The sequence below is a fragment of the Staphylococcus sp. HMSC072B07 genome (genome assembly GCF_001815505.1).
GTDB classification, from domain to species: domain Bacteria; phylum Bacillota; class Bacilli; order Staphylococcales; family Staphylococcaceae; genus Staphylococcus; species Staphylococcus simulans.
In genome coordinates, this window is sequence record NZ_KV820965.1 from 90843 (window position 1) to 148513 (window position 57671).

A 57671-nucleotide genomic window follows, 5' to 3' on the forward strand; every position below is an offset into this window, starting at 1 on the left:
AGAGGGTCAGAGGTTCGAATCCTCTATGGCTCACTCTTGCACCCTTGTGATAAGGGTGCTTTTTTTATTGCATTTTTTCCTTTGCTATTTGAATTCAAGTATATAATTCAATTGTGTATGTATTTTTATTCTAAGCTAAAGGGGGATGTATGCTATAATTTATATGTATGAGCGCTGTAATAATCAATCATACAGCATTCATTGTAATTAGGTTACCGGAGGAGATGCTATGAATTTTGGCGGCATTTTTGAAAATTTCAATACGGTAAAGTTAATAACAAGTATTCTAGACTTGCTTATAGTCTGGTATGTGATTTATCTGTTAATCACAGTATTCAAAGGTACTAAAGCAATCCAACTACTCAAAGGTATCATTGTTATTGTAATTGGTCGTTGGGTCAGTGCTGCTTTAGACTTGACTACTACTGCAAGATTGTTTGATATGGTTATCCAATGGGGGTTCTTAGCTATCATTGTGATCTTCCAACCAGAAATCAGACGTGCACTTGAGCAGTTAGGTAGAGGTAACCTGTTTAAACGCTATGTTGCTAATTCATCAGCAGATCAAGAGAAATTGATTAAAGCAGTTGGCGGAGCAGTACAATACATGGCCAAACGAAGAATTGGTGCTTTAATTGTGTTTGAGAAAAAGACAGGTCTTCAAGATTACATTGAGACAGGTATACCAATGGATTCTGATATTTCACAAGAGCTTTTGACGAATGTCTTTATTCCTAATACACCGTTGCATGATGGTGCAATGATTATTCAAGGAACAAAGATTGCAAGTGCTGCTTGTTATTTACCACTTTCTGATAGTTCTAAGATTTCAAAGAGTTTAGGAACAAGACACCGTGCTGCAGTAGGTATCTCAGAAGTTTCTGATGCATTTACCGCAGTGGTATCTGAAGAAACTGGTTCTATTTCTGTGACGTTTGATGGAAAATTACGTAAAGACATCTCACTAGAAGTCTTTGAAGAATTATTAGCTGAACATTGGTTTGATACAAGACTTCCAAAGAAAGGCGTGAAGTAGAATGTTTGAGAGCAAATGGGGTTTAAGATTTGTAGCATTTGTCTTAGCATTAGCTTTCTTTTTAACAGTGAACAATGTCTTTGGAGATATCTTTGGAACATCTAAACTATCACAAACTTCAACACGCACAATTTCGAATGTACCTGTAGAAGCTACATATAACAGTAAAAATTTATACGCTTCAGGCATACCTGACAGCGTAGACGTTCAAATTAAAGGTACGCAATCCAAAGTGTTGAAAGCAGAACAATCAGATGACATTAAAGTCGAATTAGATCTAACTAAAACATCATTAGGTCGTCACAAAGTTGATTACGTTATTAAAGGTTTGGATAATGAAGTAGAGGGTACTGTTAATCCTAAACAAGCGACTGTTAATCTTGAGAAGAAAGTAACAAAGATGATGACAGTAACGCCTGATGTGAGTGAATCGTACATCAATTCTAACTATCAAATCAAAAATCAAACTGTGACACCAAAGAAAGTTAAAGTGATAGGTGGACAACATCAAGTAGATAGTATTGCTTACTTAAAAGCAACATTCAAAAATGATACAGATATCAACGACGATACAACAGATGTCGGTGAAATTGTAGCTTTTGATAAAAACTTGAAGAAACTTGATGTGATTACAAAACCAAGCACTGTTAATATTACTGTAGAGTTAGAACCTTACAGCAAGAAAGTAGATATTAAAAAGAAAGTTATCGGTAAATCAAATTCTAAGTTAAATGCTGATAATGTTAATTTGTCTAAACAACAAATTGAAATTTTTGGAAATAGAGATGAGTTAAGTGATATCCATAGTGTAACAGCAGTAGTTGATTTAGCAGACTTCGAAAATTCAGATGAAGCTGCTGTGAAGATGGAATTACCTAACAAAGTTAAAGATGCTGATGCGGGCGATATCAAAGCTACTATATCAGCGAAATAAATTAAGCATTAAAGGAGAATTTTGAAATGGGCAAATATTTTGGGACAGACGGAGTCAGAGGTGTAGCAAACGAAGAATTAACTCCAGAGCTGGCTTTTAAACTAGGTAGATACGGCGGTTATGTTTTAGCGCACAATGAAGACAAGAAGCATCCACAAGTCCTTGTAGGACGTGATACACGTGTTTCTGGGGAAATGTTGGAATTTGCGTTAATCGCAGGTTTAATTTCTATCGGTGCTGAAGTAATGCGATTAGGCGTTATTTCTACACCAGGTGTAGCATACTTAACAAAAGAAATGGATGCTGAATTAGGTGTTATGATTTCAGCTTCTCATAATCCAGTGGCAGATAACGGAATTAAATTCTTCGGCTCAGACGGCTTTAAATTATCTGATGATCAAGAACAAGAAATTGAAGCATTATTAGACGAAGAAAATCCTGACTTACCACGTCCAATCGGAAATGATATTGTTCAGTATTCGGACTACTTCGAAGGTACTCAAAAATACTTAAGCTATATAAAATCAACTGTCGATGTTAATTTTGAAGGTTTAAAAATTGCGTTAGATGGCGCAAATGGTTCAACATCACAACTTGCACCATTCTTATTCGGTGATTTAGAAGCTGATACAGAAGTTATTGGTTGCAGCCCAGACGGCTACAATATCAATGACGGTGTCGGATCAACGCATCCAGAAGCTTTAGCGCAAACAGTTGTGGAAACTGAAAGCGACTTTGGTTTAGCTTTTGATGGAGATGGAGACCGTTTAATTGCTGTTGATGAAAAAGGTAACATTGTTGATGGTGACCAAATCATGTTCATTATTGGTCAAGAAATGTCTAAAAACCAAGAATTGAACGACAACATGATTGTTTCTACTGTTATGAGTAACTTAGGTTTCTACAAAGCATTAGAAGCAGAAGGCATCAAATCTAATAAAACTAAAGTTGGCGACCGTTATGTAGTAGAAGAAATGCGTAGAGGTAATTACAACCTTGGTGGTGAACAATCAGGCCACATCGTAATGATGGACTACAATACTACAGGTGATGGTTTATTAACAGGTGTACAATTAGCAGCTGTTGTGAAATTAACAGGTAAACCATTAAGCGAACTTGCTGAACAAATGAAAAAATACCCACAATCATTAATTAACGTACGTGTAACAGATAAATATGCAGTGACTGATAATGCTGATGTTAAAGCAGAAATGGACCGCGTAGAAGCTGACATGAACGGTGAAGGACGCATTTTAGTACGTCCTTCAGGTACAGAGCCATTAGTACGTGTCATGGTAGAAGCTGCAACAGATGAAAAAGCTGAAAGCTATGCACAACAAATCGCAGATGTAGTTAAAGAAAAAATGGGTTTAAATGAATAATTAACTTTGAAGAACTGAGACTGGTAAGAAAGTCTCAGTTTTTTTGATTTGTGGTATAAAAATAGACTGAAGCTGTTTAAAATAGCTTCAGTCTAAATCTATATTTATTAAAGTTCTAGATAAACATCATTGATTTCTTCCGCAAGTGGTTCATTAATTTGTGCATATTCTTCTAAGAAATCCATTGCTCCATGCTTCTCAATGTATTCATCTTTCTTAACTGTCTCTTCATCATTTTTATCATGATATTTAAGCAAGTAAGCAGCTGCTTGAACTAAACCTTGATGTTCTAAGTCTTTATCATAAAGATAAGCAAGCGGCTTAATTATACGATCTTTAGGACCAATTTTACGTAAAGTACCTCTACCAACTCTTGTTACATCATCTGAAAGATATGGATTTTTGAAACGATTGATTATTTTTTCTACATAAGCTCGTTGTTCATCTTGAGAGAATCCAAATACTTCAGTAATATATTGGCTTGTTTCACTCAATACTTGACGTAGGCCTTCTTCAATATTACGGTCTTCTACAGCTTCTAGTACTGTTTGATAGCCATGATATTGACCGGCATAAGCTAAATAAGCGTGACCAGTATTAACTGTCATTAATTTACGTTCAATATATGGTGTTAAATCGTCAACATATTTAATGTGTTCTAACTCTTTACCATACCAAGCATCTTTTTCAACAACCCATTCAAAGAAAGGTTCAACTAACACATCTAAAATATTATCTTGTGTTTGTTTTGGAACAATACGATCCACTGCTGAATTAGCGAAATGAATTTCATCTGAAAGAGGACCTGTAATTGAAAGTACTGCAGATTTTAATGTATCTGTTGCCATAATTGCATTTTCACAGGCAACTACATTTACAGGTTTTGTTCTTTCTTGAAGTGCAGGTGCAATGGATTTTGCGATAATCGGTAACAGATTAACACCTACAGCTGTAGTAATAATATCCGCTTCTAATAAGGCATCATGTAATTTTTGTGGATTATCTTTTGAGTTAATTGCATCAACGCCATTAATTGTCGAAGTTGTTTTATCTTCGTCTGCAAGAATAACTTGGTATGCTTGGTCTTGATTTAATGCATCTACAATCTCAGCGTTAACATCTGAGAAAGTGACATCTACATTGTTTTCAGATAAGATTTGGCCGATAAATCCTCGACCAATATTACCTGCACCAAAATGTACTGCTTTCATTATGCATCAGCCTCCTCAAAGACAGCTTTAATTTCTTCAGCACTTTGTGCATTTAAAATACGTTCAACATTTTCTTCTTCGCTGAAAGTAATTGCGATTTTAGATAATAAATCTAAATGCTCGCCATCTTTACCGGCAATACCAACGATGACTTTAGCAGTTTCGTCTCCCCATTGAACACCGTCAGGTACTTGTAGTAATGTAAGTCCTGATTGCAATACTGCATTTTTTGCTTCTTCTGTACCATGAGGAATCGCTAAACCATTACCCATGTAAGTAGAAACAACTTCTTCTCTATCTTTCATCGCTTGAATATAAGAATCAGTTACAGCACCAGCGTCTATTAAAGCTTGTCCAGCTTTTTCAATAGCTTCTTCTTGGTTCTTGAAAGATTGATTTAAAAAGATATTTTCATTACTGAATAGTTCTGACATAAATAATCACTCCGTTAATAAAATTTGTTTTGTTTCTCTAATAAAAGACTTCTTCATCTCATCTATAATTTCGTTAGGATTTTGCATTAATTCATCAATTCGATGTAAATTACATGTAATTACTTCTGAAATGGCACTAACGATAGGTGAGGATGGGCTATCTTCTGGTAAAAACATGCTGATTAAATAATTGATGGTATGTTCTTGATTTTGTTCAACGATAGTTAATGGTTGTTTTAACCTTGTAATCATTACCATTGGCTTTACAATCAGCGCATGTTTAAGATGTGGTAGTCCTATAGGATAGGGAGCTAATGTAATGCTTCTATCCTCTGCATATGTTTTTAATACTTGTTTAAATTGTGATTTGCTTAGAATACTTTTATGTTTAGCTAATCGTTTCGCTAAATAATCTTGCCAATTTGTGATTGTTGCATCTTCAACATAAATATTTTCAATCACATCCAAATACCTTTGAATGGTCTCAATAATCTGATCCTGATTTAAAGATGAAATTTCGCTTGATGAACTAGAAGTCACTCTGTTTTCGTTTGCTTGTGTGTTCAAGTAGTTAGAAACATATTTGATATCTGCATCCGGTAATAATGGATTGACTTGAATATAATGTTCATTAATATCTAATGCTAAAGTAGAAATAATACCATCATAAGCATTGAGATTTAATTGTTTTAAATCACTTAATGATGCTTGCTTAGTTTGTGTAATTTCTGGAAAAGTTTGTTGTAAGCGTGTGGCTAGCACACGACTGGTACCTATACCAGAACTACATACAACTAACACATGATAATCTGGTAGACTATTAGCTTTTAGTGAACCCCCAAAATGCAAAACAACAAAAGCAATTTCACTATCTGGAAAGTAAAGCTCAGGCCAAATCTTCGATAAACTATTTGAGACACTGTTATAAAGTTTTGGATATTTATTTTTAATCATCTCTGTCAGAGGATTATGTGTTTCAATATTAGCGTTTAAACGGTTCATCGCAGGTATTAAATGTAATTTTAACCCCGCAACTAAATTCGATTTATTTACAAATGAATATTGAGAACTTTCTTCTACCAGGTGAATCAATTGTTGGATTTTGTAATTGTTATCTAACAGTTCTTCAGATTGATAGTCTTCGTGTTTTCTTTTAGCACCGCGTAAATGTATCGTAATAAAAGTGATTTCTGCTTTGTTGAAAGTTACGTCATAAATGTGTGATAGTTGTTTAGTTAATGAGGAAGCAATGTTATATTCCTCTGTATCTTTGACTGATTGATAAATCGTTTCGTCAATAGAAACATTTTCACCGTGTTTAATGCGGTCAATGCTCAATACAATATGAACAGTCAGCGTTAAATAACTCGCTTCTGTCAATGTATAGGGTAGAGCACTAAGGTAATCCATTAATACACGCTCAACTTGGAAAATATGATCAAGTTCTACCATTGAAAGTTGAGAAGTGTTTAATGATTGATATACAAAGTGATTTTCTATGACCGAGTAAACACTGGTGCTATTTAAATTTTCAACCATAAGATGACTCAACATCTCGCGTTTCTTTGCTTCTGAACCATTTAAGCTGACACCAGCACCTCGTCGTCGTTCTAATTCGAGTTGGTATTCTGATGCATCTTGTTCTAATTCATCGAGCAACTTTGTCAACGTAGTCTGAGCAACACCAATTTCATGTGCTAAACTATATTGCTTTATAGGTTCTCTACTTTGTATCAATGCATATAAAATAATGGTTTTTTGTTCAGCAGTTGTCAGGTCTAAAGCAGCAATGTTGCTAAGCTCTGTTTGGAGTTTAACAATTGCTGCTTGTGAACCTTCTAACTGGATACCTTTATTGGGAATTCTATCGATTTGTAAATTTAGTTCAGACAAATCTTGTTCTAAAATTTTAAGTTCACGGTGTATCGTACGTGATGAAACGGCGAGTTGTTGTGCAATATCATAAATAGTCATATATTGGCCGTGCGATTTAATGAGTAACTCTAAGATTGCTTTTTCTCTGTTGCTTAACAACATAGGCCTCACCTGCATTCCTTTTTAAAGAAGTTCTAATCTATTGTTGGTCTTCTTTAAGGTTATTAATCAATTCTTCATATTTAGGCGAGTTCAAGAAATTATCCACCGAAATATGAACAGCATTGGGTGCTTGTTTGATAGCACGGTCTGTCAATTTATTTTGCGTAATTACAAGTTGTGCATCACTTGGTAATTGGTTGATCGCTGTGTTAGTGACCTTGATATGATCAAGACCAGCTTTCTTGAACTTGTTACGTAACATGCTGGCACCCATAGCACTAGAACCCATACCTGCATCACATGCGAAAATAACATGATTAATATTGTCATAGTTATGAGCATCAACATCTTCAGTGTTGTATTGTTCAGTCAAGTCTTCTTGGCTGTTTGTTGCTGAAGCAGTTGTAGTTGAACCATTTTGGTCTTCTTTCAAGTTATTAATCAATTCTTCATATTTAGGCGAGTTCAAGAAGTTCTCTACTGAAATATGAATCGCATCAGGTACTTGCTTGATAGCGCGATCTGTTAATTTTTTCTGAGTAATAACAAGTTCTGCATCGCTTGGTAATTGATTAATCGCTGTGTTAGTCACTTCAATGTTTTCAAGACCAGCTTTCTTGAACTTGTTTCTTAACATGCTGGCACCCATAGCACTAGAACCCATGCCTGCGTCACAAGCAAAAATGACATGTTGAACATTATTGTAATTGTGTGCGTCGACATCTTCAGTGTTGTATTTGTCTAAAAGGGCATCACCATCAACTTGTGAAGTTGAAGCGGCTTGTGTCTGCTCATCAGATTTGCTTTCTGCATTACCACTTAATTTAGATGCAACACTTGATTTTTTACCTTTAGTAGCTTCCATTTTAGCTGTAGCGTCTGCAAGATCTTGTTTAGGGTCTTTCGTAAATTTCAAGATTAAAGCAGAAACCACGAATGAAACAAGTGCTGCTAAAAGTACACCAATAATCATGCTTAAGAATTCACCTTTAGGTGCGTTGATAATATAAACAATGATTGATCCTGGTGAAGCAGGTGTTTTAAATCCAAAGTCTAATAATGAATAAGTTGCTACACCTGTCATACCGCCTAAAATAACTGCTACGAATAAGAAAGGTCTCATCAATACGTATGGGAAGTAAATTTCATGAATCCCACCAAAGAATTGAATGATACCAGCACCATAAGATGTTGCTTTGGCAGTACCTTTACCAAAAATCATGTATGCGAGAAGGACACCAATACCTGGTCCAGGGTTAGATTCAATTGTATATAAAATAGATTGACCTACATGTGAAGCTTGGTCTGCACCAAGTGGTGTGAAGACACCATGGTTGATTGCGTTATTTAAGAACACAATTTTTGCTGGTTCAACAATAATGCTGACTAACGGCAATAAATGTGCATGTACTAATGCTTCTACACCAACAGATAAAAGATGCATAATTAACTTCATAATAGGTGCTAAAATCTTAAAACCGAAAATAGTCATGATGAAACCTAAAATACCAGCAGAGAAATTATTGAATAACATCTCGAATCCTTGTGGTGTTCTAGGTTGGATGAATTCATCTGTTTTCTTCATAAGCCAACCAACAAGCGGCCCCATAATCATTGCGCCGAGTAACATTGGTGTATCAGGCAGTGCAACAATAACCCCCATCGTTGCAGTAGCTGCGATAATACCACCGCGTAAATCATGAATCAGACGTCCACCGCTGAAAGCAATTAGTAATGGAATCAGATAAGTAATCATTGGTCCTGCTAATTCAGCTAAATCTTTGTTAGGTAACCAACCATTATCAATGAAGATCGCTGCAATAAAGCCCCACGCGATAAATGCACCGATATTTGGCATAATCATACTGCTCAGAAATGAGCCGAATGCTTGGACCTTACGTCCAATCCCTTTATTTTCCTGTGAATTTGACATTGTCATCCACCTCTCTTAATAACTTTGATATAGCTCAATTTTAAGACTGACATGGATGCGGTTACAATCTAATCTAAATGGTACTTTGTCACAGAGATAATGACATTTATAAAATAGCCTATATATAATAGTAGAAACATAATTTGAAATAGAAAAAATTGCGGTTAGCAAAAAACTTTAGAGTGTAAGCGGATACAGGTTGTGAAAATAGTTGCATTTATAAAATCACTCATTGTAAAATACTTATATTACGTGTAAAAGGGGGATAGACAGGTTAAACCATAATTATAGCGCCCGTACAATGACAAGCTGGAATTTGCGTAGATTTATATCTTAGAGCAGAAGATGTAATAGCAAGCATAGCTTTAAATTGTCGACGAGGAAGACAGTGATCGGATTATCGGCGGATGCTGTCTCGGATAAGGTCAGTCGTAAGTTTACAAGGTAAAACATTGAGGTGACTCGATGCACAAAGTTTGTAAACAGACCCAAGTTTATATTTTTAAACGGTACTCACACAAGGGGATTAGTACGTCTATTTTGTAGAGTTCAAGTGAGAAGAGACTCTATAAAGTGAATTTAGGCGGCATCAATTTATATTCGATACAAAAAAATTTAATATGAAACTGAAAGATTCCCCCGTGAAAAGGGTAACCGTTAGGAATGAAGAATACGGAGGAATTGAATTATGTGTGGAATTGTAGGATATATCGGATATGATAATGCGAAAGAAGTATTGTTAAAAGGCTTAGAGAAATTAGAGTACAGAGGTTATGACTCTGCAGGAATTGCACTTGTGAATGATGAAGGTACGACAGTATTTAAAGAAAAAGGTCGTATTGCAGATTTAAGAAATGTAGCTGACAACAGTGATGTAGATGGAACAGTAGGAATTGGTCATACACGTTGGGCGACACATGGTGTGCCGAACTATGAAAACTCTCATCCGCATCAATCAGCATCTAAACGCTTTACTTTAGTTCACAATGGTGTGATTGAAAACTATGAAGAGTTACGTGATCAGTACGTATCAGATGTGAATTTCTTATCTGAAACAGATACTGAAGTTATCGTACAATTAGTAGAACATTTCTCAAATGAAGGCTTATCTACTGAAGAAGCTTTCACTAAAGTCGTTAAATTACTACATGGTTCTTATGCCTTAGCATTATTAGACGAAGAAGACCACGATACAATCTACGTGGCGAAAAATAAATCACCATTATTAATCGGTGTTGGTGAAAAATTCAACGTTGTTGCATCAGATGCTTTAGCAATGTTGCAAGTAACAAATGAATATAAAGAAATTCACGATCATGAAATTGTTATTGTTAAACGCGATTCAGTTGAAATCAAAGATTTAGATGGCAATGTACAAGATCGTGAAACGTACACTGCTGAAATCGATGCGGCTGATGCTGAAAAAGGTGTTTATGATCATTACATGTTAAAAGAAATTCATGAACAACCTGCAGTTATGCGTCGTATTATTCAAGAATATCAAGATGACAACGGCGACTTGAAAATGGACAATGCGATTATCGATGAAGTCGCACAAGCTGACCGTATTTATATTATCGCAGCAGGTACAAGTTATCATGCAGGTTTAGTAGGTAAAGAATTTATCGAAAAATGGGCAGGTGTCCCAACAGAAGTACATGTCGCTTCTGAATTCGTATATAACACACCATTATTATCTAAAAAACCATTATTCATCTATATTTCACAATCAGGTGAAACAGCAGACAGCCGTGCTGTATTAGTTGAAATGAAAAAACGTGGTCATAAAGCATTAACAGTAACAAACGTACCTGGTTCAACACTTTCACGTGAAGCGGACCATACATTATTACTACATGCTGGACCAGAAATCGCTGTAGCTTCTACAAAAGCTTATACAGCACAAATTGCAGTACTTGCTATCTTGTCTCAAATTGTGGCTAAACGTCATGGCCAAGAAGAAACTGTAGACTTATTACAAGAACTTGCGAAAGTCGCAAATGCGATGGAAGCAATTGTAGACGATGCTGAATACATGGAACAAATTGCGAAAGATTTCTTAGCAACAACTCGTAATGCCTTCTTTATCGGTCGTACAATTGACTATAATGTCAGCTTAGAAGGCGCATTAAAATTAAAAGAAATTTCATATATTCAAGCAGAAGGATTTGCTGGCGGAGAATTAAAACACGGTACAATTGCTTTAATTGAAGATCAAACACCAGTGATTGCTTTAGCAACACAAGAGAATGTTAATCTATCAATTCGCGGTAACGTAAAAGAAGTTGCTGCACGTGGTGCGCATACTTGCATTATCTCAATGGATGGATTAAACAAAGCAGGAGACACTTATGTCATTCCTCAAGTAAATGAATTGTTAACACCACTTGTATCTGTGGTTCCATTACAATTGATTGCATACTATGCAGCATTACACCGTGATTTAGATGTGGATAAACCACGTAACTTAGCAAAATCAGTCACAGTAGAATAATTGATTATTAACGAAACTGTCATTCTCTTTGCAGAGTGGCAGTTTTTTTATTTGAAGAAAGTTGCGAAAACAGTCTGAAAATGCCATAATCAAGGCGATAACAACAACTTGGAGGAAAAGTAATGGATAATGTAAAAGCGATATTCTTAGATATGGATGGAACGATTTTACAAGAAAATAATAGAGTATCAGATAAAACAACAGAAACAATCAAACAATTACGTCAAAATGGATACAAAGTCTTTATTGCGACAGGACGTTCATTTGATGAAATTGAACATTTAACACCTGAAAACTTTGAAATTGATGGTGTTATCTCATCTAACGGTACAAGAGGAGACGCAGAGGGTGTCACTATTTTTGAACATAGTCTGACATATGAAGCAGTAACTGAAATTGTAGAAAGTGCTAAAGCACAACATATTTATTATGAAGTCTTTCCATTTAGCGGTAAGCGTATGATTTTAAAAGAAGACCGTGAATGGATTGAAGCAACTTGTGCAGGCGATACACCACCGAATAATGTAGGTATCAGTGAATGGAATTCTCGTAAGCATGCTTTAAATGGCAACGTGAACTGGGTAGATACATTACCGCAAATGCAATTTTCTAAAATTTATATGTTCACACCAGATTTAGAGAAAATCACGAAATTCAGAGAACATTTAATTGATGAACAGAAACAACTAGAAATCACAGTTTCCAACTCATCACGTTTTAATGCAGAAACAATGGCAGAAGGTATCGATAAAGGAACAGGTATTAAAGAAATGATTGAACACTTTAATATTCCTCAATCAGATACACTTGTAATTGGTGACAGTGATAACGACCGTTCTATGTTTGCTTTCGGTCATTATACAGTCGCAATGAAAAACGCACGCCCTGAAATTCAAGCACTGACAAAAGACGTCACTTCTTATACAAATGATGAAGATGGCGCAGCACGTTATTTAGAATCTAATCTTTTGAATCAATAAATAGAAAAAGCGTATGAAGGACTTGTTATAATTCCTTCATACGCTTTCTTATTGCTTATTTTTTAAATTCATCAGAACGTTCATCAATCTCTTTATTCTTTGATTGTAAGTGATCAAAAGTTGTATCTTGATAAACTTCTTTATCATTTTCTTTTGCAGTTTCTTTCGTTTCTGTTTCTTTAACAGGAGCTGTTGTTTCTTCTTGTTCTTTTTGTTCTGCTTTTGCTTGTTGTTTACGTTGTTGACGAGAAGGTGCACGGTGAGGTACAACCCCATCAGTCACTGTGCTGAAGAATGCGATAATCGCATTAACGTTTAAGTAATAAACGACAATTCGTACGATGATAATAATGACTAGTAAAACAACTGTTAAAACGCCTGCCACATTTTGTGAAATACTTTTTGTAGAGAATGCGACAAGTTGAGAAACAGGTGTTTCTAGAATAATAACAATTAAATCTAATACTACAAGTCCAAGTAATAGTTTGAACCATGAATGGTGACCATTTTTCATAGATTTAAATGCGTGTTTAACATCTTGGAATGCACCGGCCTGACGGTCTTTAAAGTATGCGACTGTATATGCAATCATGATGTATGTGAATGTCCAAATAAAGAATGATAATACAATCGCTAAAATAGTTAGCGCGATCAATTGAACAGCGATGTATACACCGACATGTTCCATAAAGTAACTTTGTCCGCTTCTCAACAACGCTCCGATACCTAAACTGAACAATTGAGTCAGTAAGTAACGAATCAGACTCAGTATCGCGATAAAGAGTAAAGTAAACAATGCTAATTTAACAGCTCTTAAATAGCTGCCTTTTTTAAATGCTTCTAAAGCATCAAGCAAGCTGACTTTTTCTTTATGGATACCTTTATAAATAATATTGATGGCACCTGCAGCCAGGTGATATCCAGCAAAAATAAAGAAAGCTAATGGTATGATAAGACTGATAATCACCGGTAATAAAATTTGCGGTGACATAGATTGATACATCATCGCCATAATAAACATCGAGATGCTCTGTGTTAACGGCTGTAATGTCAATCCAGTCAGTAATAGAAAGACAATAAATGTTAGAATACTAAAAAGAGCTATTTTAACATTTTGCGGTTTTGCGTTTTGTATTGCATGTTTATGAAATTTAAACAATGGCTTAGCACTCCTTTGATATGATATAAACACAATATCAAAAAAATGCTTGGTTTCAAATTAAAAAATCAAGATTATAAGCAAAATGTAATGTTTTGTTTCATTATAAACTTTAATGAGGGTGATAGTATGAAATTTGCAGTATTTACAGATGTCCACGGAAACATGGATGCATTGGCTACAGTCTTAAGAGACATTGATAGAAGAGGGGATATTGATCATATTTACAATTTAGGAGATATTATTGGAATCGGTCATAATACGAATGAAGTTTTAGGTATGGTCACTTCACGCGATGATATTACATCAATTGCAGGCAATCATGACGAAGCAATTATGTCAGTCATCAATCAAACACCATATCCAGAAGATTTAAAAGATAAGTTTTACGAACATCATCATTGGATTGCTGAACATTTAAACCCACAGTATTACGAGTATTTAAATCAATTACCGAGAACGTTTAACTTAGAAGTGGCCGGCCAAAAAGTATTAGGTATTCATTATGAAATTGAAAATATGATGTTAGAACAACCTATAGATAAAGTGCCGTTCAGTCCAATTGTTGAACCGACAGCATCGCATATGGCACATCTATTTAAAGATAAAGAAGCGGATTTGATTCTATTCGGCCATAATCATACGTTGCATCATTTTATTTATGAAGATGTTGCTTACTTTAATCCAGGTTCAGTAGGATTGAATCATGCACCTTATACAGTATATGGTATTGTGACTATTACACCTGAACAATTCAATATCGAACATGTCAGAGTAGCTTATGATAATACACGTTTCATTGATGGCTTCGAACAAAAAGATGTGCCAGGCCAACAATTGATATTTGATAAATTTATTCAATAGAGAACGCTTATTAACAAAAGACTAAAAAAACGACGTTTCAGTGATTGCTGAGACGTCGTTTTTAATATCATATAAATATTCATTTGAATGTTTTAAGGTGTCACGACATGTGAACATAATGTTTCGCGACTATGTTCATTTTGGTCAGACTCTAATTGAATCGTCATATGATGCACATTAAGTTCGTTTAATTGATGTTCAATACGTTTAAGCAATGCCTCGCACTCTTTGATAGATAATGTATCACTTACGACTGCATGACAACTGAATGCATTTAAATCATTAGAAATCGTCCAAATATGACAGTCATGCACATTTTGGATTTCTGTTTCAGCACGTACCGTTTCAACCACTTGATCAATATCGATATCTTTGGGTGTACCTTCCATCAAGATATTAAGTGAATCTTTGATTAAACCGTAACTGCTTTTAAGGAGTAATAAAGACACCAACATACTTGCAATAGGATCAGCGATAGTAAAATGGAAAGCCCAAATTAAGAATGCGGCAACAATCGCACCTAATGAACCAAGTAAATCACCTAAGACATGTAAGAATGCGCCGCGCATATTAATATTATGTTCCGTATCTCCGCCACGCAACAAAATCCAAGCCACTACAATGTTGACCACTAAACCAATGACACTGATGATAAACATTTCAGTAGAAAGGACTTCAGGAGGTGCTGCAAATCTTCGAATGGCTTCAATCATAATGCCGATACTGATAACGAGTAATAAAACACCATTAAATAAAGCAGCTAAGATTTCAAAACGTTTATAACCAAAGGTCATGTTCATGGTCGCATGACGTTCAGCATATTTAAATGCGAATAATGCTAAGCCAAGAGAAAAAGCATCACTAAGCATATGTACACCATCTGACAGCAAGGCTAAACTGTTCGCAAAAAATCCTCCGATTAATTCAACGACCATAAAGGATGCGATAATAATAAAAGAAAAAGCTAAAACACGTTTGTTGTCGGTATGCACATGATGATGGTGATGATGTGCATGTTCATGAGAATGATTCATAATAAAACTTCCTTTCTAATCAACCGGGTGCTCTGCATGATGGATGGCTTGTGAAAGCAGTGTAACTACGTGTTGATCATCAAGCATATAAATTTTAGATTGACCTTGTCGTTGATCTTTAACTAATTCAGCATGACGCAGTACCTTTAATTGATGCGATACATTTGATTGCGAAAGTTTGAGCGTATGGCTGATGTGACCTACACTGCAAGGTCCTTGTTCAAGTAAATGCATAATTCGGATACGGTTGGGTTCACTTAAGGCTTTGAAAATGTCCGTCACTTGTGCGAGTGTACGGCCGCTTAATTCTTGATGTGACATTACTTTCACTCCTCTTATTAATATATGAACATGTATTCATATATAATGTACATCGATTGTATGTATAAGTCAATATCAGAAAACAATGTCTGTTTTGGGTTAACAAATGAAGGGAACAGTCATACCATATAACTAATGAAAAGAGTTAAAACAGATAAGGAGTGAAGTCATTGAGTATTTTATTCTTAGGTGCCAATGGTGGTGTTGGCCATTATGCAGTAAAACAATTAAAAGAAGCAAACCAAGATGTAACAGCAGCTTATCGTAAAGAAGAACAAGTGAGTAAAGCAAAAGAAGAAGGTTATCAAGCAGAACTTGTAGATGTTGAAAATGATACGATTGATGATCTTACGGAGAAGTTTAAAGGCTTTGAACAAGTGGTCTTCTCTGTTGGTTCAGGTGGCAGTACTGGTGCAGATAAAACAATCATTGTTGATTTGGATGGTGCAGTTAAAGCTATTGAAGCAAGTAAACAAGCAGGCGTGAAACACTTTGTGATGGTTTCTACATTTGATTCTCGTCGTGAAGCGTTTGATAGTGTACCAGAACTAAAACCTTATACTATTGCGAAACATTATGCAGATAATCATTTACGTGATTCAGGTTTACATTATACGATTGTGCATCCTGGTGCTTTATTAGATGATCCAGGTACTGGCAAAGTAACGATTGTTGCTCAGTTAGAAGAAGCAGGCAGTGTGCCACGTGAAGACGTTGCATCTGTCATAGTAAATGTCTTGAGCGACAAAGCATATCAAGGTGGAGAATTCCAAGTCGTTAGTGGCGATGAAGCAATTGATACAGCGTTGACTCAATATTATCAAAACAAATAATCATGATTATAAAATTTGTTTAGGAAGGTCTTTGATGGCCTTCTTTTTTATATGTAATATAGTAAGTTTATGAAGGAATTTGTTATAATTAAGAAGATAAAACTATGGAGGTCAAAAGTCGATGAAAATTTCGAAAACAAAGATATATGAAAAAATTGCCGACATCTTGTTAGAACAAATTAAATCTGGTGAATATGCTGTCGGGGACAAATTGCCTTCCATTCAAGCGTTAGCAAAAGACTACGGTGTCAGTGTGGCATCTGTACGAGAAGCTTTTAATGCGTTACGTACAATCGGAGTCATTGAAATCAAACAAGGCTATGGGACGTTCGTGACTAAAAAAGAACCGGTGTTCTTTGATTTGAATGAATCAAGTTTGACGCGCAAACAAATTGAAGACTTATTAGAGTTACGAGAAGTTGTGGAACTTGCGACAGTACAAAAAGCTGCGACACACCGAACAGATGAAGATTTAGAAGCGTTATCTTCTGCATTGCAATTGATGCAGAAAGCAGTAGGTGATGGAACATCAGGTGAAGCGGCTGATTTAATGTTTCATTTAGCAATTGCCAGATCGGCACAAAATGAGATGTTATTTGATTTATTGAATAATATTTCTGATGTGATTCAAGAAACAATGAAAGAAACACGCAGAGTGTATTTATTTGATAAAGAGAAAGCATTACGCCGTTTATATGAAGAACATCAAAAGATATATCAAGCGATTGAACAACAAGATTCAGATAAAGCTGTTCAACAAATGAAATCACATTTAGCAGAAGTACGTGATACAATTCTAGAAAATATTCGCCAAAAATAAACATTAGGAACAAGTCTCATGAAATAGAGGCTTGTTTTTATTTTGCTTAAAAACTGTTCGCGAAATCAAAAAAGTTTGAACAAATTGTTAAACATCTGATGACTAGATGTTTAAATAGCGCTATAATGTACGAGTAATCGTTTCTATTCTTAATCTAAACAGTAATTGTTGTGGGGATGATTACTGCTGCTTTCATGATTAAGAATCTAGAAATCATTAAAAATTTAATAGGGCATATACGTTCACGTAACATGCGCGAGCGGGGAAAGGGTGTAAAATATGAAAGTCAGTTTATTCTCAACTTGTTTAGTTGAAGCTTTCCATACACGCATTGGTGTTGCGACAGTGGAATTGCTTGAAAGACTAGGCTGTGAAGTAGATTATCCGACAGCACAAGTATGCTGCGGACAACCAGCTTACAACTCAGGTTATTTTGATGATGCAAGACAATCAGCTAAACAAATGATTAAAGCATTTAAAGATTCAGATTATGTTGTCGCACCATCTGGTTCTTGTATTACTATGTTTAAACATTATCCAAGTTTATTTGAAAAGGATCCTGTAATGCATAAAGAAGCTATCGCATTGGCAGATAAATCTTATGAGCTTACTCAATTTATCGTTAATGTATTAGGTGTAACAGATGTTGGTGCATCATTAGAAGGTAAAGCAACAATTCATCCATCTTGTCATATCACACGTGTATTAGGCGTAGTGAATGAACCGAAAGAACTATTAAGTCATGTGAAAGGGTTAGAATTAGTAGAATTACCTCAGTATTATAACTGCTGCGGTTTCGGTGGTACATTCGCTGTAAAAATGGCTGATGTCTCTAGTGAAATGGTTGATGAAAAAGCACATTGCGTTGATGAAACAGGGGCTGATTACTTAATCGGTGCTGATGCCAGCTGTTTAATGAATATCGAAGGACGTTTAAAACGTATCAATAGTAAAGTAAAAGTACTTCATATTGCGGAAGTGTTGAATCATCAACTTGAAGGGGCGGTGCATTAAGATGGGTATGCGTATCGGAGAAAAAACATTCAAAGAAGCCTTCAAAGTTGAGAAACAAAATAAATTCATGCGTGGTGCGGTAAGTTCTGCACAAGATGGCTTAAGAGTTAAAAAATTAAAAGCACAAGAAGAACTTGGCAACTGGGAAGAATGGCGTCAACTTTCTGCAGAAATTCGTCAACATACATTAGAAAACTTAGATTATTATTTGAATCAGTTATCTGAAAATGTTGCGAAACTTGGTGGTCATGTATACTTCGCAGAAACAAAAGAAGAAGCTTCTAACTATATTGCTGAAGTAGTTAAAAAGAAAAATGCTAAAAAAATCGTGAAGTCAAAATCCATGGTTACTGAAGAAATCAATATGAATCATGTCCTACAAGATACAGGGGCTGAAGTTGTTGAAACTGACTTAGGTGAATATTTACTACAAATTGATGAAGAAGATCCACCATCACACATCGTTGCACCTGCATTGCATAAAAACCGCGGTCAAATTCGTCGTGTGTTACATGCGAAAGAAGGCTATGAAGGTACTGATGATCCGACAGAAATGGCACGCTTTGTACGTAAAATTATGCGTGAAAAATTCTTAGCTGCAGAAGTCGGTATTACAGGATGTAACTTTGCGGTTGCTGATAGTGGCAGCTTCTGCTTAGTTACCAATGAAGGTAATGCACGTATGTCTACAACTGTACCTAAAACACAAATCACAGTTATGGGTATGGAACGTATCGTACCATCATTTAAAGAAATGGAAGTATTAGTCGGTATGTTATCTCGTAGTGCAGTAGGTCAAAAATTACCAAGTTACGTCACTACATTAACAGGTCCTCGTGGTGAAGGTGAAATCGACGGACCAGAAGAATTCCATTTAGTTATCGTAGATAATGGACGTTCAACAATTTTAGGTACACAATTCCAAGAAATCTTACAATGTATCCGTTGTGGTGCATGTATGAACGTATGTCCAGTGTACCGTCATTCAGGCGGCCACAGTTATGGTTCTATTTATCCAGGACCAGTCGGTGCAGTTTTATCACCATTACTCGGCGGTTATGAAGAATATGGTCAATTACCATATGCATCATCACTATGTGCCGCATGTTCTGAAGCATGTCCAGTTAAAATTCCGCTTCACGACTTACTCTTAAAACACCGTCAAGTCGAAGCAGAAGAACTTAAAAAATCAGCATTAGGTGAACGTCTGGTTATGAAAGGTTTCGGTATCGGTACAACTAAACCGCATCTTTTCCAATATAGTATCAAAATGGCAGGACCAGCCCTCAAACCGTTTGCGAATAAAGACGGTTGGGTTGAAAAAGGTCCAAAACCATTACACGCTTGGACACAATCCAGAGATTTCCCAACACCTGAAAAAGAACGTTTCAATCACTGGATGAAAGAACATTTGAAACAGAAAGAGGGTAATCACTAATGACTGGTTCAGTTTCTAATAAAGACAAATTCCTAGCAAATATTCAAAACGCCTTAGAACGTAAAACACCAGAGAAAGTCATCAAACCTGAATGGTCAGTTCAACCACAATACAAAACTTTATCTGACTTATCACAAGATGAATTAGTCGACCACTTAGAACAAGAATGTAAAAACATTCATACTGCATTTGTGAAAACAACTACAGCACAATTGAATGAAACATTGAAAGAAACAATTGAACAGTTTGGCGGCAACCCAGTTGTACGTTTTGATGATCCACGCTTTGATCAATACCACATTGATTTAAGCGCATTTGAAACAACAGTGTGGGATGAAGCGCGTCCTGATGAAAGTAAAGCAGCAGCGCAAACTGCACAAGTGGGTATTACTTTCAGTGATTATTGTTTAAGTGAAAGCGGCACAATCGTGCTATTCTCAGGCAAAGGACGCGGTCGTGCAGTAAGTTTAATGCCTGAAACTTATATTGCGATTATTCCTAAATCGAATATTGTTCCAAGATTTACTCAAGCAGCAGACGGCTTATTCGATAAAAACCAAGAAGATGCACGTTTCCCATCATGTGTAAACTTCATTACTGGTCCATCTAACTCAGCTGATATCGAAATGAATTTAGTTGTGGGTGTACATGGTCCAGTGAAAGCGGCTTATATTGTTGTAGAAGATATCTAGAAACCATAAATTAATTATATAAAAATGCATAAATCCCCGAACCATACAATTAACAGTATGACTCGGGGATTTCTCTGTATTTAAAAAGACCTAAGCTTTTCCAGGGCTTAGGTCCTTATGCAAATTTTTTATCAGTGTGAGCTGCATCAGCAACCCGTTCGATATTAATCATTTTTATTACCTTATGTAGCATATGTTAAGGTATTATTAACATACTTCTATTATAAAGGGTAACAGACAGCTAGCACAAGCAATAATTAACAGAAAATGTAGATTTAATAGAGAAAATGATAAAAAATATCAAAAGTATAAAAAAGAATGTGAAAAAAACATACATTGATTGAAATTTTGATGATTAAGTTTTGTAAAAAAATTATGGATACTACCACCCTGAACAAAATATTGTTATAATATGCTAGATAACGCTAACATGAATGAATCCATCAAGAAATCAGAGATAAAGATATCGATACATAGTAAGGTACGGTTTGAAAAAGTAGCGGAGGTGGACAGTTTCAATGCCATTGTTTTTAGACCCGATTTTTAAAGAAAGAATTTGGGGGAGTCACCATTTATCAAAATATGGTTATTCATTACCTGAATCAGATATTGGAGAAATATGGACGATTTCTGCGCACCCACATGGTGACAGTGTCATTTCAAATGGTCCATTTAAAGGCCAAACACTTAGCTATGTTTGGCAAACACATAAAGAATTATTTGGAGATTTTCCAAGTGCGCAATTTCCATTAATGGTTAAAATGATAGATGCACAAGAAGCATTGTCGGTACAAGTACATCCAGATACTGCTTATGCCTATGAGCATGAAGACGGTGATTTCGGTAAAAAGGAATGCTGGTACATTATTGAAGCGGATGAAGATGCTGAAATTATCTATGGTTTGAATACAGAGTCTAAAGATGACTTTGTAAAAGCTTTAGATCAAGGTGAACACCAGGATTTATTTAAACATATCCCAGTTCAAGCAGGTGACTTTTTCTTTGTACCTAATGGTATTGTCCATGCGATTGGTAAAGGATTAGTCGTGTATGAAGTAACACAAGCTTCTGATGTCACATATCGTATTTATGATTATGAACGTGTAGATGCACAAGGGCAGCCGCGTGATATGCATATCGATAAAGCCAAAGATGTCGTTGAAGTACGTGAAGATAGTCCGAATGTGATACCAGAATCAGAAATTATTGAAAATCATAAACGAACAACATACATTACACATGATGCCTTTACAGTCGTTAAATGGGAAATCACAGGAACATTAAATTATATGAAGCCAAGAGAGTTTTGTTTAGTCACAGTGTTACATGGCGAAGGCCAATTGATTACAGATGGTGATGTTTATGAAATTGCGTCAGGCAGCAGTTTTATACTGACATCTGAGGATTTAGATAACATCTTTGAAGGTGACTTAACAGTTATGATTACGTATGTTTAAAGAAACAGAGGTGTAACAGCATGCGCAAGTTTTTATATATCACTTTAATTTGCGGTATTTTATCAGGTGCAGGGGTCTTTATGAATTTCCCTAAGTATCCAAACTTGATGATTCCAGCTGCGTTTTCAATTTTAGGAATTCTATGTGTATTACTTACTATTCCAGATAAACAAACGAGCAACATGTTGAAGTTAGGCGGATTTTTAATTAATTTCATGCCGTTGATGGCAATTTTACTAATGCCGAGATAATGAGTTTGACTTGTATCAAAGAGAGGCATTTGATATAAATAGCTAGAATGAGATTTGCAATATAGGGTTGAAGCTAACAGCCGCGAAATGCGTATATTGCACTTAAATCAATATATTTATGAAGAAGGAGCAGTATCAAAATGAGTGAAGAAACAAACTATTTCTGGCTGAACTGTGGTTATAATCGTTGGAATCATAATGAACCTTTAGTAGGCCAGACGACATTGTTTGAATCAGGGGCACAATTCAATCCTACGCAAGGCTTTCGAGCATTTAAAAAAGCAAAACCAGGTGATAAAGTCATCTTTTATCAAGTTCAAACAGATGCTGGTTTGCTTGGAAGCGGTGAAATCATCAGTGTCCAAACAGGTGCACAACACAAAATCCGCGTACAATTTCGTTTAACTGAAGCTTTGAAACCATTAACTACAGATTACTTAAAACGCAGTGAACAGTTAGAATTTCGTATCAATAACATGAAAGAAACATTGTTCAATCAAATCGCTAAAGAAGAATTTGAATTAATTGAACAACTTGGTAAAGGGACTACACAAGTGCCGAGATACTTCTTCTTAGCTGAAACCAAAGACTTTGAACCGGGTGAAACGTATACATTATTTACACATACGTTCAACGGGATTAAACGTAACGGCTATCATTACTACACGCAACTTGAAATTGGCGATAAACTTGTTTTTTATAACCGTAATGCGGATCATTCTGTGGTAGGTTTAGGTGAAGTAACACAACATATTCGTGAGTTGCCGCCAATTCAAGGACGTACAAATAGTACTGCAATTGAAGTCCGCTATGATGAAGATATCAATCCGGTAAATTTAGCGACGTTAAATAAACATCCAAGATTAAAGAACTTATACTACTTACAAGAAAATGCCAAACAGGCCATCGCAAGTATGTCTCAAGCACAATTCGATGCGATTCTTGAAATGAGTCGCAATGATAGTGTGAAACCACAATTTGAAGCCATCAAAAAAGATGATGCTGTAGCACAAACAGAAGATGAAATTAAACCATTTATTTTATTAGTGATTCAAGATAAAGATCGTGCAGAAGGCTTAAAAGCTGCAGAGAATCTACTACAAAAAACCAATGCAAAACCTGTTATTACCACAGGACATCCTGACTTCTCTGAAGATATGTTGTATGGAAAGTATTTACCAAATGAAGCAGGAGCGCTTTATTACAGAGAAGGTTTCATTACAGAATTGATGCCGAGAACAGATCGCAGCTATTTAGTCATTGATAACTTCAATCGTATTGATCCAGATATTTTCCAAACGTATATCAATGTGTTAGAAGGCTATGAAGTGACATTGCCACGTTATAATCGAGATGGTTCTATGATCAGATGGTCACGTGATAAAGATTCTTTCTATCACTTTAATCCAAACTGGCATATCATCGGTGTCACATATGATGATTTAGAAACGATTAAACAAAAATACTCAGAACAATTCTTAAAATATGCACGAATTGTCAAAGTAAATCACGACTAATATAGATATGAGTCTTAGAGGGTTACGTCCCATCTAAGACTTTTTTTAATGAAAAATTAATGGTAATTCTAAACGGGTATATTAAATAATAGATGAAAGACTGAACGAGAAAGGAGTAATAGAATGCCGATTATTTATTATGATGCAAACTGTGTGTATTGCTATAACTATGCGATATGGTTAATTAGACACGGTTTATCTAAAAGTTATGAGTTTGCGACATTAAAAGGTACTGCAGGCCAAGAATTAGAACGCAGACATCCAGGTATATTAAAAATGAATACTGTCGTACTGCAAGAAGGGGACCATCTTTATTTCAAATCTACAGCTATCGCAAAATTGTTGATGTCATTAACAGAAGAAAAATGGATAGGTGTCCTATTAACGCTTGTACCGAAACCATTGCGTAACTTCGGTTATGATTTATTTGCGAATAACCGAGATAAGATGTGGCATGCAGAATGGCAAGAACCTACTGATTATGAACGCTCATTCTTTATTGAATTGCCTAAGAATATTTAATTGAGAATGAAAATAAAATGAACTACTTGTTTATAATGGGCAAGCATTAAATGTCACATCCTTTTAAATGGCTTAGTAATAAGTGTTATTAATGTGTTAAAAGCTTCCAAGCAGGGTAAATTAATAGAGAAAGCAGATACAACATCTTAGAACTCTAGTTTATAATAATTTTAAATTAGAGGAGATATAGCTTTACAGATTAGAATGATTATAATATAATAACTATTACAAAGAGAGAAAACGACAACTTAAAGGAGCGATTATTTTTATGGCAAATAAACAAGATGTAGTAAATGTATTAAACGAACAAGTAGCAAACTGGACAGTATTATATACAAAAATTCACAACTTCCATTGGTTTGTGAAAGGTCCTCATTTCTTCTCATTACACGTTAAATTTGAAGAATTATATAACGAAGCAAGTGAACACATTGATGAATTAGCAGAACGTATCTTAGCAATCGGCGGCAGCCCAGTTGCGACATTGAAAAATAGCTTAGATGTAGCAATTGTAGATGAAGCAGAATCAGAAAAAACTGCTGAAGATATGGTTCAATCAATTTCTAAAGACTTCACTAACATTTCTGAACAACTTGCTAAAGCAGTAGAAGTTGCAGGAGATGCAGAAGATGATGTATCTCAAGATATGTTAATCGCATTACAAACATCAGTTGATAAACACAACTGGATGTTCCAATCATTCCTAGGCAAATAAGCACCAATCAAATAACTTATAATGATAAAACCAAGCCGTGGTCAAGAAGAACCATGGCTTGGTTTTTCTTTTGTGAAAGTATTTTAAAGTTTCATAAAAGGATGTTGAAAAATATATTATGCGTTCTATAATATAGATGTGAAAGTTGATGAGGTGATAACGGGATGAATAAATTAATTGCGGGTACTTTGGCTGCTAGTTTATTATTAACAGCTTGCGGCAGTACATCAGAACAAAACGACAACAAGGAGAACAAGCAATCAGCACAACAAGACACTAAAAAAGCACCACAACCTAAACAACAACATCAAGTGAACAAGAAAAATGGTGTGACAACTGTTGATGGTTTAATGTTAGTGAATAAAAAGGTATCGATTTCAAAACACTATAATCGTGGAGAAAATCAAACAGCGAGACAACATTTAAATGAAATGATGCAAGATGCGAAAAAAGAAGGATTAAATATTGTCTATCGCAGCGGATTCAGATCTTATCAAGAACAAGTCGGACTTTATAATAGTTATGTGGCTCGTGATGGTCAGAAAGCCGCTGATAAATATAGTGCTAGACCTGGCTTTTCTGAACATCAAACAGGCTTAGCTTTCGATGTGGGCACACCACCAGGAAATAAAGATTTCTTAGAAGCATATGGTGAAACACCTGAAGGTAAATGGCTTGCTGAACATGCGCATGAATATGGTTTTATTCTTCGATATCCGAAAGGTAAAGAACATATTACAGGTTATCAATATGAACCTTGGCATTTCAGATATGTCGGCCTTAAACATGCGAAAGACATCCATAATCAACATCAGACATTAGAAGAATATCTAGATTATGGTTATGATAAGAAATAATATTAAATGAAATTATAAAAAAAGGCGAAGCTGAGTTGAGCTTCGCCTTAAAATATATTGAATAGATTATGCGATTTCTAACGCAATTTCCATCATTTGTGTAAATGAGTTTTGACGTTCTTCAGGTGTTGTAGCTTCATCACGTAAGATGTGGTCACTTACTGTGAAGATACCTAATGCTTTTTTACCTGCATAAGTTGCGTTTAAGTATAAACCTGCAGATTCCATTTCAATACCTAAAATACCCATACGTTGCCATTGTTGGTTGAATGTTGAGTCAGCGTTATAGAACGTATCAGAAGAAAGGATATTACCAACATGAGTCGTTGCGCCGACTTTGTCTGCAACATTTTTAGCTTCGACCATTAAATCAAAGTCAGCTAATGGTGCGAAATGACCAGGAATGTTGTATTGATCTACATAGTTAGAGTTTGTAGAAGCACCTTGTGCAATAATAATATCGTAAAGATTTACGTCTTCTTGTAATGCACCACATGAACCGATACGAATAATTGTATCTACATCAAACGTGTTATAAAGCTCATATGAATAGATACCAATACTTGGAATCCCCATACCTGAACCCATTACTGAAACTTCTTTACCTTTATATGTGCCTGTATAACCGAACATATTACGAACTTCGTTAAATTGTACGACATCTTCTAAATAATTATCTGCGATATATTTTGCGCGCAGCGGGTCACCTGGCATTAAAACTGTTTTCGCGATTTTAGCACCATTTGGTTGAATATGCGGTGTACCTTGAGTCATATTTATCTGCTCCTTTAATAAAAAATAAGTTAAGTTAAAGATAACACGCAAGCCTATAATTTGCGAGAATTACTATACACAGTTGGGCTTATTTAATGACAATTCAGGTATGATTTCATTAAAAGAGTGAAATTGAAACAAGTTGAACATCTCTTATATTTTAGCGAGTTAAAATATTTGGTAAAATGATAATTGAATACGTTATATTATATGTGAAAGTAAACAACCAAATTGGAGGATGTATACAAATGAATTATGCGAAGTATATTGATCATACTTTATTAAAACCAGATACTACTTTAGAACAAATTGATAAGTTGATTGAAGAAGCAAAGGAATATCAATTTAAATCTGTATGTATCAACCCGACTTACGTGAAACATGCGGCAGAAGCATTAGCAGATTCTGACGTACTAGTATGTACAGTCGTCGGATTCCCATTAGGCGCAAATACAACAGCGACAAAAGCATTTGAAGTAGAAGATGCAGTGAAAAATGGTGCAGATGAATTAGATATGGTTATTAATATCGGTGCATTAAAAGACAAACGCTATGATGAGGTACAACAAGATATTGAAGCGGTTGTTAAAGCTGCTGATGGTCGTACCGTTAAAGTGATTATCGAAACAGTGTTACTGACAGATGAAGAAAAACGTAAAGCATCTGAATTAAGTAAAGCAGCAGGTGCACACTTTGTGAAAACTTCTACTGGCTTTGCTGGCGGCGGCGCGACAGTTGAAGATGTAAAATTAATGAAAGAAGTCGTTGGCGACGCATTAGAAGTCAAAGCTTCAGGCGGCGTTCGTAACTTAGAAGACTTCAAAGCTATGCTAGATGCAGGCGCAACTCGTGTAGGCGCAAGTGCAGGTGTACAAATTATCCAAGGACTAGAATCAGATTCTGATTATTAATAGAAATAGATGAAAGAAAAGATGCGATGCGATGCTTAATTGTAAATATGATTAGGTATCGTATCTTTTTTTGAGGTGTTTTTATTAAAAATTAAAATAAATAAACAATTATGTACGACTATGTGGTGTGACGTGTTGTAGAATGATACAGTTAAAGGGAGCGACATCATCAAAGGAGATGCACCATGTATTTTACTAATTTAACTGAAGCAGAATTTGAGAATTATACAAAACAACATTTTTCACATTATACACAGTCAGTGAAACATTATCATAATCGCAATAAAACACAACATGATGTACATATTGTAGGTGTTAAAGATAATCAAAATGAAGTCATTGCGGCGTGTTTATTAACAGAAGCGAGAAGTATGCGCTTTTTTAAATACTTCTATACACATCGCGGACCGGTCATGGATTATAAGAATGCTGAACTTGTAAAATATTTTTTTGCGGCACTTACGTTGTATTTAAGAAAGCAAAAAGGAATATATGTGTTAGTAGATCCTTATGTATTAGAAAGCATTAGGGAAACTGATGGTGAAATCATTGAACAATTTGATAATCATCAGTTGATTCAAACATTGGAAAAGTTAGGTTACAAACATCAAGGCTATTCCACTGGTTATTCTTCTATGAGTCAAATCAGATGGTTGTCTGTGTTAGATTTAAAAGGAAAATCAGAAACGCAGTTACTCAATGAAATGGACTATCAAACAAGACGTAATATTAAAAAGACTTATGAAATGGGTGTACAAGTCCGTACACTTTCTATTGATGAAACACCTTTATTCTTCGAATTGTTTAAAATGGCAGAAGAGAAACACGGTTTCACATTTAGAGGTTTGGATTATTTTAAACAAATGCAAAAGGTTTATGGTCATCGTGGTTTCTTAAAATTAGCATATGTCGATTTGCATACGTACTTAAAAGAGTTGAAAGAGAAACACGCACAATTACAAAGTGATTTAGATGAAGTGAATGAGAAGTTGAAAGAAAGTCCGAACTCTAAGAAATCAAAAAGCAGAGCTAATCAACTGCAGCAACAATTTAATAGTAACGAACGTAAAATCAAAGAAACACAAGCGATGATAGAAAAAGATGGCAACATCTTAAACTTAGCAGCTGCGCTTTATCTTTATAATGAGCACGAAGTTTACTATCTCTCTAGTGGTTCGAATCCTCAATATAATGCGTTTATGGGCGCATACCGTTTACAATGGGAAATGATTAAATTTGCGAAGAAGAAAGGTATTGACCGTTATAATTTCTACGGTATTACAGGAGATTTCTCTGATAATGCAGAAGACTATGGTGTACAAAAATTCAAAGAAGGATTTAATGCACACGTAGAAGAGTATATTGGAGATTTTATTAAACCGCTTCGCCCAATGCTCTACAAACTCTCATTATTATTAGACAAACTAAAAAACAGAGAATAGATGAAAGCAATCTATTCATAATTTTAATAGCAAACAAAAAAGAAGCCCCGTCTCAAATCAATTTTTGATTTGAAGCGGGGCTTCACATACTATTAACGCATCAAGTGACCAGGATTAGTCTTCGCTGAAGATTTTATCCCATTGGTCACGTTTTTCTAACATTTCTTGTGCAATTTCATGTGCACCTTCTAATGAGTGGCTTGCTGCCCAACCGCATTGTACCTCATTACAAGCAGGGACTTCTTTAGCCGCAACAACATCTTTCAATGTTGCTTCAATGATGTTTAATACATCTTCGTAGTCATCATGGTTGATGAATGATACATAGAAACCAGTTTGGCAACCCATTGGACTTAAGTCTACGACTTTGTCTGTGTGGTTACGGATGTTTTCAGCCATTAAGTGTTCTAATGAATGTAAACCAGGCATTTTCATGTGTTCTTTGTTTGGTTGTTTGAAACGAATATCGTATTTCTTAATTACATCTCCGTTTTGACCTTCTTTTGTACCTGCTAAGCGCACAAATGGTGCAACAACTTTAGTATGATCTAAATTGAAACTTTCAACGTTCATTTTAGGCATAAAACTAAACCTCCTTTAGTTCTTCATGTCTTATTGTAACAAGGCTAAGCAGCATTTACAATTTTACCGAATACACTTTCAATGAAAAGTTTATCAGTTTACTCGGGATAAATTTGTTGAAAATTAAGAAAAAGGATGACAAAGTCATGAAAAACCTTTAAAATGTTTAGTAATCAATTTTACTGATAAAGATATAAAAGGGGATGAGAACGCAAGGTAAAAGCGTTCCAAATCGTGTTAAAACGACCTTAAAGACACATATATCTTTGAAAAATAAAGGGAGTCACTAAAATGTCATTTGAAACTCATATTGAACAATTTATAGATGCGAAACAGTCAGAATTTATTGATATCAGTCATAAAATCCATGAAAGACCAGAACTAGGAAACCAAGAAGTCTTTGCTTCTGGTTTATTAATGCAAGAATTAAAGAAATACAGCTTTGAAATTGAACAAGATATCGCAGGTCATCCGACTGGCTTCATTGCTCAATATCATAGTCGCAAGCCAGGGCCGACGATTGGTTTCCTAGCAGAATATGACGCGCTTCCTGGATTAGGTCATGCATGCGGTCATAATATTATCGGTACAACAAGTGTGTTAGCTGGTATCGCTTTAAAACAAGTTATCGATAAAGTAGGCGGACAAGTCGTTGTGTTAGGTTGTCCAGCCGAAGAAGGCGGAGAAAACGGAAGTGCGAAAGCGAGTTATGTTAAAGAAGGTATCATTGATGAATTAGATGTTGCTTTGATGCTGCACCCTGGTAATGAAACCTACAAAACAATCCATACATTAGCAGTAGATGTATTAGATATTAAATTCTACGGTAAAAGTGCACATGCTTCTGAAAATGCGGATGAAGCGATTAACGCTTTAGATGCGATGATCAGCTATTTCAATGGTGTAGCACAATTACGTCAACAAATTAAAAAAGGTGAACGTGTACATGGTGTGATTTTAAATGGTGGAGAAGCAGCCAACATTATTCCTGATTTTACACATGCACGTTTCTATACACGTGCAACAACACGTAAAGATTTAGATGTGTTAACACACCGAGTAGGTCAAATTGCTCAAGGTGCCGCATTGCAGACAGGTTGTGACTATTCATTCAAACCGATTCAAAATGGCGTGAACGAATTTATCTTAACACCTAAATTGGATGAACTGTTTGCACATTATGCACGTCAAAAAGGCGAAGAAGTCATCTTCACTGACTTCGGTTACGGTTCTACTGATACGGGTAACGTCAGTCATATCGTACCGACGTTACATGCACATATTAAAATCGGGCCAAGCAATTTAGTAGGACATACTTACAAATTTAAAGAAGCTGCTGCATCTGACCATGGTGATAGTGCCTTAATTAAAGGTGCGGATATTTTAGCACGTATGGGCTTAGATTTAATTCAAAACAATGAATTGTTGAGAGAAATAAAAGAACAACATGTCAGAAAAGTGAAGCAAGCATCATTAAAAGAACTTAGAAAACATTCAGAACAACCTAAGGTCACTTTAAGTGATTTATATGATGAGTCTATTGTTTATACGTCTCGTCCATCGTATGTTTCCAATCCTTGGTTAGAGCCTGATGAGCATCAATCTAACTTCTTAACAGGTCGTGAATTATTAATTGCGAATAAAATGCCGGTGATTGTGCATGAAGCGAGTGTCACTGATAAGTTGAAACAGTTATTCAACGAAGTCGGTAAAGAAGTGCCAAGCAATGTTTATAAATTCCATAACCAAGCTAGTTATGAACATTTATTACGTTCGTTAACGAAAGAAGACAACAAGAAGATTTACTTCCAATATGTGCATAGTGAAGACATTGTACCTAAAGAAGATTATGCGCTGGATAAAGATACGTTTGTTGCGCTCAACAATAAAGCACGTATACCAGAGTGGACAAACGGTAAATATTTGCCGAAACGTGAAGTTGTGGCGGTAGAAGATTTTGAAGAAGCAGTGAAGAAGTGGGATTTACCGATTGTATTAAAACCAGGCGATGATTTACCGACAGCCGGCGGTTATGGCGTGATGATCTGTTATAACCAAGAAGATTTAGAAAAGGCCATTGAACGTGTTCATCAAGCATTGAATGAAACAGAAACAATGATTATTGAACAAAAAGTGGATGATATCGCCAATTATTGTGTACAATTTGCTTACTCAGATCAAATCGGTTTGAAATATTTAGGAACAGCCGAACAAATCACAGATGATTATGGTTTCTATAACGGAAATCAAAGTGTACCGGTGGAAGAGGTGCCGCAAGCTGTGATTGAAGCGGGTCGCGAAATTATGGAAAACGGTATTAAAGAAGGTTTCTATGGTGTCGGAGGTTTCGACTTGCTTTATGATAAGTATGGTCATGTTTATGCGATTGATTTAAACTTCCGTCAAAACGGGTCAACAAGCATGTTGCTGTTAGATGATGAATTATCTGGAGATTTCCATAAATTCTATAGTTATTTCTCACGCAGTGATAATACGAAATTTTATCGTACGATTATGAAATATGTCCGCCAGGGCAAAATTTATCCATTATCTTATTATGATGGTGATTGGTATGGTAAGGATAAAGTGAATTCTCGTTTTGCGTGTATCTGGCATGGCAGCTCAAGAGAAGAAATTGAATTAAATGAAAAAGCCTTCTTAAAAGAATTAGGCGATTAATATAGAGTTTTAGTGAAACGGTTAAAATCCTGTGTGATTTTAGCCGTTTTGCTTTAACATAAATCGTATTAGATTGACTGTTTAAGTTTATTATTTTATATTTGCATTGATACACAACTATAGAGAAAGTGGGTTTACTATGGATTATAAATACGAAACGTTTTTCAAAGATTTGCTTGTAAATGAAACGTACTATATTGCAGTCAAAGATAGAAAAATGGTTAGAAGAGATGTAGATGGACATGCCATTGCGCTATTTTGGACAAAGAAAGAATTAGCAGAAGCTTATTTTGAAAACCGTAAAGATGCTTACGATAAAATTATTATTCGTGATTTAGATCGCTTTGTGACAAGTGAAATGGATGACTTATTTGATAAAGGGGATAAAGTCTTAGTCAATGTTACAGATGAACTAGACGGACATTTCATTGATATTTATGAAGCTACAAAACAAATTATGACAGAACTGGATCGTATTCGTACAGTTGAATTTGCGCGAATTACTGCGAAAACAGATGATGTTTATGGCCTGACTGATAAAGGAAATAAACAGTTTATTATTATCAGCAATAACGGGGAAAACCAGCCTAACTTTATGCCAGTGTGGAGTGACTATCAATCTGCATTGAAAGTGCGCGATGAAGATTTTGAAGAATGCGATGTAGATCAAGTTGAAGGAGAAGTTTTCAGTGAATGGCTTGATCAATTAAGAGATGATGATAACGGCGTCGGCATCAACTTAAAACCGAATGTTGTAGGTTCGATAGTTTCAGCCCAAACATTGAAAAATGAATTATCTTATTAAAATTGTTTAAATAGATAGAGAACATAATAGGGAATAAGGCAATGATTAAAATCTGCCTTATTCCCTATTTATTTGATGTACATTACGCTGGATTTCCTAAGTAGATACTGCCCAAAGCGCCTGAAAAAGCGCCGCCTTCAACATAGTAAGGCTTGAAACCACGTAAGACAGTATAATCTTCTACAACTTTGCGTAGAAGATGATTATTGTTGAATGAAGAACCGATATACACCACATTTTCAGTTTGAAACTCTCTTGCGAGTGTGATGGCCATGGTTGTGACAACTTCTCCAACGACACCCATTACTGATGCTAATTGATCTGCGGTTGAAACTTCTTTATCTAGATGACGCATCACATGTGCGAAGTTTGCGGCTGTTAAATCACCTGGAATCGGCGGTTCACTATTTTTATAGATGTGTTTTACTTTTAAATCGATAAATTCACGATCACCTTGTTCTGCGGTATCTGTCAAAGTTTGATAATCTGTAATCCCAGATAATAAGTATCCTAAACCTTGAATCATACCGCCGCCGGCACCGATACCTCCGACACGTCTTTGTGTCTGGCCGTCAAAATAGTGCATAGATGTGCCTGTTCCGACATTGGCGAAGATGTAGTCTTTTAAATAATGACCTTGTTCTTCTAATAACATATTTAAACCCTTTGAAGCTGCATCGAACTCAACGAATTCTTGTGCAGGGAAATCTAATTGATCTTTAATCATTTGTGCTTTACCGCCGGTTAAAGAAACATTTCTGCAAGGTTGTTGATTCAACCACTCAATCACTTCTGTTAATTCATCAGTACGTTTCGTTCTGAAAGTACGGTGCCCGTTGTCGATTTCGACAATTTTAATTAATGTACCACCGGCATCAATACCGATTTTCATAGTTTCACCTCAAAATTATGTATGACATGTAATCATTAATAGTATAATCAAAAGAGAAAGAAAAAAGCAAAGTTAAGGAGTGTACAATAAAAAATGAAATTAAGTCCATACCTTATCGTAGAAAATGTTGCAAAAGCAGCTGAATTCTATCAAAGTGTTTTCGGCGGTGAGATTAAAGTATTAAATCAACAAAAAGAACAAGTGTTGCACGCAGAAGTTCACATTACTGATGCTATTGTATTGCACTTATCGAGCAATTATGGCAAACCATTCAGTAATGAAGATGTGAATCTGCTTCTGACATTTGAAGATTCTACAGAACAACAACGTGTATATGATGCGTTGAGTGTTGGTGGAGATCCACACATGCCGATTACTAAAACTTTTTTCAACGCAATGCATGGTCAAGTCAGAGACCAATACGGTGTCAATTGGCTCTCAAATTGTTTCTCAGCATAGCGCATAGGGAAACACTAATTGAACTTGCAGTAAATAAGAAATGTAGGGGATGTATATGAAACACAGTAAGCAATTTGGAGATATTATCGTTCAGCCATACGAACCAAAGTACCATAAAGAAGTCGAAGAATTCGAACTGTCAGAAAGACAGGTGATTTATTCTTCTTTACCAAAACAAGTATTAGACGATGCATTAAAAGACAAAGACCGTATCGCGAATATAGCTATTAATCAAAAAGGGGAAGTGGTCGGCTTCTTTGTTTTACATCAATATTATCAACACGAAGGTTACGACACACCAGAACATGTCGTCTATGTCCGTTCGTTATCTATTAATGAAAAATTCCAAGGAAATGGTTACGGCACGAAGATTATGATGAATCTGCCGAATTATGTTCAGTCACTTTATAGTGATTTCAACCATTTATACCTTGTGGTCGATGCTGAAAATAAAGCAGCGTGGAATGTGTATGAACGTGCAGGGTTTATGCATACTGCGACAAAACAAGAAGGACCGATCGGTGAAGAACGTTTATACTATTTAGATTTAGATTCTAAATATGTTTCATCATTAAAGTTGAAAGCACCCGATGAACAACCTGATAAAGAAATCGATACAGTACATTTAATGCTGGATGGTCAAAAAGCAGGTTTTATTGCCTTGCAAGCAACAGAAAACCGTATGCATATCAGAGGTATAGAAGTGGATAAGGATAAACGACATAAAGGTATCGCAGAAAGTGCATTACGTCAGTTAGCGACATATATCAGAAAAACATATCCTGAAATAGAAGTCTTAGATATTGTTTTATTTGGTGAACATAATGAATTAAAACCGTTATGTTTGAACAGTAATTTTGTCGCAACCTTGCAAACTGAAGATTATGTAAAATTTGAAAAATATATCGTTTATTAAAAATGTAATCATTAGCATTGCGAAATAGGGCATTGTCATTTATAATTTACATTTGTTAACATGAGAAATAAGTAAACTTGTGATTGAATTGATAAAGCCTTTGAAAGGGAGTAATAGAACATATGAAAATTCAAGACTACACAAAAGAAATGGTAGACGAAAAATCATTCATCGATATGGCCCATACTTTATTAGAAGAAAAAGGGACTACAATGAACTTATACGATATCATTGATGAATTTAAAGCTTTAGGACACTATGAAGATAATGAACATTTAGAAAATCGTATTGTTCAATTCTACACTGACTTAAACACAGATGGACGTTTCTTAAATGTCGGAGAAAATATGTGGGGATTACGTGACTGGTATTCAGTAGATGATATTGAAGAAAAAATCGCACCTACAATTCAAAAATTTGATATCTTGGACGAAGAAGACGAAGAAGATAAAAATCTTAAACTTCTTGGCGAAGAGGAAGAAGAGGAAGACGAAGCAAGAACTGAAGAAGATGTTGAGGACGACGAAGAAAATTTAGACGATCCTCAAGATGAAGAAGAAGTCAATGAATCTGATATCGTTATCGAAGAAGACGAAGATGAATTAGAAGAAGCAGAAGAATTATTTGAAGATGCGGCTGGTTTTAATGATGAGCCAGACGATGAAGAATAATAATTGACTTTTTCTAGAAAAATGATAAAATTTTATTCGGGCTCCTTTAATTAGGACAACGTGTATAAATCATACGCTCCCCCTTTACATGAGATGTGAGAGGGAGCGTTTTTTTATTTTTTAAGCGATATTTAAAATAAGCGCTAAGACTTTTATGTCTTAACATGAATACAAACAAGTTATGGAATGTTAAATTAATTTGTAATTGAAAAGTAGGAGGAAAAAGAATGACTAAGTTCATATTTGTTACTGGCGGAGTAGTTTCTTCACTTGGTAAAGGAATTACAGCGGCATCATTAGGCAGATTATTAAAAGATAGAGGTTTATCCGTAACGATACAGAAATTCGATCCATATTTAAACGTAGACCCAGGTACTATGAGTCCGTATCAGCACGGGGAAGTCTTTGTGACAGATGATGGTGCGGAAACAGACTTAGACTTAGGACACTATGAACGTTTTATCGACATCAACTTAAATAAATATTCAAACGTGACAGCTGGTAAAGTTTACTCTCACGTATTGAAAAAAGAACGCCGCGGTGATTACTTAGGCGGCACGGTTCAAGTTATTCCTCATATCACGAATGAAATTAAAGAACGTTTATTATTAGCAGGCGAAAGCACAAATGCAGACGTTGTTATTACTGAAATCGGCGGCACAACAGGTGATATCGAATCACTGCCATTTATCGAAGCGATTCGTCAAATCCGTAGTGATTTAGGCAGAGATAATGTCATGTATATCCACTGTACTTTATTACCTTACATCAAAGCAGCAGGTGAAATGAAAACAAAACCGACACAACATAGTGTTAAAGAATTACGTGGTTTAGGTATCCAACCTGATTTGATTGTGGTAAGAACTGAATATGAAATGACACAAGATTTAAAAGATAAAATTGCATTATTCTGTGACATTCCTGAAGAAAATGTTATCGAATGTCGTGATGCTGAATCTTTATATGAAATTCCTTTACAATTAAGCAAACAACATATGGATGACTTAGTCATCAATCGCTTAGACTTAGATGCGAAATACGATACACAATTAGATGAATGGAAACATTTATTAGAAATCGTAAACAATCTTGATGGTGAAATCACTATCGGTTTAGTCGGTAAATATGTAAGCTTGCAAGATGCTTATCTTTCAGTTGTAGAATCATTAAAACACGCAGGCTATCCATTATATAAAGACATTAAAGTTAAATGGATTGATTCTAGCGAAGTGACAGACGAAAACGCAGCGGAATACTTAAAAGATGTAGACGGTATCCTAGTGCCTGGCGGCTTTGGTTACCGTGCAAGTGAAGGTAAGATTTCAGCAATCCGTTATGCGCGTGAAAACAATGTGCCATACTTCGGTATCTGCTTAGGTATGCAGTTGGTTACAGTAGAATTTGCGCGTAACGTTCTTGGTTTAGAAGGTGCACATTCTGCAGAATTAGATCCTGATACACCATATCCAATCATTGACTTATTACCAGAACAAAAAGATATCGAAGATTTAGGCGGAACATTACGTTTAGGCTTGTACCCAAGTGAAGTTAAAGAGGGTACATTAGCTTATGATATCTATGGTAAAAAAGAAATCGAAGAACGTCATCGTCACCGTTATGAATTTAACAACGACTATCGTCAACAAATGGAAGATGCAGGTATGGTCTTCTCAGGTATCAGCCCAGACGGCAGAAGAATCGAAATGATTGAAATTCCTGGTAATGACTTCTTCTTCGCGAGTCAATTCCACCCAGAATTCTTATCAAGACCAAACCGTCCGCAACCAATCTTCAAAGCGTTTATCGAAGCGGCTAACAAATATCAACAAAATAAAAGTAAATAAGGCAAAATACGTCTAATATAAAGCATAAAGAAGCGGCAAAGCAGATTCACAACTAGGTGAAACAGCTTTGCCGCTTTTGTATTTTCAAATTATTTAGTTATTCTTCTACGTTCAAATCCAAGTCTCTGATCATTTCAATCATTTGTGTATAGATTTCATAGTAAACATAAGTGAAAGCCATAGGATGAGGTTGAACAATTTTGTCATAATCCTCTGTATAGACAATCGGTCTTGGTGTACATAAATCTATATAATGAAGAAGATGGTCAGGAATAGGTGTTTCTTTATTTTTGTTACAGATTAAAACGAAATCAACATCTAAATCAATTAAGCGTTGTGTATCCGCTTGAACTTCTTCTGTATAAAAGGGAGAGAAGAGTAAGACGCGGTCAGTTGTATCTAATGCATCATAACTTTCTAAGTCAGTTAGACGCTTGCTTGCTTCTAATTTTTCATTGCTGTTAAGCACATAATCTTCGAAGCAATTTAAGTCGCCATAACCTTTGACATAAACATGACCTTCTCCGCCGATAGCTTGAATTAAACATTGTGCTGCCATTTGTATATCCAATTCTTGTTGATTTAAGCGATTGAATATACCAGTAAGTTGTGTTTGTAAGATATTCGCCATAGTAGCCTCCAACTATATTATCGATATTTCAATTTTAAATGAAGCTTATCTTTAATTCAATTGACTGAAAAATGTATAAGACGCAGATGAAAATGGGTAATAATAAAAAATACAACGTTAAGCACAGAACAAAGTGGTTGTGAAACACATATACACATGTTGTATACGTTTTCATTTGAAAATTCACACAATTTTATCATTTATAACCGCTTACATTTAGTTTTGCAATGCATTACGGCGGTGACTTTGATATACTTAACGTATAAAAATCACGTGCAAAACGCACGCAAGGAGGAACTTTCATGCCTTTAGTTTCAATGAAAGAAATGTTAATCGATGCAAAAGAAAAAGGTTACGCAGTTGGTCAATACAACTTAAATAACCTAGAATTCACTCAAGCTATTTTAGAAGCTTCACAAGAACAAAATGCACCAGTTATTTTAGGTGTATCTGAAGGTGCTGCTCGTTACATGAGCGGATTCTACACTGTAGTTAAAATGGTAGAAGGCTTATTACATGATTTAAAAATCACTGTACCAGTTGCTATCCATTTAGACCACGGTTCAAGCTTCGAAAAATGTAAAGAAGCAATCGACGCTGGTTTCACATCAGTTATGATCGACGCTTCACACAGCCCATTCGAAGAAAATATTGAAATCACTAAAAAAGTGGTTGAATATGCACATGCACGCGGTGTATCAGTTGAAGCTGAATTAGGTACTGTTGGCGGACAAGAAGACGACGTAGTAGCTGACGGCGTTATCTATGCTGACCCTAAAGAGTGTCAAGAACTTGTTGAAAAAACAGGTATCGATACTTTAGCACCTGCATTAGGTTCTGTTCATGGTCCTTACAAAGGTGAACCAAACTTAGGCTTCAAAGAAATGGAAGAAATCGGTCAATCAACTGGTTTACCATTAGTATTACACGGTGGTACTGGTATCCCAACTAAAGATATCCAAAAATCTATTTCTTTAGGTACAGCTAAAATCAACGTAAATACTGAAAACCAAATTGCTTCAGCGAAAGCAGTTCGTGAAGTATTAAACAACGACAAAGAAGTATACGATCCACGTAAATATTTAGGACCAGCTCGTGAAGCTATCAAAGCTACAGTAACTGGTAAAATCAAAGAATTCGGTACTTCTAACCGCGCTTAATTTTGAATAATTAAGTATTGAAAGAGCATCTTTTTCGGATGCTCTTTTTTGTGTTGTGAGACAACACCAAAAGATTGTGTTCTCGTCAACCATTTGTTAGGATACAAAAGATTGCGGAAATATCTATATGACAATAATGTTAGGCAAAAATGGTGTATTGCCTGAAATTATTTCGCAGTCTTAACGTGACTTGTGCTATAATGTCTTAAGTGATTTTTTGAATGAAACAAAAAAGTTTGTTGAGACTGACATCTTAAGACAAACGCATAAAATGGGTGCAACATATCAACATGTTGTAAATACTTTAACAAATGGCTTTGTATTCTATAATATGAATATACAATCGCTAGTACATTCAACTATAATTAATATGAAGTATGTGGATAACAGTTATTTTCATAGAAAATGATGAAAGAGTGGGTGTAGTCGTATCAGAAACAAGGTAGACTATACATAGAACTGTGGAATAAAGATTGAATAACAAAGGAGAACAATCGAATGGCTCAAGAAGTAATAAAAATCAGAGGCGGACAGCCATTAAAAGGGAAACTGAAAATCAACGGCGCTAAAAATAGTGCAGTGGCGATTATCCCAGCAGCATTACTTGCAGAGGATGTTGTAACATTAGAAGGCTTACCGCAAATTTCAGATGTTGCTACTTTAGTAAGCTTGTTAGAGGATTTAAACATTAAAACAGATTTAAAAGATACAGAATTAAAAGTAGACCCGACGGAAATAAAAAATGCGTCTTTACCAAACCATAAGGTAGAGTCATTAAGAGCATCATATTATATGATGGGAGCAATGTTAGGTCGATTTAAAAAATGCGTCATCGGACTACCAGGTGGTTGTCCTTTAGGACCACGTCCGATTGATCAACATATTAAAGGATTCAAAGCATTAGGTGCGACGATTGATGAATCAAGCCCGACTTCTATGAAGATTGAAGCGGAAGAATTAAAAGGTGCGAATATTTTCTTAGACATGGTTAGTGTCGGTGCAACGATCAATATTATGTTAGCTGCTGTCCGTGCAGAGGGACAAACAGTAATCGAAAATGCAGCGAAAGAACCTGAAGTTGTAGATGTTGCGACGTTCTTAACAGGAATGGGTGCGAATATCAAAGGTGCAGGTACAAGTACTATTAAAATTACGGGTGTCGATCATTTGCATGGTGTGACACATCAAATTATTCCAGACCGTATTGAAGCGGGTTCATATATGTGTATGGCAGCAGCTTGCGGTGCTGAAGTGGAACTTGATAATATCATTCCAAAACACATCGAACCTTTAACTGTTAAATTACGTGAACTAGGTGTAGATGTTGAGATTGATGATGACCGCGTAAAACTTAAAGGCCAATTACCATTTAACAGCGTCAACATCAAAACATTGGTTTATCCAGGTTTTGCGACTGATTTACAACAACCAATCACACCATTATTATTCTTAGCAGATGGACCTTCATTTGTAACAGATACAATTTATCCTGAAAGATTCCGTCATATTGAAGAGTTAAGAAAAATGGGCGGAGAAATTTCTGTGGATCAAAACACAGCAACAGTTAAACCGTCTCAATTACATGGTGCGTCTGTGTATGCGAGTGATTTACGTGCCGGTGCTTGCTTAATTATTGCAGGTTTAATCGCTGAGGGTGTAACAACAATTTATAATGTAAATCACATTTATCGCGGCTACACAAACATTGTAGAGAATTTAAAATCTCTCGGCGCAAACATTTGGACTGAAAAAATTTAGGAAACGTGGTATACTTTGTATAGTAGGTTTGCATGATCTAGTAATCATGAGAGGTGATTTAAATGGAAATTTGTCCATATCTAGAAGAAACATTCAAAATCATCGGTCGAAGCTGGAATGGATTAATTTTAAATTATTTATCTAGATGTCCAGAACAGTCTGCACACTTCAGTGATATGAAGAAAGATTTGAAGACAATTACACCACGTTCTTTAAGCTTAAAACTTTCTGAACTGATGGAATGGGAGTTAGTAGAAAAGAACATCGTATCAAAAGCCCCCTTATCAATCGTTTATCATTTAACTGATAAAGGTGCTGCTTTAGCTGAGGCTTTAGTACCGATGGAAGAATGGGCACAAAAATATATTGAACTTGAATCTGAGAATCAAACAGATAATGTGGCCAATTCTTAATATAGATTTGAGAGAAGTAAGAGTTATTCCTTTTGGAGTAGCTCTTATTTTGCGTTATAAGCAGAAACGTTTAAAAAAATCTGAGAAAGGATAAACTATAAAGTAAGACGTAATACTAAGGAGTGACTGAATTGAGAATTCAAACTAAGCAATATATCAATGGTGAATGGGTTGATAGTGCAAGTGGCGAAACAATCGATGTCATCAACCCAGCAACTGAAGAAGTACTCGGTCAAGTTGCGAAAGGTAACAAAGAAGACGTAGATAAAGCAGTCCAAGCTGCAAAAGATGTTTATCTTGAATTCCGTCACAGCAGTGTAGAATATAGAAGAGACTTACTCGATAAAATTGTCAAAGAGTATGAAAATAGAAAACAAGATATTATAGAAGCGATTACTGATGAACTAGGTTCACCGCTTGAAAAATCCGAAAATGTGCATTATCAAATGGGGCTTAATCACTTCTCAGAAGCAAGAGATGCATTGGATAATTTTCAATTTGAAGAACGACGCGGTAATGACTTAGTGGTGAAAGAGGGTATTGGTGTTGCTGGTTTAATCACACCATGGAACTTCCCAACTAACCAAACATCATTAAAACTAGCAGCAGCATTCGCAGCTGGTAGTCCAGTCGTATTAAAACCTTCTGAATTAACACCATACGCAGCAATTATCTTAGCTGAAATCTTTGATAAAGCTGGTGTGCCAAAAGGTGTATTCAACTTAGTAAATGGTGACGGCGAAGGTGTCGGCAATCCATTAAGTGAACATCCAGATGTACGCATGATGTCATTCACAGGTTCAGGACGTACAGGTGCTAAAATCATGGAAAAAGCAGCACAAGACTTCAAAAAAGTTTCACTTGAACTTGGTGGTAAATCACCTTATATCATTTTAGATGATGCAGATGTAGAAGAAGCTGCTGAAGCTGCAGTCGGCAAAGTTTATAACAACACAGGCCAAGTATGTACTGCAGGTACAAGAACTATTATTCCTGAATCAATGAAAGATAAATTCATTGAAGCAGCAAAAGAAAAAATGAGCCAAGTAAAAGTTGGAGATCCAAGAGAAGAAGGCGTTCAAATGGGTCCAATCATCAGCAAAAAACAATTTGATCAAGTTGAAGATTATATTCAAAAAGGTATCGATGAAGGTGCTGAATTAGTTTTTGGCGGTGTAGGCAAACCTGAAGGATTAGACAAAGGTTACTTCGCAAAACCAACAATCTTTGCGAATGTTGATAACCAAATGACTATCGCACAAGAAGAAATCTTTGGACCTGTAATGTCAATTATCACTTACAAAGACCTTAAAGGAGCAATTGAAATTGCGAACGAAACAAAATATGGTCTTGCTGGTTATGTATATGGTAAAGACTTAAACACTTTACGCAAAGTTGCACGTGAAGTTGAAGCAGGTACAATTGAAATCAATGAAGCAGGTCGCAAACCAGATTTACCATTCGGTGGTTATAAACAATCAGGTATCGGTAGAGAATGGGGCGATTATGGTATTGAAGAATTCTTAGAAATCAAATCAATTGCAGGTTACTATAATGAATAACTTTTGAATACTATTTGCTGGGCACGAAAGTGTCCAGCTTTTTTAATGGAGAAATAGTTAATTATACGCAATTGATAACGTTAGACCAATGATTGTTTTTGTAATTAAAATGGAAATTTGCTATGGTTATCTTATGAAAAATACTTTATAATAAGTAAATACGTAAAATTAAAACGAAATGAGTGTCAAACATGCCTGAAAGAGAACGTACATCTCCTCAATACGAGTCTTTCCACGAACTTTATAAGAACAACACTACTAAAGCGCTAACTCAAAAAGCAAAATCTCTTAAACTTACAAATTATAGTAAACTTAATAAAAAAGAATTAGTATTAGCTATCATGGAAGCTCAAATGGAAAAAGACGGCAACTATTATATGGAAGGTATCTTAGATGATATTCAACCTGACGGTTACGGTTTTTTAAGAACAGTCAACTATTCCAAGGGCGAAAAAGATATTTATATTTCTGCAAGCCAAATCCGCCGTTTTGAAATCAAACGAGGGGATAAGGTTACAGGTAAAGTCAGAAAGCCAAAAGATAATGAGAAATATTATGGTTTACTGCAAGTTGACTTCGTTAATGATCACAATGCAGAAGAAGTCAAAAAACGTCCTCACTTCCAAGCACTTACACCACTATATCCAGATGAACGTATTCGATTAGAAACAAAATCAACTAACTATTCCACACGTATTATGGACTTGGTTTCACCGATTGGTTTAGGCCAACGTGGTTTAATTGTCGCACCGCCTAAAGCAGGTAAAACAACGTTGCTTAAAGAAATTGCGAACGCCATTTCAGCAAACAAACCAGAAGCTAAATTGTTCATTTTATTAGTTGGAGAACGACCAGAAGAGGTAACAGATATTGAACGTTCAAGTGATGATGCAGAAGTAGTGCATTCAACATTTGATGAGCCGCCAGAACATCATGTGAAAGTTGCTGAATTATTACTAGAACGTGCGAAACGTTTAGTTGAAATCGGAGAAGACGTCATTATTTTAATGGACTCTATTACACGATTAGCACGTGCATACAACTTAGTTATTCCACCAAGCGGACGTACTTTATCAGGTGGTTTAGATCCGGCTTCATTACACAAACCTAAACATTTCTTTGGTGCGGCAAGAAATATTGAAGCAGGCGGCAGCTTAACAATTTTAGCCACTGCATTAATTGATACAGGTTCTAGAATGGACGATTTAATTTATGAAGAATTCAAAGGAACAGGTAATATGGAGCTGCATTTAGATCGTAAATTAGCTGAAAGACGTGTCTTCCCAGCTATTGATATTGGTCGAAGCTCAACACGTAAAGAAGAATTGCTGGTAGATAAGAAAGATTTAGAAAGCTTATGGCAATTACGTAATATGTTTACAGATTCTACAGACTTCACAGAACGTTTCATCAGAAAGTTAAAACGTTCGAAAAATAATGAAGAATTCTTCCAACAATTACAAAAAGCAGCTGAAGACAGCAAGCGTACAGGCAAGCCAATCATTTAAATATAAATTTGATTTGTCTTCCAGAATGGGTTGCAATTTATTCTGGTAACAATTATAATTACTAAGTATTGGGTAAAAACTCACAAATAACTCTGTTCCAGATGGTTCAGGGCAAAGGAGCTGAAAATAATAATGAGACAAGGAATCCATCCTGAATACCACAAAGTAATTTTCTTAGATACTACTACTAACTATAAATTCTTAAGTGGTTCAACTAAAACATCATCAGAAACAATGGAATGGGAAGATGGTAACGAATATCCAGTTATCCGTTTAGATATTTCATCTGACTCACATCCATTCTACACAGGTCGTCAAAAATTCGCAGCAGCGGATGGCCGTGTTGAACGATTCAACAAAAAATTCGGTCTTAAATCAAACAACAATCAATAATATTGAATGTCATTTACTCTCGCTTTTGAAGCGAGAGTTTTTTTACTTTTTTGTCCGAATTCATTTGGATTTTCTTGCAGTTATTTCTCTATCAAAATTAAAAATATGATATAATGAGATGATTTTGTTTTGAAAAGGAAGGAAAAGCATAATGTATGAAACTTATCATTCCGGCTGGATTGAATGTATTACCGGCAGCATGTTCAGCGGTAAATCTGAAGAATTAATCCGCAGATTAAAACGCGGCATGTATGCAAAACAGAAAGTCGTTGTATTTAAACCTGCAATAGATAATCGTTACCATAAAGAAAAAGTGGTATCGCATAATGGTAATGCGATAGAAGCCATTACAATTAAAGCAGCTGAAGAAATCTTTGAACAGGATTTAACAGGGGTAGATGTCATCGGTATTGATGAAGTACAATTCTTTGAACATTCAGTAGTAGATATCGCACAAGAGTTGGCTGAACAAGGTCATCGTGTGATTGTTGCTGGATTGGATATGGATTTCAGAGGTGAACCTTTTGAACCGATGCCTCAACTAATGGCAGTCAGTGAACTTGTCACAAAGTTACAAGCCGTTTGTGCAGTCTGTGGTGCACCTGCCAGCAGAACGCAACGTTTGATTAATGGCAGACCTGCCAAAGCAGATGATCCGATTATTATGGTTGGTGCAGATGAAAGTTATGAACCAAGATGTCGTGCACATCATATTGTCGCACCAAGTGAGACTGAGAAGGAGGAATTATAATCATGTTTGATCAATTAGACATTGTTGAAGAACGTTATGAACAGTTGAACGAATTACTGAGTGATCCAGATGTGGTCAGTGATTCTGATAAACTGCGTGAATACTCAAAAGAACAATCTGATTTACAAAAAACAGTAGATGTTTATCGTGAGTATAAACAAAACAAAGAAGATATTGAAGAAATGAATGAAATGCTGAATGAAACAACAGACAAAGAAGAAGTCGACATGTTGAAATCAGATATCAGCGAATTAAAAAATACATTACCTGATTTAGAAGAACAATTAAAACTATTATTGATTCCTAAAGACCCAAATGATGACAAGAACGTTGTCGTTGAAATCCGTGCCGCAGCAGGTGGAGATGAAGCAGCCATCTTTGCGGGTGATTTATACCGTATGTATTCACGTTACAGTGAAGCACTAGGATATAAAACTGAAGTCATTGAAATGAATGACAGTGACCATGGCGGTTTCAAAGAAATCAGCTTTATTATCAATGGTCAAGGTGCTTATTCTAAATTGAAATACGAAAATGGCGCACACCGTGTACAACGTGTACCTGAAACTGAATCAGGTGGTCGTATCCATACATCAACTGCTACTGTAGCGGTACTGCCTGAAGCGGAAGATGTAGAAATTGAAATTAGAAATGAAGACTTGAAAATTGAAACATATCGTTCAAGTGGTTCAGGTGGTCAGCACGTCAATACGACTGACTCAGCAGTACGTATTACGCATTTACCAACAGGTATTATTGCGACATCATCTGAAAAATCACAAATTCAAAACCGTGAAAAAGCATTGAAAGTGTTGAAAGCACGTGTGTATGATATGAAATTACAAGAAGAACAAGAAAAATACGCATCTGAAAGAAAATCAGCAGTGGGTACTGGGGACCGTTCAGAACGTATTCGTACGTATAACTATCCACAAAATCGTGTCACTGATCACCGTATCGGTTTAACAATTCAAAAGTTAGATCAAATCATCGAAGGTAAATTAGATGAAATTATCGATGCGTTAACAATGTCAGAACAGACAGAGAAATTGAAAGAATTGAACAACGTTGAATTATAAAGAAGCGGTTCAAGCTGCCTCAAAACAAGCGACTGCTCGTGGTTATGAACCGAAACGCGCAGAATGGCTGTTGCTAGATTTATTAGATTGGTCGTTGACGGACTATGTAATGCATATGCAGGATACCATGCCAGAAGAACATGAACGGTTATATCAACAAGCGGTCGAACGTATGTTGACAGGGGAACCGATTCAATATATCACTGGCTTTCAAAGTTTCTTAGGAGAAAAGTTTCAAGTAGATGAACGTTGCTTAATACCAAGACCTGAAACAGAAGAAGTGCTCATGTACTTTTTAGAACGTTTGCCTAAGCAAAGTGTGGCGGCAGATATTGGGACGGGAAGCGGTATTTTAGCTGTCTCCTTAAAACGTTTAGAACCAAGTTTGACAGTGTATGCGTCAGATTTATATGAAGGACCGTTAACTATTGCTGAAGCTAATGCGAAGCTGCATCAAACAGAAATTGCTTTTATACAAGGCAGTGACTTGGAACCTTACATTAAACAAGGTATTCGTTTAGATGGTTTGATTTCTAATCCGCCGTATATTGATGAAAGTGAATCTGTCGATATGGCCGAAACAGTTTTGAATTATGAACCACATCAAGCTTTATTCGCAGATGAACAAGGTTTAGCGATTTATCGTGCGATCATTGAAAAATTGCCGTATGTTTTAAATGATCAGGCACTTGTCGTCTTTGAAATCGGTTATAATCAAGGCGCAGTATTAAAAACGATGATTGAAACCATGTATCCAAAAGTACAAGTTGAAGTCGTCGCTGATATTAATCAAAATGATCGAATTGTCGCATTTAAATGGTCAGCTTAAACAGAGGATGAGAAGTTATGGGAGAAGAAGGGGAATCGCACATTCCCTGTTCTCGCATAACTTCTTATTTTGTTTTACAATTAAATTGAAAGGACGTGCAGCAGAAAATGATGACAAAAACATGGGATTTACGTAACCAATTACAGACAGAACAAGGTCAACGTGCATTAAATGAAATCAGTGACATCTATCATGCGGGCGGTTTAGTCGCAATTCCGACAGAGACAGTTTATGGATTAGGAGCTAACGCATGTGATGATCAAGCCGTACGTCGTATCTATGAAGCGAAAGGACGTCCATCTGATAATCCTTTAATCATTCATATTCATGATAAAAGCCAATTGAATGATTTTGTGGCTTCTTATTCAAAAGAAGTGGAACAATTAATGGATGCGTTTTGGCCAGGGCCGATTTCTTTTATCTTACCGTTGAAACCAGGTTACTTATGTGAACGTGTCTCAGGAGGTCTTGACTCTATCGCAGTGAGAATGCCGAGTCATCCTATTGGTCGTGCCATTTTGAAATATACAAATCTGCCGATTGCTGCACCGAGTGCTAATATTAGCGGCAGACCTTCACCTACAACTTTCTCACATGTCTTTAATGATATGGACGGACGGGTAGAAGGAATAGTAAATGGTGATCAAAGTGAAGAAGGTTTAGAAAGTACAGTACTTGACTGCACACAATATCCTTATAGAATTGCAAGACCAGGTGCGATAACAGAAGAAATGATTGACTCTGTATTGCCAGGTTCTGTAGACCACGATGCACAATTAAATACAGAAAAACCAATCGCACCAGGTATGAAGTATAAACATTATTCACCACAAACACCTGTAGCGATGCTGACAAGTTTAACACAAGCTATTTCAGAGGATAAAGATTGGTCGCATACATTGTTTGCGGTACCTGCGACATTGCAGGCTTACTTGCCAAAAGATGCTATTTATCGCGAACTTGCAAAAGATGTCACTGATTTAAAATCCGCAAATCATATGCTATATCAAATTCTGCACGAGCTTGATACGGATGAATCCATTGAACAAGGTTATATTTATCGTTTTGAACCTACAGATGAAAGTACAGCTTTCTTAAATCGTTTAGAAAAAGCAACAGGTAATCAACAAATAGGAGCGGATCAACTGTGAAAATAATCTTTGTTTGTACAGGAAATACATGTCGCAGTCCAATGGCTGAAAGTATTGCGAAATCATTAATGCCTGAACATACCTTTTATTCAAGAGGTTTATTTGCGATGAATGGTCAAACTGCAGCTGCACATACACAATCTATTTTAGAAGAAAAAAATTTAGATTCGCCGACAAAGGCTTGTCAGTTGTCTGAAAGTGATTTAGATGCAGACTTGATTTTGACAATGACTGAAGGACATAAGCAACAACTTGAAATGATGTATGCGCAACCATTACCGGTATATACGCTTTATGAGTTTGCAGGCCAAAAAGGTGAAGTTTCAGATCCCTATGGCGGAGACCTCAATCAATACCAACAGATTTATAATGAACTGAATTACTTATTGAACGAAGTGAAGTTAAGATTGGAAAAAGATGTTAATAATTAGTATGAGTTGAGCTTTAAATGCGTTATAATAGCAACTATATAGCATCGTTTGCTTTACATAAGCGAGAACTTTTCTGTTTTCGCTTGAGATGAGTTTACAAAGGGGTGGAATTAAATGGAAAATTTGAAGTTATTGCTTAATGAGTTAAAAGAACAAGATTTCTTCAAACCCGGAGAAATTTGTGTTATTGGTTGTTCAACATCTGAGGTTATCGGTGAGCGAATCGGCTCAGTCGGTTCAATCGAAGTAGCACAAGAAATCTTTGATGCTTTGATGGAAATCCGTAAAGAGACAGGTGTCACTTTTGCATTCCAAGGTTGCGAGCATATCAATAGGGCAATTACTATCGAAAGAGAACATTTCAATCCACTTACAATGGAAGAAGTTACAGTTGTGCCCGCAACGCATGCTGGCGGCAGTATGTCGACATATGCTTATCGTCACTTAGACAATCCGATGGTTGTTGAACATATCACTGCTGATTGCGGTATTGATATCGGTCAAACAATGATCGGTATGCATATCAAACATGTTGCAGTACCTGTACGTACTTCAGTGAAGCGTGTCGGGGATGCGGTCGTGACACTTGCGACTTCTAGACCTAAGCTAATCGGCGGCGAACGTGCTCACTATACTTTATAACTAAATGAATTGGGGGAATGATGTCATGTCATTTATCGAAAAGGAAGACAAAGCAGTATTTGAAGCTATTCAAAACGAATACAATCGTCAGAATAACAACATTGAATTAATCGCATCAGAAAACTTTGTGTCAGAAGCAGTAATGGAAGCACAAGGTTCAGTATTGACTAATAAGTATGCTGAAGGTTACCCAGGACGCCGTTATTATGGCGGCTGCCAATTTGTAGATGTAACAGAAACATTAGCGATTGAACGTGCGAAAGAGTTATTTGGTGCAGAACACGTTAACGTACAACCACATTCAGGTTCACAAGCAAACATGGCAGTTTATTTAGTTGCATTGGATTACGGTGACACTGTATTAGGTATGAACTTAAGCCATGGCGGTCACTTGACACATGGTGCTAAAGTCAACTTCAGCGGACAATTTTATAACTTTGTCGAATACGGTGTAGATAAAGAAACAGAACGCATCGATTACGAAGAGGTACGTCGTCTTGCGAAAGAAAACAAACCTAAATTAATCGTTGCGGGAGCATCAGCTTACCCAAGAGAAATCGACTTCAAGAAATTCAAAGAAATTGCTGATGAAGTCGGTGCTAAATTAATGGTAGACATGGCACATATCGCTGGTTTAGTAGCTGCAGGTTTACATCAAAACCCAGTAGACTATGCTGATTTTGTGACAACTACAACGCATAAAACTTTAAGAGGCCCTCGTGGCGGTATGATTCTTACTAAAAAAGAATATGCGAAACAAATTGATAAAACAATTTTCCCAGGTATTCAAGGTGGACCATTAGAACATGTTATTGCGGCAAAAGCAGTAGCATTCGGTGAAGCATTGCAACCTGAGTTCAAAGTTTATCAAGAACAAGTCATCAAAAATGCAAAAGCATTAGCTGATACGTTAATCAATGAAGGCTTCAGAGTTGTTTCTGGTGGTACAGAAAACCACTTAGTAGCGGTTGATGTTAAAGGTTCATTTGGTATTACAGGTAAAGAAGCGGAAGAAGCATTAGATGAAGTGGGCATTACTTGTAACAAAAACACAATTCCATTTGACCAAGAAAAACCATTCGTAACAAGCGGTTTACGTTTAGGTACACCAGCTGCAACAACACGTGGATTCGATGAAAAAGACTTTGAAGAAGTAGGTAAAATCATCAGCCTAGTTGTTCAAAATCCTAAAGATGAAGCGAAGTTAAAAGAAGCTTCTGAACGCGTACAAGCTTTGACTTCAAAACATCCACTATATAAATAAGAGAACTAGGAGGCTATTCCTTTATGGGAAAAGTACATGTATTTGATCATCCGTTAATTCAACACAAATTAAGTTACATCCGTGACGTCCACACTGGAACAAAAGAGTTCAGAGAGTTAGTAGACGAAGTCGGTATGTTAATGGCATATGAAGTGACAAGAGATTTGGAACTTCAAGATGTTGAAATCGAAACACCCGTGACTAAAACGGTAGCGAAAAGATTATCTGGTAAAAAACTAGCGTTTGTACCGATTCTTAGAGCTGGTTTAGGTATGACACAAGGTGTCTTAAGCTTAATCCCTGCAGCGCGTGTCGGTCATGTCGGTTTATATCGTGATCCAGAAACATTGGAAGCAGTTGAATACTTTGTTAAATTGCCTCAAGATATTGAGGAAAGACAAATTATTGTCGTAGATCCAATGTTAGCAACAGGTGCTTCAGCAATTGAAGCTATCAACTCGTTGAAAAATCGTGGTGCGAAACATATTCGTTTCATGTGCTTGATTGCTGCGCCTGAAGGTGTGGAATTACTTCAAGAAGCGCACCCGGATGTTGATATTTATATTGCAGCACTTGATGAAAAATTGAATGATAAAGCATATATCATCCCAGGTTTAGGTGATGCTGGAGACCGTTTATTCGGTACAAAATAAGAAGTGTTCAGCAGTCACATATATTAACCTATGTGCATGCTTTAAATGGAAATAAGAGATAAATAGATATAAGAGTATGCAAATTGTTTAGCGTAGATGAACAGAAAGTTCAATCTGTGATGCCATAACATTGCATACTCTTTCTCTGTATAGGAGGCATTGACTTGAAGAAAATAATGACAATCTTCGGCACGCGACCTGAAGCAATCAAAATGGCGCCATTAGTCAATCAATTAAAACATGAAGAAGCGCTAGAACCTGTGGTTGTCGTTACGGCTCAACATAGAGAAATGCTTGATGCTGTACTAGAAACGTTTGATATTCAACCAGATTATGATTTAGATATTATGAAGGCAGGGCAAACGTTATCAGATATTACTTCTAGAGTTTTAAAAGGATTGGAAGCTATTATTCAACAAGAGAAACCAGATATGATATTAGTCCACGGTGATACGATGACTGCATTTGCCAGCGGTTTAGCAGCATTTTACAATCAAGTCGCTATAGGTCATGTAGAAGCTGGATTAAGAACTTGGAATAAGTATTCGCCTTATCCTGAAGAGATGAATCGCCAAATGATCAGCTGTTTATCAGATATTCATTTTGCGCCGACAAAACAAGCGAAGGCGAATCTATTAAAAGAGAATATACCTAGCGCTAAAGTTGTAATTACAGGCAACACTGCCATTGATGCTATGAATACTACAATTCAAAAGGATTATCATTCAGAAGTGATGAAACGTCATAAAGACAAGCGCGTTATTTTATTGACAGCGCATCGTAGAGAAAATTTAGGTGAACCCATGGCACATATTTTCAGTGCAGCACGAAGATTAGTGGAAGCACATGAAGATGTGGTGTTGGTTTATCCTATGCATAAGAATCCTAAAGTACGTGAAATTGCACAACAGTATCTCAGTGATCATGATCGCATAGAATTGATAGAACCTTTAGATGTCGTAGATTTTCATAACTTTGCCCATCAGTCTTATTTGATACTGACAGATTCAGGCGGTATTCAAGAAGAAGCACCATCTTTAGGCAAACCAGTTTTAGTATTAAGAGATACAACAGAACGACCTGAAGGTGTAGAAGCGGGTACCTTGAAATTGACTGGTACGGAGGAAGAAGATGTGTATCGAGAAGCTGAATTATTATTAACGAATCAAGCACTTTATCAGCAAATGAGTGAAACTGCCAATCCTTATGGAGATGGTAAAGCTTCGAAACGCATTTGTGACAATATTAAGTATTATTTTAATCTGACAAGCGAAAAACCTGTAGATTTTAATGAAAATAAAGACAATTATGAATGATTTGTTAAAAATGTGTCTAATTTGTGACAAAAATCACTCATAAGAATTGCATGTTTTGAATGTAATTGACACGCGTTCCATTGCTATATTATGATTAAAAATGTATGGATGAAATGGTTTACAAATGATTCGTATCTCCATGTGAAATGAGGCACAATAAATGAAACAGTTCAACTTAATTTTTAAGCAATATCTTCAATATTACATTTATTGGTTGTTAGCCTTGGTTGTAATAGCAATTTTTATACCAAAGCCTTTCATTATTGGTCTTATCATCGGTTCATTTGGTTCCTTGATCAATACATACATCTTTGAATTATATTTATCTCAGGCGCAGAAACAAGAAACGTCTCAGATATCTACAGGTGGGATATGGCGCTTTTTAGTGGCACTTGCTGCTTGTATTATCTGGGTTTATTTCAAAAACCAAGTGAATATTATTGGTGTAATGATTGGTTTAATGATTTCATACTTATTAATCATTTTTCGACCATTTCTTCACAAAATGTAATACAAATCAACGAATGAAAGAGGTGAGTATTATATGCAACATAAAAGCCCTGTAGTTACATGGGAGCTATTTGGTTTAGATATCAAATTCAACTTGGCTAGTATTTTAATGGTAATTATTACAGCAATTATTGTTTTAGCAATAGCCATAGCTTGTACACGTAACTTACAGAAACGACCGACTGGCAAACAGAACTTCATCGAATGGGTCTTTGACTTTGTTAGAGGCATCATCGAGAGTAACCTTGCATGGAGACATGGCGGTCAATTCCACTTCTTGGCAGTAACATTAATTATGTTTATCTTTATCGGTAACATGTTGGGTCTGCCATTTGCGATAGTCATCGACCATACGCTATGGTGGAAATCTCCGACAGCTGATGCCACAGTTACTCTGACGTTGGCAATGTTAATGATTCTGTTGACACATTACTACGGTATCAAGTTGCGCGGAGCGAAAGGTTACTTTAAAAATTATGCTCAGCCTTTCTTAGCGTTAACACCTGTCAATATATTTGAAGAATTTACAAATACATTGACGCTCGGTCTACGTTTATACGGTAATATTTACGCTGGTGAAATTTTAATCGGCTTATTATCTACTTTAATCATAGGCCATGCAGCTTGGGGTTGGATTATCGGTATTCCAGGCTTAATTGCTTGGCAAGCATTCTCGATTTTCATCGGTACGATCCAAGCGTATATCTTTATCATGTTATCCATGGTATACATGTCCCACAAAGTTGCGGACGACCACTAGTTTTTCCACATTAAAATTTTATAAAAATATTTAGGAGGATTTTTTAATATGAATTTAATCGCAGCGGCAATCGCAATTGGTTTATCAGCACTTGGTGCAGGTATTGGTAACGGTCTTATTGTATCTAGAACAGTTGAAGGTGTAGCACGTCAACCAGAAGCACGTGGACAATTAATGTCAATCATGTTCATCGGTATCGGTTTAGTTGAGGCATTACCTATCCTTGGCCTTGTTATCACATTCATCGTCTTATTCATGTAATTTATACATCGATACTAACGGCGAAGTCTCACATCGACTCTCGCCATTTCTTTCGTAAACAACTATCGTAAGAGCCAATAGAGGACTTTGAATGAAAGGAGTGTCCAAGTACTGTGACTGCGACTACAAACACATTAGTTTTAGGTGCTGCAGGCGGCGGTGTTGAATGGGGTTCAGCATTAGTAACATTAATTACTTTCTTAATCCTTTTAGCATTGCTTAAAAAGTTCGCATGGGGTCCATTGAAACAAGTCATGGATAAACGTGAACGCGATATCAACAAGGATATCGATGATGCAGAACAAGCTAAAATTAATGCTCAAAAATTAGAAGAACGAAATAGACAAACACTAAGAGAAACTCAAGAAGAGGTTCAAAAAATCTTAGAAGAAGCAAAAGTTCAAGCGCGTGACCAACATGAACAAATCATTCATGAAGCTAACGTCCGTGCAAACGGCATGATTGAAACTGCACAAAGTGAAATCAACAGCCAAAAAGAACGTGCAATCTCTGAAATCAACGATGAAGTTTCTAAACTATCAGTTCTGATTGCATCTAAAATTTTACAAAAAGATATCTCAGAACAAGATCAAAAAGACTTGATCGACAAGTACATTAAAGAGGTAGGGGATAAATAATGGCAGATGTTGCTAAAAAATATGCCCAAGCACTGTATGAAACGTCACTCGATAAAGATGTTTTAGATTTAATGTACGATGAATTTGCTGTTATTGATGAAGCAGTAATTCCTTATAAAGAGAAATTAAAATCTTTCGATGAAGATCCAAAGAATATTGCACAAAACCGCAAAGCTTTTGTTGATGCAACATTCCAAGATATCAATGAATACTTAAAAAACATGTTATATGTCTTAGCTGAAAATCGAAATCTTGCGATTATCTCTGAAGTATTCAGAGCATTCCAAGGTTTATACAATCAACACTATAATCAAGACTTTGCAACGGTTGAGTCTGTATATGAGCTTTCTCCAGAAGAACTGGACAAAGTAGGGGAGTCTTTAATTCAACGTACAGGACTTGAAAGAGTCATTCTTACAAATGAAATCAATCCAGCACTCATCGGCGGTTTGAGAACAACTGTAGGAACTAAAGTATATGACGGCAGTATTCAAAATGATCTTATTAACTTAGAGAGAAGATTTACTAGAACGAAATAATAATTATAGAGGAGTGACATAGATGGCCATAAAAGCTGAAGAGATTAGTGCATTACTTCGCTCACAAATTGAAAATTATGAGTCAGAGATGTCTGTTACTGATGTTGGTACAGTAATTCAGATTGGTGACGGTATTGCATTAGTTCACGGATTAAACGACGTTATGGCTGGTGAGTTAGTAGAATTCCATAATGGTGTGCTTGGACTAGCTCAAAACTTAGAAGAATCTAACGTCGGTATTGTAATTTTAGGACCATACACTGACATTAAAGAAGGCGACGAAGTTAAACGTACAGGACGTATCATGGAGGTGCCTGTAGGTGAAGAATTAATCGGTCGTGTCGTGAATCCATTAGGTCAACCACTTGATGGACAAGGTCCAATTGAAACAAATAAAACACGCCCAGTTGAAGAAAAAGCAACAGGCGTTATGGCAAGAAAATCAGTTGACGAACCATTACAAACAGGTATCAAAGCGATTGACGCATTAGTACCAATCGGTCGTGGTCAACGTGAGTTAATCATCGGTGACCGTCAAACTGGTAAAACAACAATTGCAATCGATACAATCTTGAACCAAGCGGATCAAGACATGATTTGTATCTATGTAGCAATTGGTCAAAAAGAATCAACAGTACGTGCGACTGTAGAAAAATTAAGACAGCATGGTGCTTTAGATTACACAATCGTTGTAACTGCGTCAGCAGCTGACCCAGCTCCATTATTATACATTGCGCCATATGCAGGTGTAGCAATGGGTGAAGAATTCATGTTCGACGGTAAACAAGTGTTAATCGTTTATGATGATTTAACTAAACAAGCAGCAGCTTACCGTGAACTTTCATTATTACTTCGCAGACCACCAGGTCGTGAAGCATACCCAGGTGACGTTTTCTATCTACATAGTAGATTATTAGAACGTGCAGCTAAATTGAATGATGAATTAGGTGGCGGTTCAATTACTGCATTACCTATCATTGAAACACAAGCCGGAGATATCTCTGCTTATGTTCCAACAAACGTAATCTCAATCACTGATGGACAAATCTTCTTAGAATCAGACTTGTTCTTCTCAGGGGTACGTCCAGCGATTAACGCCGGATTCTCAGTATCTCGTGTAGGTGGTTCAGCGCAAATTAAAGCAATGAAAAAAGTTGCGGGTACTTTACGTTTAGACTTAGCTTCATACCGTGAGTTAGAATCATTCGCGCAATTCGGTTCAGACTTAGATGAATTCACAGCAAGAAAATTAGAACGTGGTAAACGTACAGTTGAAGTTCTTAAACAAGGACAAGGTGAACCATTACCAGTTCAAAACGAAGTATTAATCATCTACGCATTAGTTAATGGCTTCTTAGATGATATCCCAGTTCAAGACGTTCAACGTTTTGAAGCAGAAATCATCAGCTGGACTAAAAACAATGCGCCAGAAATCTTAGATGAAATCAAAACAAAAGGTACTTTACCTGACAAAGAAAAAATGAACAGCGCAATTGAAAACTTCAAACGCAG

57 protein-coding genes and 1 pseudogene (1 of these 58 only partly in view) are annotated in these 57671 nt (G+C 36.0%); 47 read left to right on the plus strand and 11 right to left on the minus strand.

All coding sequences use genetic code 11. From position 1 onward, the window contains the following. Positions 1–229: 229 nt before the first annotated feature. From cdaA to glmM, 3 genes are read left to right on the plus strand one after another with little or no spacing between them, the layout of a single operon-like run. Positions 230–1036, plus strand: a complete 807-nt coding sequence (gene cdaA, locus HMPREF3031_RS12515; RefSeq protein ID WP_002481840.1) for a diadenylate cyclase CdaA — start codon at positions 230–232, stop codon at positions 1034–1036. Position 1037: 1 nt separating this feature from the next. After that, on the plus strand, positions 1038–1970 hold the full coding sequence (locus tag HMPREF3031_RS12520) for a CdaR family protein (protein ID WP_002481839.1): 933 nt from the start codon (positions 1038–1040) through the stop codon (positions 1968–1970). 26 nt (positions 1971–1996) lie between these two features. Next, positions 1997–3352, plus strand: a complete 1356-nt coding sequence (gene glmM / locus HMPREF3031_RS12525) for a phosphoglucosamine mutase (RefSeq protein WP_002481838.1) — start codon at positions 1997–1999, stop codon at positions 3350–3352. Positions 3353–3459: 107 nt separating this feature from the next. Here glmM and HMPREF3031_RS12530 read toward each other — a convergent pair whose 3' ends face one another. The 4 genes from HMPREF3031_RS12530 to HMPREF3031_RS12545 are packed head-to-tail and all read right to left on the minus strand — an operon-like array spanning position 3460 to position 8967. Continuing rightward, complete coding sequence (locus tag HMPREF3031_RS12530; RefSeq protein WP_002481837.1) at positions 3460–4563, minus strand: mannitol-1-phosphate 5-dehydrogenase; 1104 nt, start codon at positions 4561–4563, stop codon at positions 3460–3462. Further along, positions 4563–4997 (minus strand): PTS mannitol transporter subunit IIA, encoded by a 435-nt coding sequence (locus tag HMPREF3031_RS12535; protein ID WP_002481836.1) that lies wholly within the window; start codon positions 4995–4997, stop codon positions 4563–4565. The genes HMPREF3031_RS12530 and HMPREF3031_RS12535 overlap by 1 nt, the downstream gene beginning before the upstream one ends. A 6-nt stretch (positions 4998–5003) precedes the next feature. Next, entirely contained in the window at positions 5004–7034 is a 2031-nt protein-coding gene (locus HMPREF3031_RS12540) for a BglG family transcription antiterminator (RefSeq protein ID WP_037556635.1), read from the minus strand. 37 nt (positions 7035–7071) lie between these two features. After that, positions 7072–8967 (minus strand): PTS mannitol transporter subunit IIBC, encoded by a 1896-nt coding sequence (locus HMPREF3031_RS12545; protein WP_002481834.1) that lies wholly within the window; start codon positions 8965–8967, stop codon positions 7072–7074. Between the two features lie 688 nt (positions 8968–9655). Here HMPREF3031_RS12545 and glmS point away from each other — a divergent pair. After that, positions 9656–11461: a glutamine--fructose-6-phosphate transaminase (isomerizing) gene (glmS, locus tag HMPREF3031_RS12550; protein ID WP_002481833.1), complete on the plus strand. Its 1806-nt coding sequence runs from the start codon at positions 9656–9658 to the stop codon at positions 11459–11461. Between the two features lie 122 nt (positions 11462–11583). Next, positions 11584–12441, plus strand: coding sequence for an HAD family hydrolase (locus tag HMPREF3031_RS12555; RefSeq protein WP_002481832.1), 858 nt, complete (start codon positions 11584–11586; stop codon positions 12439–12441). Positions 12442–12496: 55 nt separating this feature from the next. Here HMPREF3031_RS12555 and HMPREF3031_RS12560 read toward each other — a convergent pair whose 3' ends face one another. Next, positions 12497–13600 (minus strand): hypothetical protein, encoded by a 1104-nt coding sequence (locus tag HMPREF3031_RS12560; protein WP_002481831.1) that lies wholly within the window; start codon positions 13598–13600, stop codon positions 12497–12499. Positions 13601–13729: 129 nt separating this feature from the next. Between HMPREF3031_RS12560 and HMPREF3031_RS12565 the strand changes: the two genes are divergently transcribed. Further along, positions 13730–14464, plus strand: a complete 735-nt coding sequence (locus tag HMPREF3031_RS12565) for a metallophosphoesterase family protein (protein WP_002481830.1) — start codon at positions 13730–13732, stop codon at positions 14462–14464. A 92-nt stretch (positions 14465–14556) separates the two neighbouring features. On the opposite strand, the gene HMPREF3031_RS12570 is transcribed toward HMPREF3031_RS12565, so the two are convergent. Both HMPREF3031_RS12570 and HMPREF3031_RS12575 read right to left on the minus strand, forming a co-directional pair. After that, positions 14557–15501, minus strand: coding sequence for a cation diffusion facilitator family transporter (locus HMPREF3031_RS12570; protein WP_037556633.1), 945 nt, complete (start codon positions 15499–15501; stop codon positions 14557–14559). 12 nt (positions 15502–15513) lie between these two features. Then, complete coding sequence (locus HMPREF3031_RS12575; RefSeq protein ID WP_002481828.1) at positions 15514–15819, minus strand: ArsR/SmtB family transcription factor; 306 nt, start codon at positions 15817–15819, stop codon at positions 15514–15516. 170 nt (positions 15820–15989) lie between these two features. Between HMPREF3031_RS12575 and HMPREF3031_RS12580 the strand changes: the two genes are divergently transcribed. The 11 genes from HMPREF3031_RS12580 (at position 15990) to HMPREF3031_RS12630 (ending at position 25935) form a co-directional block, all read left to right on the plus strand. Then, positions 15990–16652 (plus strand): SDR family oxidoreductase, encoded by a 663-nt coding sequence (locus HMPREF3031_RS12580; protein ID WP_002481827.1) that lies wholly within the window; start codon positions 15990–15992, stop codon positions 16650–16652. 121 nt (positions 16653–16773) lie between these two features. After that, positions 16774–17472 carry a FadR/GntR family transcriptional regulator gene (locus tag HMPREF3031_RS12585; protein ID WP_002481826.1) on the plus strand — a complete coding sequence of 233 codons (699 nt, stop codon included), beginning with the start codon at positions 16774–16776 and terminating at the stop codon, positions 17470–17472. Between the two features lie 279 nt (positions 17473–17751). Further along, a complete protein-coding gene (locus HMPREF3031_RS12590) occupies positions 17752–18486 on the plus strand; it encodes a (Fe-S)-binding protein (protein ID WP_023016321.1) in 735 nt (244 codons plus the stop codon). 1 nt (position 18487) lies between these two features. Continuing rightward, positions 18488–19924 (plus strand): LutB/LldF family L-lactate oxidation iron-sulfur protein, encoded by a 1437-nt coding sequence (locus HMPREF3031_RS12595; RefSeq protein WP_023016320.1) that lies wholly within the window; start codon positions 18488–18490, stop codon positions 19922–19924. Next, positions 19924–20616 carry a LutC/YkgG family protein gene (locus HMPREF3031_RS12600; protein ID WP_070725008.1) on the plus strand — a complete coding sequence of 231 codons (693 nt, stop codon included), beginning with the start codon at positions 19924–19926 and terminating at the stop codon, positions 20614–20616. The genes HMPREF3031_RS12595 and HMPREF3031_RS12600 overlap by 1 nt, the downstream gene beginning before the upstream one ends. Before the next feature lie 518 nt (positions 20617–21134). Then, positions 21135–22073, plus strand: a complete 939-nt coding sequence (gene manA, locus HMPREF3031_RS12605) for a mannose-6-phosphate isomerase, class I (protein WP_002481823.1) — start codon at positions 21135–21137, stop codon at positions 22071–22073. Positions 22074–22093: 20 nt separating this feature from the next. Beyond that, positions 22094–22324 (plus strand): hypothetical protein, encoded by a 231-nt coding sequence (locus HMPREF3031_RS12610; protein ID WP_002481822.1) that lies wholly within the window; start codon positions 22094–22096, stop codon positions 22322–22324. 140 nt (positions 22325–22464) lie between these two features. Further along, positions 22465–23841: an EVE domain-containing protein gene (locus HMPREF3031_RS12615; RefSeq protein WP_002481821.1), complete on the plus strand. Its 1377-nt coding sequence runs from the start codon at positions 22465–22467 to the stop codon at positions 23839–23841. 123 nt (positions 23842–23964) lie between these two features. After that, positions 23965–24363, plus strand: a complete 399-nt coding sequence (locus HMPREF3031_RS12620) for a thiol-disulfide oxidoreductase DCC family protein (protein ID WP_002481820.1) — start codon at positions 23965–23967, stop codon at positions 24361–24363. Positions 24364–24631: 268 nt separating this feature from the next. Then, complete coding sequence (locus tag HMPREF3031_RS12625) at positions 24632–25078, plus strand: Dps family protein (RefSeq protein ID WP_002481819.1); 447 nt, start codon at positions 24632–24634, stop codon at positions 25076–25078. 164 nt (positions 25079–25242) lie between these two features. Further along, positions 25243–25935, plus strand: a complete 693-nt coding sequence (locus tag HMPREF3031_RS12630) for a D-Ala-D-Ala carboxypeptidase VanY (RefSeq protein WP_002481818.1) — start codon at positions 25243–25245, stop codon at positions 25933–25935. A 66-nt stretch (positions 25936–26001) separates the two neighbouring features. On the opposite strand, the gene deoD is transcribed toward HMPREF3031_RS12630, so the two are convergent. Beyond that, positions 26002–26709: a purine-nucleoside phosphorylase gene (deoD, locus tag HMPREF3031_RS12635; protein ID WP_002481817.1), complete on the minus strand. Its 708-nt coding sequence runs from the start codon at positions 26707–26709 to the stop codon at positions 26002–26004. Between the two features lie 248 nt (positions 26710–26957). Between deoD and deoC the strand changes: the two genes are divergently transcribed. Both deoC and HMPREF3031_RS12645 read left to right on the plus strand, forming a co-directional pair. Then, positions 26958–27620 carry a deoxyribose-phosphate aldolase gene (deoC, locus tag HMPREF3031_RS12640; protein ID WP_002481816.1) on the plus strand — a complete coding sequence of 221 codons (663 nt, stop codon included), beginning with the start codon at positions 26958–26960 and terminating at the stop codon, positions 27618–27620. A 185-nt stretch (positions 27621–27805) separates the two neighbouring features. Further along, positions 27806–29062 carry an aminoacyltransferase gene (locus tag HMPREF3031_RS12645; RefSeq protein ID WP_002481815.1) on the plus strand — a complete coding sequence of 419 codons (1257 nt, stop codon included), beginning with the start codon at positions 27806–27808 and terminating at the stop codon, positions 29060–29062. 114 nt (positions 29063–29176) lie between these two features. Here the strand turns inward: HMPREF3031_RS12645 and HMPREF3031_RS12650 are convergent, their stop codons facing one another. Continuing rightward, positions 29177–29644 (minus strand): S-ribosylhomocysteine lyase, encoded by a 468-nt coding sequence (locus HMPREF3031_RS12650; RefSeq protein ID WP_002481814.1) that lies wholly within the window; start codon positions 29642–29644, stop codon positions 29177–29179. Positions 29645–29935: 291 nt separating this feature from the next. Here HMPREF3031_RS12650 and HMPREF3031_RS13785 point away from each other — a divergent pair. The 3 genes and pseudogenes from HMPREF3031_RS13785 to HMPREF3031_RS12660 all read left to right on the plus strand — a co-directional run. Continuing rightward, positions 29936–31093 (plus strand): annotated as a pseudogene (locus HMPREF3031_RS13785) (M20 family metallopeptidase); the annotation flags it as partial. Between the two features lie 9 nt (positions 31094–31102). Beyond that, positions 31103–32323, plus strand: coding sequence for an L-aspartate--L-methionine ligase LdmS (locus HMPREF3031_RS13790; protein ID WP_226956319.1), 1221 nt, complete (start codon positions 31103–31105; stop codon positions 32321–32323). A 139-nt stretch (positions 32324–32462) separates the two neighbouring features. Continuing rightward, positions 32463–33128, plus strand: coding sequence for a DUF2750 domain-containing protein (locus HMPREF3031_RS12660; protein ID WP_002481812.1), 666 nt, complete (start codon positions 32463–32465; stop codon positions 33126–33128). An 82-nt stretch (positions 33129–33210) separates the two neighbouring features. Here HMPREF3031_RS12660 and coaW read toward each other — a convergent pair whose 3' ends face one another. Then, entirely contained in the window at positions 33211–34020 is an 810-nt protein-coding gene (coaW, locus tag HMPREF3031_RS12665) for a type II pantothenate kinase (RefSeq protein ID WP_002481811.1), read from the minus strand. 93 nt (positions 34021–34113) lie between these two features. Between coaW and HMPREF3031_RS12670 the strand changes: the two genes are divergently transcribed. The 4 genes from HMPREF3031_RS12670 (at position 34114) to HMPREF3031_RS12685 (ending at position 37910) form a co-directional block, all read left to right on the plus strand. After that, positions 34114–34479 (plus strand): VOC family protein, encoded by a 366-nt coding sequence (locus HMPREF3031_RS12670; RefSeq protein ID WP_002481810.1) that lies wholly within the window; start codon positions 34114–34116, stop codon positions 34477–34479. Between the two features lie 49 nt (positions 34480–34528). Continuing rightward, the gene (locus HMPREF3031_RS12675) at positions 34529–35395 is read left to right on the plus strand and encodes a GNAT family N-acetyltransferase (protein WP_037556630.1); all 867 of its coding nucleotides are present in this window, start codon (positions 34529–34531) and stop codon (positions 35393–35395) included. A gap of 122 nt (positions 35396–35517) precedes the next feature. Further along, entirely contained in the window at positions 35518–36066 is a 549-nt protein-coding gene (rpoE, locus tag HMPREF3031_RS12680; RefSeq protein ID WP_002481808.1) for a DNA-directed RNA polymerase subunit delta, read from the plus strand. A gap of 227 nt (positions 36067–36293) precedes the next feature. Beyond that, positions 36294–37910 (plus strand): CTP synthase, encoded by a 1617-nt coding sequence (locus HMPREF3031_RS12685; protein ID WP_070725014.1) that lies wholly within the window; start codon positions 36294–36296, stop codon positions 37908–37910. Between the two features lie 97 nt (positions 37911–38007). On the opposite strand, the gene HMPREF3031_RS12690 is transcribed toward HMPREF3031_RS12685, so the two are convergent. Further along, complete coding sequence (locus HMPREF3031_RS12690; protein ID WP_002481806.1) at positions 38008–38541, minus strand: DUF2529 family protein; 534 nt, start codon at positions 38539–38541, stop codon at positions 38008–38010. 302 nt (positions 38542–38843) lie between these two features. On the opposite strand from HMPREF3031_RS12690, the gene fdaB reads away from it, so the two are divergent. From fdaB to atpA, 21 genes are all read left to right on the plus strand, one after another. Further along, complete coding sequence (gene fdaB, locus HMPREF3031_RS12695) at positions 38844–39701, plus strand: class IIb fructose-bisphosphate aldolase FdaB (RefSeq protein ID WP_002481805.1); 858 nt, start codon at positions 38844–38846, stop codon at positions 39699–39701. Between the two features lie 498 nt (positions 39702–40199). Further along, positions 40200–41459, plus strand: a complete 1260-nt coding sequence (locus HMPREF3031_RS12700) for a UDP-N-acetylglucosamine 1-carboxyvinyltransferase (protein ID WP_023016121.1) — start codon at positions 40200–40202, stop codon at positions 41457–41459. Positions 41460–41521: 62 nt separating this feature from the next. Beyond that, positions 41522–41872 carry a winged helix-turn-helix transcriptional regulator gene (locus tag HMPREF3031_RS12705; RefSeq protein WP_002481803.1) on the plus strand — a complete coding sequence of 117 codons (351 nt, stop codon included), beginning with the start codon at positions 41522–41524 and terminating at the stop codon, positions 41870–41872. 131 nt (positions 41873–42003) lie between these two features. Beyond that, positions 42004–43434, plus strand: coding sequence for an aldehyde dehydrogenase family protein (locus tag HMPREF3031_RS12710; RefSeq protein WP_002481802.1), 1431 nt, complete (start codon positions 42004–42006; stop codon positions 43432–43434). Between the two features lie 191 nt (positions 43435–43625). After that, positions 43626–44942 carry a transcription termination factor Rho gene (rho, locus tag HMPREF3031_RS12715; protein WP_002481801.1) on the plus strand — a complete coding sequence of 439 codons (1317 nt, stop codon included), beginning with the start codon at positions 43626–43628 and terminating at the stop codon, positions 44940–44942. Positions 44943–45074: 132 nt separating this feature from the next. Further along, entirely contained in the window at positions 45075–45335 is a 261-nt protein-coding gene (locus tag HMPREF3031_RS12720) for a type B 50S ribosomal protein L31 (protein ID WP_002481800.1), read from the plus strand. Between the two features lie 151 nt (positions 45336–45486). Continuing rightward, entirely contained in the window at positions 45487–46086 is a 600-nt protein-coding gene (locus HMPREF3031_RS12725) for a thymidine kinase (RefSeq protein WP_002481799.1), read from the plus strand. Positions 46087–46088: 2 nt separating this feature from the next. Continuing rightward, positions 46089–47165 (plus strand): peptide chain release factor 1, encoded by a 1077-nt coding sequence (gene prfA, locus HMPREF3031_RS12730; protein WP_023016117.1) that lies wholly within the window; start codon positions 46089–46091, stop codon positions 47163–47165. Further along, entirely contained in the window at positions 47155–47994 is an 840-nt protein-coding gene (prmC, locus tag HMPREF3031_RS12735; protein ID WP_002481797.1) for a peptide chain release factor N(5)-glutamine methyltransferase, read from the plus strand. Before prfA ends, prmC begins: the two co-directional genes overlap by 11 nt. A 107-nt stretch (positions 47995–48101) precedes the next feature. Then, positions 48102–49145, plus strand: a complete 1044-nt coding sequence (locus tag HMPREF3031_RS12740; RefSeq protein ID WP_002481796.1) for an L-threonylcarbamoyladenylate synthase — start codon at positions 48102–48104, stop codon at positions 49143–49145. Next, on the plus strand, positions 49142–49576 hold the full coding sequence (locus HMPREF3031_RS12745) for a low molecular weight protein arginine phosphatase (protein ID WP_002481795.1): 435 nt from the start codon (positions 49142–49144) through the stop codon (positions 49574–49576). The genes HMPREF3031_RS12740 and HMPREF3031_RS12745 overlap by 4 nt, the downstream gene beginning before the upstream one ends. Before the next feature lie 114 nt (positions 49577–49690). Continuing rightward, positions 49691–50218: a TIGR01440 family protein gene (locus HMPREF3031_RS12750; protein WP_002481794.1), complete on the plus strand. Its 528-nt coding sequence runs from the start codon at positions 49691–49693 to the stop codon at positions 50216–50218. Positions 50219–50243: 25 nt separating this feature from the next. Further along, positions 50244–51482 (plus strand): serine hydroxymethyltransferase, encoded by a 1239-nt coding sequence (gene glyA / locus HMPREF3031_RS12755; protein WP_002481793.1) that lies wholly within the window; start codon positions 50244–50246, stop codon positions 51480–51482. A gap of 23 nt (positions 51483–51505) precedes the next feature. Beyond that, the gene (gene upp, locus HMPREF3031_RS12760) at positions 51506–52135 is read left to right on the plus strand and encodes a uracil phosphoribosyltransferase (RefSeq protein WP_002481792.1); all 630 of its coding nucleotides are present in this window, start codon (positions 51506–51508) and stop codon (positions 52133–52135) included. Between the two features lie 164 nt (positions 52136–52299). Continuing rightward, a complete protein-coding gene (wecB, locus tag HMPREF3031_RS12765) occupies positions 52300–53451 on the plus strand; it encodes a non-hydrolyzing UDP-N-acetylglucosamine 2-epimerase (protein WP_002481791.1) in 1152 nt (383 codons plus the stop codon). 160 nt (positions 53452–53611) lie between these two features. Then, positions 53612–53962: an ATP synthase subunit I gene (locus HMPREF3031_RS12770; RefSeq protein WP_002481790.1), complete on the plus strand. Its 351-nt coding sequence runs from the start codon at positions 53612–53614 to the stop codon at positions 53960–53962. Positions 53963–53995: 33 nt separating this feature from the next. Beyond that, positions 53996–54721: a F0F1 ATP synthase subunit A gene (atpB, locus tag HMPREF3031_RS12775; RefSeq protein WP_002481789.1), complete on the plus strand. Its 726-nt coding sequence runs from the start codon at positions 53996–53998 to the stop codon at positions 54719–54721. Positions 54722–54769: 48 nt separating this feature from the next. Continuing rightward, positions 54770–54982 carry a F0F1 ATP synthase subunit C gene (gene atpE, locus HMPREF3031_RS12780; protein WP_002481788.1) on the plus strand — a complete coding sequence of 71 codons (213 nt, stop codon included), beginning with the start codon at positions 54770–54772 and terminating at the stop codon, positions 54980–54982. Positions 54983–55095: 113 nt separating this feature from the next. Further along, entirely contained in the window at positions 55096–55620 is a 525-nt protein-coding gene (locus HMPREF3031_RS12785; RefSeq protein ID WP_002481787.1) for a F0F1 ATP synthase subunit B, read from the plus strand. Then, positions 55620–56159, plus strand: coding sequence for a F0F1 ATP synthase subunit delta (locus HMPREF3031_RS12790; protein ID WP_002481786.1), 540 nt, complete (start codon positions 55620–55622; stop codon positions 56157–56159). Before HMPREF3031_RS12785 ends, HMPREF3031_RS12790 begins: the two co-directional genes overlap by 1 nt. Before the next feature lie 22 nt (positions 56160–56181). Beyond that, positions 56182–57671, plus strand: partial view of a F0F1 ATP synthase subunit alpha gene (gene atpA / locus HMPREF3031_RS12795; protein WP_002481785.1) — the 5' portion only. 22 nt of this gene lie beyond the right edge of the window; only the first 1490 of its 1512 coding nucleotides appear in the window; the start codon lies at positions 56182–56184; the stop codon falls past the right edge of the window.

Bases quoted from the DNA above. Each gene is read 5' to 3' on its own strand.
- cdaA (WP_002481840.1), top strand. From the start codon at position 230: ATGAATTTTGGCGGCATTTTTGAAAATTTCAATACGGTAAAGTTAATA.
- HMPREF3031_RS12520 (WP_002481839.1), top strand. From the start codon at position 1,038: ATGTTTGAGAGCAAATGGGGTTTAAGATTTGTAGCATTTGTCTTAGCA.
- glmM (WP_002481838.1), top strand. From the start codon at position 1,997: ATGGGCAAATATTTTGGGACAGACGGAGTCAGAGGTGTAGCAAACGAA.
- HMPREF3031_RS12530 (WP_002481837.1), bottom strand. From the start codon at position 4,563: ATGAAAGCAGTACATTTTGGTGCAGGTAATATTGGTCGAGGATTTATC.
- HMPREF3031_RS12535 (WP_002481836.1), bottom strand. From the start codon at position 4,997: ATGTCAGAACTATTCAGTAATGAAAATATCTTTTTAAATCAATCTTTC.
- HMPREF3031_RS12540 (WP_037556635.1), bottom strand. From the start codon at position 7,034: ATGTTGTTAAGCAACAGAGAAAAAGCAATCTTAGAGTTACTCATTAAA.
- HMPREF3031_RS12545 (WP_002481834.1), bottom strand. From the start codon at position 8,967: ATGTCAAATTCACAGGAAAATAAAGGGATTGGACGTAAGGTCCAAGCA.
- glmS (WP_002481833.1), top strand. From the start codon at position 9,656: ATGTGTGGAATTGTAGGATATATCGGATATGATAATGCGAAAGAAGTA.
- HMPREF3031_RS12555 (WP_002481832.1), top strand. From the start codon at position 11,584: ATGGATAATGTAAAAGCGATATTCTTAGATATGGATGGAACGATTTTA.
- HMPREF3031_RS12565 (WP_002481830.1), top strand. From the start codon at position 13,730: ATGAAATTTGCAGTATTTACAGATGTCCACGGAAACATGGATGCATTG.
- HMPREF3031_RS12575 (WP_002481828.1), bottom strand. From the start codon at position 15,819: ATGTCACATCAAGAATTAAGCGGCCGTACACTCGCACAAGTGACGGAC.
- HMPREF3031_RS12585 (WP_002481826.1), top strand. From the start codon at position 16,774: ATGAAAATTTCGAAAACAAAGATATATGAAAAAATTGCCGACATCTTG.
- HMPREF3031_RS12590 (WP_023016321.1), top strand. From the start codon at position 17,752: ATGAAAGTCAGTTTATTCTCAACTTGTTTAGTTGAAGCTTTCCATACA.
- HMPREF3031_RS12595 (WP_023016320.1), top strand. From the start codon at position 18,488: ATGGGTATGCGTATCGGAGAAAAAACATTCAAAGAAGCCTTCAAAGTT.
- HMPREF3031_RS12600 (WP_070725008.1), top strand. From the start codon at position 19,924: ATGACTGGTTCAGTTTCTAATAAAGACAAATTCCTAGCAAATATTCAA.
- manA (WP_002481823.1), top strand. From the start codon at position 21,135: ATGCCATTGTTTTTAGACCCGATTTTTAAAGAAAGAATTTGGGGGAGT.
- HMPREF3031_RS12610 (WP_002481822.1), top strand. From the start codon at position 22,094: ATGCGCAAGTTTTTATATATCACTTTAATTTGCGGTATTTTATCAGGT.
- HMPREF3031_RS12615 (WP_002481821.1), top strand. From the start codon at position 22,465: ATGAGTGAAGAAACAAACTATTTCTGGCTGAACTGTGGTTATAATCGT.
- HMPREF3031_RS12620 (WP_002481820.1), top strand. From the start codon at position 23,965: ATGCCGATTATTTATTATGATGCAAACTGTGTGTATTGCTATAACTAT.
- HMPREF3031_RS12625 (WP_002481819.1), top strand. From the start codon at position 24,632: ATGGCAAATAAACAAGATGTAGTAAATGTATTAAACGAACAAGTAGCA.
- HMPREF3031_RS12630 (WP_002481818.1), top strand. From the start codon at position 25,243: ATGAATAAATTAATTGCGGGTACTTTGGCTGCTAGTTTATTATTAACA.
- deoD (WP_002481817.1), bottom strand. From the start codon at position 26,709: ATGACTCAAGGTACACCGCATATTCAACCAAATGGTGCTAAAATCGCG.
- deoC (WP_002481816.1), top strand. From the start codon at position 26,958: ATGAATTATGCGAAGTATATTGATCATACTTTATTAAAACCAGATACT.
- HMPREF3031_RS12645 (WP_002481815.1), top strand. From the start codon at position 27,806: ATGTATTTTACTAATTTAACTGAAGCAGAATTTGAGAATTATACAAAA.
- HMPREF3031_RS12650 (WP_002481814.1), bottom strand. From the start codon at position 29,644: ATGCCTAAAATGAACGTTGAAAGTTTCAATTTAGATCATACTAAAGTT.
- HMPREF3031_RS12660 (WP_002481812.1), top strand. From the start codon at position 32,463: ATGGATTATAAATACGAAACGTTTTTCAAAGATTTGCTTGTAAATGAA.
- coaW (WP_002481811.1), bottom strand. From the start codon at position 34,020: ATGAAAATCGGTATTGATGCCGGTGGTACATTAATTAAAATTGTCGAA.
- HMPREF3031_RS12670 (WP_002481810.1), top strand. From the start codon at position 34,114: ATGAAATTAAGTCCATACCTTATCGTAGAAAATGTTGCAAAAGCAGCT.
- HMPREF3031_RS12675 (WP_037556630.1), top strand. From the start codon at position 34,529: ATGTATATGAAACACAGTAAGCAATTTGGAGATATTATCGTTCAGCCA.
- rpoE (WP_002481808.1), top strand. From the start codon at position 35,518: ATGAAAATTCAAGACTACACAAAAGAAATGGTAGACGAAAAATCATTC.
- HMPREF3031_RS12685 (WP_070725014.1), top strand. From the start codon at position 36,294: ATGACTAAGTTCATATTTGTTACTGGCGGAGTAGTTTCTTCACTTGGT.
- HMPREF3031_RS12690 (WP_002481806.1), bottom strand. From the start codon at position 38,541: ATGGCGAATATCTTACAAACACAACTTACTGGTATATTCAATCGCTTA.
- fdaB (WP_002481805.1), top strand. From the start codon at position 38,844: ATGCCTTTAGTTTCAATGAAAGAAATGTTAATCGATGCAAAAGAAAAA.
- HMPREF3031_RS12700 (WP_023016121.1), top strand. From the start codon at position 40,200: ATGGCTCAAGAAGTAATAAAAATCAGAGGCGGACAGCCATTAAAAGGG.
- HMPREF3031_RS12705 (WP_002481803.1), top strand. From the start codon at position 41,522: ATGGAAATTTGTCCATATCTAGAAGAAACATTCAAAATCATCGGTCGA.
- rho (WP_002481801.1), top strand. From the start codon at position 43,626: ATGCCTGAAAGAGAACGTACATCTCCTCAATACGAGTCTTTCCACGAA.
- HMPREF3031_RS12720 (WP_002481800.1), top strand. From the start codon at position 45,075: ATGAGACAAGGAATCCATCCTGAATACCACAAAGTAATTTTCTTAGAT.
- HMPREF3031_RS12725 (WP_002481799.1), top strand. From the start codon at position 45,487: ATGTATGAAACTTATCATTCCGGCTGGATTGAATGTATTACCGGCAGC.
- prfA (WP_023016117.1), top strand. From the start codon at position 46,089: ATGTTTGATCAATTAGACATTGTTGAAGAACGTTATGAACAGTTGAAC.
- HMPREF3031_RS12740 (WP_002481796.1), top strand. From the start codon at position 48,102: ATGATGACAAAAACATGGGATTTACGTAACCAATTACAGACAGAACAA.
- HMPREF3031_RS12750 (WP_002481794.1), top strand. From the start codon at position 49,691: ATGGAAAATTTGAAGTTATTGCTTAATGAGTTAAAAGAACAAGATTTC.
- glyA (WP_002481793.1), top strand. From the start codon at position 50,244: ATGTCATTTATCGAAAAGGAAGACAAAGCAGTATTTGAAGCTATTCAA.
- upp (WP_002481792.1), top strand. From the start codon at position 51,506: ATGGGAAAAGTACATGTATTTGATCATCCGTTAATTCAACACAAATTA.
- HMPREF3031_RS12770 (WP_002481790.1), top strand. From the start codon at position 53,612: ATGAAACAGTTCAACTTAATTTTTAAGCAATATCTTCAATATTACATT.
- atpB (WP_002481789.1), top strand. From the start codon at position 53,996: ATGCAACATAAAAGCCCTGTAGTTACATGGGAGCTATTTGGTTTAGAT.
- atpE (WP_002481788.1), top strand. From the start codon at position 54,770: ATGAATTTAATCGCAGCGGCAATCGCAATTGGTTTATCAGCACTTGGT.
- HMPREF3031_RS12790 (WP_002481786.1), top strand. From the start codon at position 55,620: ATGGCAGATGTTGCTAAAAAATATGCCCAAGCACTGTATGAAACGTCA.